At 59.2% G+C, this 57,128-nt stretch carries 53 protein-coding genes, 1 tRNA gene and 1 pseudogene (2 of these 55 cut by a window edge); 34 read left to right on the top strand and 21 right to left on the bottom strand.

Features of this window, described 5'->3' with window-relative positions:
- The 3 genes in view from BMY45_RS07490 to BMY45_RS07480 are tightly spaced (at most 36 nt apart) and all read right to left on the bottom strand, a layout consistent with a single transcriptional unit that may run on beyond the window.
- Positions 1–474: the 5' portion of an NAD(P)/FAD-dependent oxidoreductase gene (locus tag BMY45_RS07490; protein ID WP_092396192.1), read on the bottom strand. Its footprint begins 759 nt before the window's first position; only the first 474 of its 1,233 coding nucleotides appear in the window; it begins with the start codon at positions 472–474; the stop codon falls past the left edge of the window.
- A gap of 18 nt (positions 475–492) precedes the next feature.
- Positions 493–813 (bottom strand): MocE family 2Fe-2S type ferredoxin, encoded by a 321-nt coding sequence (locus tag BMY45_RS07485; protein WP_060742985.1) that lies wholly within the window; start codon positions 811–813, stop codon positions 493–495.
- A 36-nt stretch (positions 814–849) separates the two neighbouring features.
- The gene (locus BMY45_RS07480) at positions 850–1,938 is read right to left on the bottom strand and encodes a fatty acid desaturase family protein (protein WP_092396190.1); all 1,089 of its coding nucleotides are present in this window, start codon (positions 1,936–1,938) and stop codon (positions 850–852) included.
- Positions 1,939–2,100: 162 nt separating this feature from the next.
- Here BMY45_RS07480 and BMY45_RS07475 point away from each other — a divergent pair, with 162 nt between their 5' ends.
- From BMY45_RS07475 to BMY45_RS07440, 8 genes are all read left to right on the top strand, one after another.
- Positions 2,101–3,150, top strand: coding sequence for a LacI family DNA-binding transcriptional regulator (locus BMY45_RS07475; protein ID WP_092396188.1), 1,050 nt, complete (start codon positions 2,101–2,103; stop codon positions 3,148–3,150).
- Between the two features lie 505 nt (positions 3,151–3,655).
- Positions 3,656–4,393 carry a FadR/GntR family transcriptional regulator gene (locus tag BMY45_RS07470; RefSeq protein WP_092396186.1) on the top strand — a complete coding sequence of 246 codons (738 nt, stop codon included), beginning with the start codon at positions 3,656–3,658 and terminating at the stop codon, positions 4,391–4,393.
- Positions 4,390–5,394, top strand: coding sequence for an ABC transporter ATP-binding protein (locus BMY45_RS07465; protein WP_092396184.1), 1,005 nt, complete (start codon positions 4,390–4,392; stop codon positions 5,392–5,394). The genes BMY45_RS07470 and BMY45_RS07465 overlap by 4 nt, the downstream gene beginning before the upstream one ends.
- Positions 5,391–6,509: an ABC transporter ATP-binding protein gene (locus BMY45_RS07460; protein ID WP_092396182.1), complete on the top strand. Its 1,119-nt coding sequence runs from the start codon at positions 5,391–5,393 to the stop codon at positions 6,507–6,509. The genes BMY45_RS07465 and BMY45_RS07460 overlap by 4 nt, the downstream gene beginning before the upstream one ends.
- Positions 6,506–8,008, top strand: a complete 1,503-nt coding sequence (locus BMY45_RS07455) for an ABC transporter substrate-binding protein (RefSeq protein ID WP_092396180.1) — start codon at positions 6,506–6,508, stop codon at positions 8,006–8,008. Before BMY45_RS07460 ends, BMY45_RS07455 begins: the two co-directional genes overlap by 4 nt.
- A 34-nt stretch (positions 8,009–8,042) precedes the next feature.
- Entirely contained in the window at positions 8,043–8,990 is a 948-nt protein-coding gene (locus BMY45_RS07450) for an ABC transporter permease (RefSeq protein WP_092396178.1), read from the top strand.
- Complete coding sequence (locus BMY45_RS07445) at positions 8,987–9,859, top strand: ABC transporter permease (RefSeq protein WP_092396176.1); 873 nt, start codon at positions 8,987–8,989, stop codon at positions 9,857–9,859. The genes BMY45_RS07450 and BMY45_RS07445 overlap by 4 nt, the downstream gene beginning before the upstream one ends.
- A 25-nt stretch (positions 9,860–9,884) precedes the next feature.
- Entirely contained in the window at positions 9,885–11,480 is a 1,596-nt protein-coding gene (locus BMY45_RS07440; RefSeq protein WP_177193314.1) for a gamma-glutamyltransferase family protein, read from the top strand.
- Between the two features lie 482 nt (positions 11,481–11,962).
- Here BMY45_RS07440 and hpaR (BMY45_RS07435) read toward each other — a convergent pair whose 3' ends face one another.
- Together hpaR (BMY45_RS07435) and hpaA are read right to left on the bottom strand one after the other, a co-directional pair.
- Positions 11,963–12,385, bottom strand: a complete 423-nt coding sequence (gene hpaR, locus BMY45_RS07435; RefSeq protein WP_092396172.1) for a homoprotocatechuate degradation operon regulator HpaR — start codon at positions 12,383–12,385, stop codon at positions 11,963–11,965.
- Positions 12,386–12,598: 213 nt separating this feature from the next.
- Positions 12,599–13,501 carry a 4-hydroxyphenylacetate catabolism regulatory protein HpaA gene (hpaA, locus tag BMY45_RS07430; RefSeq protein WP_092396170.1) on the bottom strand — a complete coding sequence of 301 codons (903 nt, stop codon included), beginning with the start codon at positions 13,499–13,501 and terminating at the stop codon, positions 12,599–12,601.
- 188 nt (positions 13,502–13,689) lie between these two features.
- Between hpaA and BMY45_RS07425 the strand changes: the two genes are divergently transcribed.
- The 9 genes from BMY45_RS07425 (at position 13,690) to BMY45_RS07385 (ending at position 22,460) form a co-directional block, all read left to right on the top strand.
- The gene (locus BMY45_RS07425; protein WP_092396168.1) at positions 13,690–14,346 is read left to right on the top strand and encodes a fumarylacetoacetate hydrolase family protein; all 657 of its coding nucleotides are present in this window, start codon (positions 13,690–13,692) and stop codon (positions 14,344–14,346) included.
- A gap of 11 nt (positions 14,347–14,357) precedes the next feature.
- Positions 14,358–15,128 (top strand): fumarylacetoacetate hydrolase family protein, encoded by a 771-nt coding sequence (locus BMY45_RS07420; RefSeq protein WP_092396166.1) that lies wholly within the window; start codon positions 14,358–14,360, stop codon positions 15,126–15,128.
- Positions 15,129–15,133: 5 nt separating this feature from the next.
- A complete protein-coding gene (gene hpaE, locus BMY45_RS07415; protein ID WP_092396164.1) occupies positions 15,134–16,594 on the top strand; it encodes a 5-carboxymethyl-2-hydroxymuconate semialdehyde dehydrogenase in 1,461 nt (486 codons plus the stop codon).
- A gap of 105 nt (positions 16,595–16,699) precedes the next feature.
- The gene (hpaD, locus tag BMY45_RS07410) at positions 16,700–17,557 is read left to right on the top strand and encodes a 3,4-dihydroxyphenylacetate 2,3-dioxygenase (RefSeq protein ID WP_092396162.1); all 858 of its coding nucleotides are present in this window, start codon (positions 16,700–16,702) and stop codon (positions 17,555–17,557) included.
- Positions 17,558–17,606: 49 nt separating this feature from the next.
- The gene (locus tag BMY45_RS07405; protein ID WP_092396160.1) at positions 17,607–17,999 is read left to right on the top strand and encodes a tautomerase family protein; all 393 of its coding nucleotides are present in this window, start codon (positions 17,607–17,609) and stop codon (positions 17,997–17,999) included.
- A 49-nt stretch (positions 18,000–18,048) separates the two neighbouring features.
- The gene (locus BMY45_RS07400; RefSeq protein ID WP_092396158.1) at positions 18,049–19,353 is read left to right on the top strand and encodes an MFS transporter; all 1,305 of its coding nucleotides are present in this window, start codon (positions 18,049–18,051) and stop codon (positions 19,351–19,353) included.
- Positions 19,354–19,365: 12 nt separating this feature from the next.
- Positions 19,366–20,169, top strand: a complete 804-nt coding sequence (hpaH, locus tag BMY45_RS07395; protein WP_092396156.1) for a 2-oxo-hept-4-ene-1,7-dioate hydratase — start codon at positions 19,366–19,368, stop codon at positions 20,167–20,169.
- A gap of 18 nt (positions 20,170–20,187) precedes the next feature.
- Complete coding sequence (gene hpaI / locus BMY45_RS07390) at positions 20,188–20,988, top strand: 4-hydroxy-2-oxoheptanedioate aldolase (RefSeq protein ID WP_092396154.1); 801 nt, start codon at positions 20,188–20,190, stop codon at positions 20,986–20,988.
- 17 nt (positions 20,989–21,005) lie between these two features.
- Positions 21,006–22,460, top strand: a complete 1,455-nt coding sequence (locus BMY45_RS07385; RefSeq protein ID WP_092396152.1) for an NAD-dependent succinate-semialdehyde dehydrogenase — start codon at positions 21,006–21,008, stop codon at positions 22,458–22,460.
- A 142-nt stretch (positions 22,461–22,602) separates the two neighbouring features.
- Here the strand turns inward: BMY45_RS07385 and hpaR (BMY45_RS07380) are convergent, their stop codons facing one another.
- On the bottom strand, positions 22,603–23,028 hold the full coding sequence (gene hpaR, locus BMY45_RS07380) for a homoprotocatechuate degradation operon regulator HpaR (protein WP_092396150.1): 426 nt from the start codon (positions 23,026–23,028) through the stop codon (positions 22,603–22,605).
- A 236-nt stretch (positions 23,029–23,264) separates the two neighbouring features.
- On the opposite strand from hpaR (BMY45_RS07380), the gene BMY45_RS07375 reads away from it, so the two are divergent.
- The 6 genes from BMY45_RS07375 to BMY45_RS07350 all read left to right on the top strand — a co-directional run bounded on the left by BMY45_RS07375 (position 23,265) and on the right by BMY45_RS07350 (position 28,156).
- A complete protein-coding gene (locus tag BMY45_RS07375) occupies positions 23,265–24,563 on the top strand; it encodes an NAD(P)/FAD-dependent oxidoreductase (RefSeq protein ID WP_092396148.1) in 1,299 nt (432 codons plus the stop codon).
- Positions 24,564–24,615: 52 nt separating this feature from the next.
- Complete coding sequence (locus BMY45_RS07370; RefSeq protein WP_092396146.1) at positions 24,616–24,981, top strand: cupin domain-containing protein; 366 nt, start codon at positions 24,616–24,618, stop codon at positions 24,979–24,981.
- 55 nt (positions 24,982–25,036) lie between these two features.
- Positions 25,037–25,696 carry a helix-turn-helix transcriptional regulator gene (locus BMY45_RS07365; protein WP_092396144.1) on the top strand — a complete coding sequence of 220 codons (660 nt, stop codon included), beginning with the start codon at positions 25,037–25,039 and terminating at the stop codon, positions 25,694–25,696.
- 85 nt (positions 25,697–25,781) lie between these two features.
- On the top strand, positions 25,782–26,603 hold the full coding sequence (locus BMY45_RS07360; protein WP_092396143.1) for a molybdenum cofactor biosynthesis F family protein: 822 nt from the start codon (positions 25,782–25,784) through the stop codon (positions 26,601–26,603).
- Positions 26,596–27,396, top strand: a complete 801-nt coding sequence (locus BMY45_RS07355) for an SDR family NAD(P)-dependent oxidoreductase (RefSeq protein WP_092396141.1) — start codon at positions 26,596–26,598, stop codon at positions 27,394–27,396. Before BMY45_RS07360 ends, BMY45_RS07355 begins: the two co-directional genes overlap by 8 nt.
- Complete coding sequence (locus tag BMY45_RS07350; RefSeq protein ID WP_092396139.1) at positions 27,389–28,156, top strand: SDR family oxidoreductase; 768 nt, start codon at positions 27,389–27,391, stop codon at positions 28,154–28,156. Before BMY45_RS07355 ends, BMY45_RS07350 begins: the two co-directional genes overlap by 8 nt.
- Positions 28,157–28,210: 54 nt before the next feature.
- On the opposite strand, the gene feaR is transcribed toward BMY45_RS07350, so the two are convergent.
- From feaR to BMY45_RS07320, 6 genes are all read right to left on the bottom strand, one after another.
- A complete protein-coding gene (feaR, locus tag BMY45_RS07345; RefSeq protein WP_092396137.1) occupies positions 28,211–29,182 on the bottom strand; it encodes a transcriptional regulator FeaR in 972 nt (323 codons plus the stop codon).
- Positions 29,183–29,292: 110 nt separating this feature from the next.
- Entirely contained in the window at positions 29,293–29,877 is a 585-nt protein-coding gene (locus BMY45_RS07340) for a DUF3156 family protein (protein WP_092396135.1), read from the bottom strand.
- The gene (locus BMY45_RS07335) at positions 29,858–31,357 is read right to left on the bottom strand and encodes an APC family permease (protein WP_092396133.1); all 1,500 of its coding nucleotides are present in this window, start codon (positions 31,355–31,357) and stop codon (positions 29,858–29,860) included. The genes BMY45_RS07340 and BMY45_RS07335 overlap by 20 nt, the downstream gene beginning before the upstream one ends.
- Before the next feature lie 411 nt (positions 31,358–31,768).
- Positions 31,769–32,674 carry a methyl-accepting chemotaxis protein gene (locus BMY45_RS28530; RefSeq protein WP_092396131.1) on the bottom strand — a complete coding sequence of 302 codons (906 nt, stop codon included), beginning with the start codon at positions 32,672–32,674 and terminating at the stop codon, positions 31,769–31,771.
- Positions 32,675–32,821: 147 nt separating this feature from the next.
- Positions 32,822–33,778 (bottom strand): p-hydroxyphenylacetate 3-hydroxylase reductase component, encoded by a 957-nt coding sequence (locus BMY45_RS07325; RefSeq protein WP_092396129.1) that lies wholly within the window; start codon positions 33,776–33,778, stop codon positions 32,822–32,824.
- Positions 33,779–33,837: 59 nt separating this feature from the next.
- Positions 33,838–35,007: a p-hydroxyphenylacetate 3-hydroxylase oxygenase component gene (locus BMY45_RS07320; RefSeq protein WP_092396127.1), complete on the bottom strand. Its 1,170-nt coding sequence runs from the start codon at positions 35,005–35,007 to the stop codon at positions 33,838–33,840.
- 272 nt (positions 35,008–35,279) lie between these two features.
- On the opposite strand from BMY45_RS07320, the gene BMY45_RS07315 reads away from it, so the two are divergent.
- Together BMY45_RS07315 and BMY45_RS07310 are read left to right on the top strand one after the other, a co-directional pair.
- Positions 35,280–36,767, top strand: coding sequence for an aldehyde dehydrogenase family protein (locus tag BMY45_RS07315; protein ID WP_092396125.1), 1,488 nt, complete (start codon positions 35,280–35,282; stop codon positions 36,765–36,767).
- A 212-nt stretch (positions 36,768–36,979) separates the two neighbouring features.
- A pseudogene (locus tag BMY45_RS07310) lies at positions 36,980–37,264 on the top strand (SDR family NAD(P)-dependent oxidoreductase); the annotation flags it as partial.
- 8 nt (positions 37,265–37,272) lie between these two features.
- On the opposite strand, the gene BMY45_RS07305 reads toward BMY45_RS07310, so the two are convergent.
- The 8 genes from BMY45_RS07305 to BMY45_RS07270 all read right to left on the bottom strand — a co-directional run bounded on the left by BMY45_RS07305 (position 37,273) and on the right by BMY45_RS07270 (position 47,138).
- Complete coding sequence (locus tag BMY45_RS07305) at positions 37,273–39,462, bottom strand: tetratricopeptide repeat protein (protein ID WP_177193313.1); 2,190 nt, start codon at positions 39,460–39,462, stop codon at positions 37,273–37,275.
- A gap of 128 nt (positions 39,463–39,590) precedes the next feature.
- The gene (locus BMY45_RS07300) at positions 39,591–41,276 is read right to left on the bottom strand and encodes an arylsulfatase (protein ID WP_092396121.1); all 1,686 of its coding nucleotides are present in this window, start codon (positions 41,274–41,276) and stop codon (positions 39,591–39,593) included.
- Positions 41,277–41,336: 60 nt separating this feature from the next.
- The gene (locus tag BMY45_RS07295; RefSeq protein WP_092396119.1) at positions 41,337–42,659 is read right to left on the bottom strand and encodes an alginate export family protein; all 1,323 of its coding nucleotides are present in this window, start codon (positions 42,657–42,659) and stop codon (positions 41,337–41,339) included.
- 717 nt (positions 42,660–43,376) lie between these two features.
- Positions 43,377–43,452 (bottom strand) — tRNA-Gly (locus tag BMY45_RS07290).
- A gap of 63 nt (positions 43,453–43,515) precedes the next feature.
- Positions 43,516–44,076 carry a CDP-diacylglycerol--glycerol-3-phosphate 3-phosphatidyltransferase gene (gene pgsA, locus BMY45_RS07285; RefSeq protein WP_047227859.1) on the bottom strand — a complete coding sequence of 187 codons (561 nt, stop codon included), beginning with the start codon at positions 44,074–44,076 and terminating at the stop codon, positions 43,516–43,518.
- Positions 44,077–44,108: 32 nt separating this feature from the next.
- On the bottom strand, positions 44,109–45,932 hold the full coding sequence (gene uvrC / locus BMY45_RS07280; protein WP_092396117.1) for an excinuclease ABC subunit UvrC: 1,824 nt from the start codon (positions 45,930–45,932) through the stop codon (positions 44,109–44,111).
- Positions 45,933–45,934: 2 nt separating this feature from the next.
- Entirely contained in the window at positions 45,935–46,576 is a 642-nt protein-coding gene (gene uvrY / locus BMY45_RS07275) for a response regulator transcription factor GacA (RefSeq protein ID WP_024781217.1), read from the bottom strand.
- Positions 46,577–46,703: 127 nt separating this feature from the next.
- On the bottom strand, positions 46,704–47,138 hold the full coding sequence (locus tag BMY45_RS07270) for a GNAT family N-acetyltransferase (protein WP_092396898.1): 435 nt from the start codon (positions 47,136–47,138) through the stop codon (positions 46,704–46,706).
- Positions 47,139–47,330: 192 nt separating this feature from the next.
- Here BMY45_RS07270 and BMY45_RS28345 point away from each other — a divergent pair, with 192 nt between their 5' ends.
- The 3 genes from BMY45_RS28345 (at position 47,331) to BMY45_RS07265 (ending at position 48,860) form a co-directional block, all read left to right on the top strand.
- Positions 47,331–47,459, top strand: a complete 129-nt coding sequence (locus BMY45_RS28345; RefSeq protein WP_256244308.1) for a hypothetical protein — start codon at positions 47,331–47,333, stop codon at positions 47,457–47,459.
- 133 nt (positions 47,460–47,592) lie between these two features.
- Positions 47,593–47,745, top strand: coding sequence for a hypothetical protein (locus BMY45_RS28125; RefSeq protein WP_177193312.1), 153 nt, complete (start codon positions 47,593–47,595; stop codon positions 47,743–47,745).
- A 47-nt stretch (positions 47,746–47,792) separates the two neighbouring features.
- Positions 47,793–48,860: a 3-deoxy-7-phosphoheptulonate synthase gene (locus BMY45_RS07265; protein ID WP_092396115.1), complete on the top strand. Its 1,068-nt coding sequence runs from the start codon at positions 47,793–47,795 to the stop codon at positions 48,858–48,860.
- A gap of 31 nt (positions 48,861–48,891) precedes the next feature.
- Here the strand turns inward: BMY45_RS07265 and BMY45_RS07260 are convergent, their stop codons facing one another.
- Positions 48,892–49,953 carry a hypothetical protein gene (locus BMY45_RS07260; protein WP_256573630.1) on the bottom strand — a complete coding sequence of 354 codons (1,062 nt, stop codon included), beginning with the start codon at positions 49,951–49,953 and terminating at the stop codon, positions 48,892–48,894.
- A gap of 327 nt (positions 49,954–50,280) precedes the next feature.
- On the opposite strand from BMY45_RS07260, the gene BMY45_RS07255 reads away from it, so the two are divergent.
- The 6 genes from BMY45_RS07255 to BMY45_RS07230 all read left to right on the top strand — a co-directional run.
- Positions 50,281–51,159, top strand: a complete 879-nt coding sequence (locus tag BMY45_RS07255; protein WP_092396111.1) for an esterase/lipase family protein — start codon at positions 50,281–50,283, stop codon at positions 51,157–51,159.
- A gap of 96 nt (positions 51,160–51,255) precedes the next feature.
- Complete coding sequence (locus tag BMY45_RS07250) at positions 51,256–51,537, top strand: peptidylprolyl isomerase (RefSeq protein ID WP_092396109.1); 282 nt, start codon at positions 51,256–51,258, stop codon at positions 51,535–51,537.
- A gap of 130 nt (positions 51,538–51,667) precedes the next feature.
- The gene (locus BMY45_RS07245) at positions 51,668–53,536 is read left to right on the top strand and encodes an extracellular solute-binding protein (protein ID WP_092396107.1); all 1,869 of its coding nucleotides are present in this window, start codon (positions 51,668–51,670) and stop codon (positions 53,534–53,536) included.
- Positions 53,536–54,594 (top strand): microcin C ABC transporter permease YejB, encoded by a 1,059-nt coding sequence (locus BMY45_RS07240; RefSeq protein WP_092396105.1) that lies wholly within the window; start codon positions 53,536–53,538, stop codon positions 54,592–54,594. Before BMY45_RS07245 ends, BMY45_RS07240 begins: the two co-directional genes overlap by 1 nt.
- On the top strand, positions 54,594–55,616 hold the full coding sequence (locus tag BMY45_RS07235) for an ABC transporter permease (RefSeq protein WP_092396103.1): 1,023 nt from the start codon (positions 54,594–54,596) through the stop codon (positions 55,614–55,616). Before BMY45_RS07240 ends, BMY45_RS07235 begins: the two co-directional genes overlap by 1 nt.
- A 27-nt stretch (positions 55,617–55,643) precedes the next feature.
- A protein-coding gene (locus BMY45_RS07230) for an ABC transporter ATP-binding protein (protein ID WP_092396101.1) crosses the window boundary here: on the top strand, positions 55,644–57,128 show its 5' portion. The gene runs 90 nt beyond the window's last position; the window shows 1,485 of its 1,575 coding nt (coding positions 1–1,485); the start codon lies at positions 55,644–55,646; the stop codon falls past the right edge of the window.

The raw sequence follows: 57,128 nt of genomic DNA, 5'->3' as shown, positions 1-57,128 counted from the left end.
TTCGAGGCCGATAAAGCCACCGCCGATGATCACCAGGCGCGTGCTGGGCATCAATGCGCTGCGCAGGGCCAGGGCTTCGTCATGGGTACGCAGGTAAAGCACGTTGGCCAGAGGTTCAGGCACCAGGGACAAGCGACGCGCTCTGCCCCCGGTCGCCAACAGTAATCGGCTGTAGGGCAACCAAAGTCCGTCGGTCAATTGCAGGCGGTGGTGCTGCGGATCCAGGCTTTTTACCGGATTGCCCGCCAGGTGTTCGATGTTCAGTTCAGTGAGCCGGCTATCCCTCCACAGGCTGCAATCGTCCAGGTCCATCGTGCCCTGCAGCAAGCCCTTGGACAGCGGAGGACGCTCGTACGGCAAATGGAGTTCATCGCCGATCAGGATCAGCCGACCGGTATAACCCTGCTCGCGCAAGGTCAGCGCCGCGCGGCCACCGGCATGGCCGGCGCCGACGATAATCAGTGGAGCATTCATGGCGTGCACTCCTGGCGGTCAAACCGAAATGGCGAGCAGAACCCGCCCCGCATCGACCCGTACCGGATAGGTCTTGAGATTGACGCACACTGGCGCTCCCAAGGCTTTGCCGGTGCGATAGTCAAAGCGCCCGTTGTGCTTGGGGCACTCGATGACGTGGTCCATCACCAGGCCGTCAGCCAGGTGGATCGACTCGTGAGTACACAGGCCAGCAGTGGCAAAAAACTCGTTGTCAGCAGAGCGGTAGATGGCATAGGTGTGCGGACCGTGGTCGAAGCGAATGACGTCTTCTTCATTGATTTCGCCCACGGCGCATACATCGATCCATTGATCGTTCATGGCGTTTTCTCTTGTTCGGGATACAGCCGGAAGGTGTCAGCCCAGGGTGGCTTCAGCCTGTGGATGAGCGTCGGCGGCAGGCCTTGAGCTACCGACGGGGCGTCGCACGAAATACGTCGGGTCCTTGCGCTGCTTCAAGAGGGTCGGAATGATTTCCTTGAAGGCCTCACCTATGTTGGCGTAAGGCGGCGGGCAGTCGTGGCGGATCTCTTCATGGAGTTGCGCCAGGGCGTGATACGGCACCATCGGGTACATGTGGTGCTCAAGGTGATAATTCATGTTCATGTACAGAAAGCGCAGTACCCGGTTCATATAGATGGTGCGGCAGTTGCTACGGTGGTCCAGCACATCTTCCGCCAAGCCTACATGTTGGGTGAGGCCAAACAGGTAGGACAACCAGCCGCCATACAGGATGGGCAGGCCGATATACATCAGCGGCAACCAGCTGTGCAGGTAAAGCGCCGCGCCAAAGACAACGGCATAAATCACGAGCCAGATACGGGCAGCCAGAAACACCTTGGGCCACTCGGACTCAGGGATGAACGTCTGTTCCTGGGCATCCATTTTGCCAACCGCGTGCCGACACACGCCCCCCATCGTCTTCAGCAGCAACGGGATCTGGAACAGGCTCAGCAGCATCATGAACAAGCTCGGTGGACGCGGTTCGACGATTTCCGGATCGCGGCCGACGACGATGGTGTCGGTATGGTGCCGGGCATGGCTCCAGCGCCACACATGGGGCTCGAACATGCACATGAAGCTCGCCACCTGGTAGAGCGCATCATTCATCCAGCGGGTCTTGAAGGCGGTGCCGTGACCGGTTTCATGCCAGCGCGGGTTGGAGGCGGTGGCGTACAAAACCCCATACGCAAGGAAAAATGGCACACAAGCCCAAGTGCCCCAGAACCAGTAGCCGCCGAAGCCGGTGATCACCAGGGTCAGCAGCCAGATGGCGGTGTCGAGCAAGGCCGGGCCGTCGCGGCGCTGCATCAGTTGCTTCATGCGTTGACGGGAAATGGGCGACTGGTACCAACTGGCCGATACAAGACCTTTTTCGGCCGCGCGGGCGGCTTCAGGGCCGGTCAGGCGATAGTCCCGGGGAGAGGCTGTGTTGTCTTGAGACATTGTTATTGTTCTCCGCAAGCGTGAGATGTCAGGTGCTTTGCGTAAGAAAATATAGAGAGCGTGGAAGGCCCCCTCAAGATCTTGAATACATTCCCTATCAAGCTATCATCCAGCTCCTACAGGGCTTGATAGTTTTCTATCAAGACGCTTTGAAGGTTCATCATGAATAACAATAAACGCCCCACCATCGCCACGGTCGCCAAACACGCAGGCTTAAGTGTCGCCACCGTCGACCGCGTGCTCAACGCTCGCGCCCCGGTTAATCCAGCCACTGCCGAACAGGTGCTTCAGGCCGCAGAAGCCGTGGGCTATTTTGCCGCCCGGCTGATCGGCCAACGCATTCTCGAACGTCGCCCCACGTACCGTTTCGGCATCCTGCTGCTGGGCACCGCCCAGGCGTTCTACGCCAACCTGGCCCAAGCCATCACCGAGGCCGCGCAACGCCAGGTCGGGGCCAACCTGACCTGCCAATTCGAATACGTTTTTGATCGCACCCCCAGCGCCATCATCGCCCAGATCGAACAGTTGGCGGTGCAGTGCGACGGCCTGGCGGTGGTCAGCTTCGCTCACCCGCAGATCAACGCCGCCCTTGCCCAGATTCGCGAGGCCGGCGTGCCCGTGGTGGCACTGCTGTCGGGCATTCATGAGGCGGCGACCGAGCCCTATGTCGGCCAAGACAATCAGGTAGTCGGGCGCACGATGGGGTGGCTGCTGGCCCGCACCTGTGGCGCGCGCAAAGGCAGCATCGGCATTCTGCTCGGAGGACATCGCTTTCTTGGCCACCAGGCGCGGGTCGAAGGCTTGTACAGTTACTTGGCCGAACACGCACCTGGGCTGCGCCCGCTGGAGCCGCTGATCAATCTGGACAACTGCGACATCACCGAAGAAGCAACCCTCGACCTGCTGGTTCGGCATGACGATTTGCGCGGGCTATGCGTGGTAGGCGGCGGTGGCGACGGGATTATCAACGCGTTGGCGCAACTGCCCAAGCGCCCGACGCTGTGCTGCATTTTGCAGGAGTCCACCGAGCTGTCACGCCAAGCCCTGGCCCAGGGTTTGGTCGACGTGGTGATCGACTCTCAGCCGCGCCAGACTGCAACGGCGCTGGTGGATCTACTGGTGGAATTGCAGACTGCGCAGCAGTTCGATCCTGTGCGTCACCGGGTGCATATTCCGCTGCAGATTGTGACATCGGAGAATTCCCAAAGCTGATGGGCTGGCGGCACAACCTTAATGGTTGCAGGCACGCTCATTGTGCTCGGGCAGGTCCAGCAACGTGTTGATACAGGCCCCCCGATGATCACGACCTCAGCCTCGATATCGCCTTCAAGGTCCCGATAGTGCAGGTCGTATTTACGAGTTTTGGTTGGCATACATGCACCTCTTCAGCATGTTATGCCCGAACACAAAATTTCCCAGATCAATACCAAGCACCACCCCGGCGCACTACGCACGAATCGATGCACAATCTGCATAAGCAGCGGAAATTGGTCCAATTATCCGCGAACCAATCCTCTTTAATCCCCTGAACCAACCCGACGAACCCTGACTTATTGGCCCCCGCCGCCGCCGCTCCTGAGTAATGGCTAAGCACATAGCGCTAATCCTGAGGTGAACCAATTTCAATTGGCATCGCGCTTGCACTTACCCTTTTGCCTCGATCTCCTGCCTACAGTCAGCTCGGAGCCTTTTTTTATACTCTGGCGCGAGCACCACGATGCAAAGGTTCGACCCTGATACACCCATCGACAACACTTCGAAACTAGCGCTGGATGCCTTGCGGCAGATGGTCGCGCAACATGCTGCCTTCCCGCACCGGCCATTGCCGACCGAGCGAGACCTGGCCGCCGATTTTGGCCTCAGTCGCCGGGCCATCCGGCGAGCGCTGTCGGTGCTGGAAGCCGAAGGGCAGATCTGGCGGCGTCAGGGCAAAGGAACCTTCGTCGGCCCTACTCCACCCAGTGCAGCCATGAGCTTTGCCCGGTTGTCCGGGCGGACTAACTTCAGCGAGGTTATGGAAGCGCGCCTGCATCTGGAGCCGGCACTGGCGTCCCTGGCGGCGGTTCGAGCCAACGGCGACCAGATAGCAATTTTGCGCCGCCTCGCCGAACGCACCAGACACCAACAGGCCGCCGAGCCTGCCGATGCCGAGGGCATTGAGCTGTGGGACAGCGCCCTGCATCGCGGGATCGCCGAGGCCGCAGGTAACCGCCTGATGCTGGATATCTTTGAAATGCTCGATGCAATCCGGCTCGACCCGGTCTGGCGTGACCTGCGTCAGCGGGCTCGCAACGCCGACCGCCTCGACACCTACAGCCACGACCACAACGACATTGTCGACGCTATCGAAAACCGTGATCCGATCAAGGCCGCCACGGCCATGCGTGGCCATTTGCGCGCGCTGCAACAGGCGCTGGACAACGTCATCAATCAAGATCTGGAGGCAAGTTTATGAGCACCACAACTCAGGCCACCGACACGGTATTGAGTGTCAGCAACTTGACCGTGTGCTTTGCAGGCGCACCCGCCAATGTCGTGGACGGCGTCTCGTTCTCGGTCCAGCGCGGCAAGACCCTGGCCATCGTCGGAGAGTCCGGATGTGGTAAAAGCGTTACGTCCATGGCGCTGATGGGCTTGCTGCCCGACACCGCCAAGATCGCCGCCCGTACGTCCGCCCTGCTCGATGAAGCCTTGCTGGGCATGCCCGACGAGCGCTTGCTGGATGTGCGCGGCAACCGCATGGCGATGATTTTCCAGGAGCCCATGACCTCCTTGAATCCGGTCTTCACCATTGGCGAGCAGATCGCCGAAAGCGTGATCCGCCATCAGGGTCTGTCGGCCAAGGACGCCCGTCAGCGCGCCCTGCAAATGCTCGAAAAGGTCCGCGTGCCTGACGCCGCGCAACGCCTGGACGCCTACCCCCATGAACTGTCCGGCGGCATGCGGCAGCGGGCAATGATTGCCATGGCCCTGGCCAACGATCCGGCGCTGATCATTGCCGACGAACCCACCACCGCTCTGGACGTAACCATTCAGGCGCAGATCCTGTTGCTGATTGCCAATCTGCAGGCTGAAACCGGCACGGCCATGATCCTGATCACCCATGATCTGGGCGTGGTCGCCGAAGTCGCTGACGACGTGATGGTGATGTACGCCGGACGAGTGGTGGAAAGCGGCCCGGTAAAAACCCTGTTCGATGACCCGCAGCACCCGTACACCATCGGCCTGATGGGTTCGATGCCATCGATTGGCCCGCGTGAAGGTCGTCTGGCAACCATCAATGGTCGCGTCCCTACGCCTGCGCAAATGCCCACCGGTTGCCGATTCGCCGGGCGCTGCCCTTTTGTGATTCAGGCATGTCGCGAGGCGCGCCCGCCGCTGCTTGAACTCTCCCCCGGACATTTCGCCGCGTGCATTCGTGCGCCACTGGAACAGCATACGGGAGCCAGCGCGTGAGCCTTTCTGAACGCCAAATAATTGAGCGTGCAAGCCCTGAGATCATTCTCGAAAGCATCGACCTGAGCAAACACTTCGGGGTAGAAAGCGGCTTGTTCCAGCGCAAGAAGCCACCGGTGCAAGCGGTCAATCAGGTCAATCTGTCGGTGCGCAAAGGGGAGACCCTGGCGCTGGTGGGCGAGTCCGGCTCGGGCAAATCAACCCTCGGCCGCCTGCTGCTCAACCTGCTCAAACCTACGGCGGGCGACGTCATTTATGAAGGCCGTAACCTGGGCAATCTGACCCCGGAAAAGCTGCGCCGGGTGCGGCGTGATTTGCAGATCATCTTTCAGGATCCGTTTGCCTCGCTCAATCCGCGCATGACTGTGGAATCCATCGTCGGTGAGCCTATCTGGCTGCACAGCGATGCCAGCCGCAGCGACCGCCAGGCCAAAGTCGCCGAGTTGCTACGCACCGTGGGCCTGGCGCCCGAGCACGGCGGCCGCCACCCTCACGAGTTCTCCGGTGGCCAGCGTCAGCGCATCGGCATTGCGAGGGCCCTGGCGTCTGACCCGCGTTTGATTCTGGGTGACGAACCCGTGTCCGCGCTGGACGTTTCGGTGCAGGCGCAAGTCGTCAACCTGCTGGAAGACCTCAAGCATCAATTCGGTCTGACCCTGGTGATTGTCGCCCACGGCCTGGCCGTGATCCGCCACATGAGCGACCGGGTAGCCGTGATGTACCTGGGGGAAATCGTCGAACTGGCGCCGGTCAACGGCCTGTTTGAAACCCCTCTGCACCCTTACACCCAGGCGCTTATGGCCGCCGTGCCGGTCAGCCACCCGGACCTGCGCCGGCCGCGCCCATTGCTGGGCGGCGACATGCCGAGCCCGAGTCGCCCGCCATCGGGTTGCCGCTTCCATACCCGCTGCCCGCACGCCCGGGCGCTGTGCAAAGAAGTGGTGCCGGTGATGGAAACCGTCGAGGCCGAGCGTCAGGTGGCGTGCCACTTCTGGCGTGAAATCGCCAATGCCGGTGCAGGCACCCTGATTTTGCCGACACCCAGCGCTGCCTACACCCAGCGCCTGAATCTGTTCAAGAACCATCAATCCCTTGCAGTGGAGAGCCAGCCATGAAAATTGCACGCGTCATGACAGGAACCTTGTTATTGCTGGCCGCCAACGCCGCCTTTGCCGAATCCACCCTGCGCATCGGCATTCAGGACGATCCTGATGGGCTCGACCCGCATCGTTCGCGTACCTATTCGGGCCGTCTGGTCTATACCGCACTGTGCGACAAGCTGGTGGATGTGAACCCGGACCTGACCTACGCCCCACAACTGGCCACTGCCTGGAACTGGAGCGAAGGCGGCAAGACCCTGACCATGACTCTGCGCGAAGGCGTGACTTACCACGACGGCGAAGCGTTCGATGCTGCCTCGGTGAAGTTCAACCTGGACCGCGCTCGCACCCTGCCCGACTCCCTGCGCAAGAGCGAGCTGGCCTCGGTGGACAGCGTTGAAGTGATCGACGCCAAAACCGTTGCCATCAAACTCAAGCAAGCGGACGCCACCCTGGTCTCCCAACTCTCGGACCGCGCCGGAATGATGCTTGCGCCGAAGGCCGCCCAGGGTGAGTTCGCCTCCAAACCGGTGTGCTCCGGCCCTTACAAATTCGTCCAGCGCGTGCAGCAGGATCGCATTGTGCTGGAGCGCTTCGACAACTACTGGAACAAGCAGGCTTATCACTTCGACAAGGTGATTTTCCTGCCGATTCCGGACACCTCGGTGCGTCTGGCCAACCTGCGTTCCGGCGACCTGGACATCATCGAACGGGTTGCCCCCACCGACGTGAAAACCGCCAAGGCGGACAGCAAGCTGGCGGTCTATAACACGCCAGGGCTTGGCTACATGCAGCTGATGTTCAACATTAACAACGGCGAAAAGGCCAACTCACCGATGGGCAAAGACAAGCGCGTGCGCAAGGCATTCGAGCTGTCCATCGACCGTGATGCGATCAACCAGGTGGTGTTCGAAGGCCTGTATGCGCCGAGCGCCCAGCCGTTTCCGAAAAACAGCCCGTACTACGACAAGGATCTGCCGATCCCGACCCGCGATGTGGAAAAGAGCAAGGCCTTGCTGGCCGAAGCAGGCGTGAAGCTGCCACTGGCAGTGGACCTGAAAGTCGCCAACAACCCTATCGCACAACAGGTCGGGCAGATCATTCAGGCGATGGCTGAAGAAGCGGGTTTCAAGGTCAATCTGATTGCCACTGAATACGCCACCATGCTGAGCGAACAGCAAAGCGGCAACTTCCAGATCGGCATGAGCGCCTGGTCGGGCCGTCCTGATCCGGATGGCGACATTCACCAGTTCGTGACCTGCAAGGGCGGCCAGAACGACGGCAAATACTGCAACGCCAAACTCGACGAGCTGTTGAACAAGGCCCGCACTGTCAACGATGTTGCCCAGCGCCAGGCCCTGTACAACGAAGCCCTGCGTTTGCTGGCTGACGAAGTGCCGACCGCGTACCTGTATTTCGATCCGCGAATCATGGCCATGCGTAACAACGTGACTGGTTTCGTGCCAAACCCGGATGGCCTGATTCGTCTGAACAACGTCGCGTTCAAGCCATGACTGTGAATGATCGCCGCAAAAACGAGGGGCCGGTATGCTGATGTTTATCCTGCGACGCCTGCTTAGTGCGATCCCGACACTGATCCTGGTTTCGCTCTTCGTCTTCACCCTGCAGAAACTGTTGCCGGGCGACCCGGTACTGGCCATGGCTGGTGAAGAGCGCGATCCGGCGGTGATGGAATATCTGCGCGACAAGTATCGACTCAACGACCCGATCCCCGTGCAGTACCTGAACTGGTTCGGCAATGTGCTGACCGGCGACTTCGGTACTTCGCTGCGCACCGAACAACCGGTGACCACGCTGTTGGCGTCCAAGTTGCCGGTGACCCTGGAGCTGGCAGTGCTGGCCTTGTTAATCGCACTGCTGATCGGCATTCCCACTGGAATTATCTCGGCCGTACGCAAAGGCACCGTCGTGGATTACGGGGCCAATGTCATCGCGCTGTCGGGGATCTCGATTCCGCACTTCTGGCTGGGGATCCTGCTGATCATGGTCTTCGCCGTGAAACTGCAATGGCTGCCGGCCTCGGGTTTCGTGCCCATGGGCGAGGACTTCGGGCAAAACCTGAAGACCTTGATCCTGCCGGCCTTCGTGCTCGGTGCAGGGTTGTCGGGGATTCTCATGCGCCATACCCGCAGCGCCATGCTTGAAGTGTTGCGCACCGACTACGTGCGCACCGCCCGGGCCAAGGGCCTGCGCCCGCGCACGGTGGTCCTCAAGCATGCCCTGCGCAATGCATTGATGCCTATTGTGACCCTGACAACCCTGCTGTTCGGTGAACTGCTCGGCGGCGCGGTGCTGACCGAGCAAGTCTTCAGCATACCTGGCTTCGGCAAGATGATTGTCGACGCCGTGTTCAATCGTGATTACGCCGTGGTGCAAGGCGTGGTGCTGTGCATCGCAATTGGCTTCCTGCTGCTAAACCTGCTCGCCGATGTGCTGTACCGGATGATTAATCCGCGTCTGAGGACTGCTTCATGACCGCTATTTTCAGCCTCCCTCATAGCGCGATCGCCCCCCGCAGCCGCTCGCCGTTCGTGAAGAAATTCCTCGCCAACAAAGGCGCGGTACTCGGCGCGGCGGTGTTGCTGCTGTTTATCCTGGCGGCCTTGCTGGCGCCCTGGATTGCGCCCCATGACCCACTGAAAGCCAACTTTCTCGCGGTCCGCAAGGCACCATCGCTGATCTACTGGATGGGCACTGACGAACTGGGTCGCGATCTGTTTTCCCGTCTGCTCTGGGGCGCACGCAGTTCGTTGCTGGCCGGTGGTGTTTCGGTGGTCATCGCCATGGCCATCGGTGTGCCTTTGGGCCTGTTGGGCGGCTATTTCGGCGGCAAACTCGAAGCGGTGATATCCCGTGTCATGGAAGCGCTGTTGTCCTGCCCGTTTCTGGTATTGGCGATTGCGCTGGGCGCCTTCCTCGGCCCGAGCCTGACCAACGCAATGATCGCTATCGGCCTGTCAGCCATGCCGATCTTTGCCCGACTGACCCGTGGTCAGGTGCTGACCATCAAACACGAAGATTACCTGGAAGGTGCTCGTGCCATTGGCTTGCCGGATCGCTGGATCATCCTGCGCTACGTGCTGCCCAACGTGATGTCGCCATTGGTTGTGCAAGCCACCCTGACCATCGCCTCGGCGATTCTGGCTGAAGCCAGTCTGTCGTTCCTCGGTCTGGGCCAGCAACCGCCCTCGCCTTCCTGGGGATCGATGCTCAACACCGCGAAAAACTTTATGGAGCAGGCACCCTGGATGTCGATTGCGCCTGGCGTGGCGATCTACATCACGGTCCTGTGTTTCAACCTGCTGGGGGATGGTTTGCGTGATGCGCTGGACCCCAAGGGCTAACTTTTTCTGCCAAAGAGAAACGCTAATGTTTGATGATCTGGATTACAGCCAACCCTACGCTTCGGCACGCTCGCCAGTGATGGGCAGTAACATGGTCGCCTGCTCCCAGCCATTGGCCGCCCAGGCCGGGCTGGACATGCTGCGCAAAGGCGGCAACGCCGTCGACGCGGCCATCGCAGCCGCCATGGTCCTGACCGTGGTCGAGCCCACCGGTTGCGGGATCGGCAGCGACGCTTTCGCTATCGTCTGGGACGGCAGCAAGTTGCAGGGCCTGAATGCTTCCGGTCGCGCACCGCAAGCCTGGACCCCTGAGTTTTTCGCCGGGCAGAGCAAAATGCCCCAGCGCGGCTGGCCAGCGGTGACGGTGCCGGGCGCGGTTTCGGCCTGGGTCGAGCTGTCCGAGCGTTACGGAAAACTGCCTTTCGCCACCCTGGCTGAACCGGCCATCGGCTATGCTCGGGATGGCTACCAAGTCACCCCGATCATAGCCCAGCTGTGGAAGCTCGGCGCTGAACTGCTCAAGGATCAGCCGGGTTTTGCCGAGTGCTTCCTGCCCGACGGCCAAGCACCACAGGCCGGGGAGAAAATCCGGCTCAAGGATCACGCCCGCACGCTGGAGCTGATCGCCCAAACCAAAGGCGAAGCGTTCTATCGCGGCGAACTGGCCCAAGCCATCATCGCCCATGCCAACGCCAATGGCAGCGTCATGAGCCTCGACGATCTGGCGACCCACACTGTGGACTGGATCGACACCCTTTCGGTGCCCTACGCCGGCGCCGTGGTTCATGAATTGCCACCTAATGGCCAGGGCATCGCTACCTTGTCCGGCCTGACTATGCTCGAAGCATTGGGCGTCGGCGAGCATCCAGTGGACAGCCTGGAAACCGTACACCCAGTGTTGGAAGCCATGAAGCTGGCCCTTGCCGACCTGAACGAACACGTGGCGGATAACGACCACATGCGCGTGCCTTCCGAGCATCTGCTGGACAAAACCTACCTGATGGAGCGCGCCGGTCTCGTCACCAACAAGGCCGCCAATCCGGGGCATGGTTCGCCTAAACCGGGCGGTACCGTTTACCTGTCGGCGGCAGATGAAAGCGGCATGATGATCTCGTTCATCCAGTCCAATTATATGGGCTTCGGCTCAGGTGTCGTGGTGCCTGGCACCGGCATCAGCCTGCAAAACCGTGGCGCGGCCTTCTCCTTGGATCCGCAGCACGTCAACTACGTTACACCGCGCAAACGTCCGTTCCACACCATCATCCCCGGCTTTGTGATGAACGCCGACGGCACGCCGTTGATGTCCTTCGGCCTGATGGGCGGCCCGATGCAGGCACAGGGTCACTTGCAGATGATGATGCGCATCCTGCGCTACAAACAGAACCCACAAGCCGCCGCAAACGCACCGCGCTGGAGGCTCGAATCTGGCCTGAAAGTCGCAGTGGAACGTGCATTCGACCCACAGGTGGTCGAAGCCTTACGTGCCAAAGGCCACGACATAGACGTAGAAGAACCTAACGGCGTATTCGCCTTTGGCGGCGCGCAGATTATCCAGCGCACCACTCATGGTTATGTGGGTGGCACTGATCCCCGGAAGGATGGTCTGGTAGCCGCGTACTGAAAGTCCGAAGATCCTACGCGTAACTTAGTTGCGCGTAGGATTATTCTCTTAAAACCGCTAACTCTCATCCCACCGCAAGCTATTGCCAACATGCTTTCTCGCCTGGGACTCAGAACTGTGGCGAGCTTGCATTGGGTCTTGCAGCTAACCCTTCTAAGGCAAAAAAAAAGCTACTCATCTGAGTGGCTTTTTTCTGAATCTTGGAGCGGGAAACGAGACTCGCATCTAGCGTCCTACCCATTGAAATCTAAAGGTTTTTAAATATCCCATCAGTGGGATATGGACTCATTTTTGGACTTGTTCGGAGGGCATGTCAAGAACAGGAAGAACATCACTCCAAACCGTACTATCGAGTGCTTTCTACATCCAGCCACAGAAGCAACCATCAGGCTGACGGCATCAACTCCCGCGTAAGCCATGTTACCAACCGCGAAATCATCAGCGTCCCGTGGGGTCGGCAAGCCAGTCAAACATTGTGTCGATCAAGGCTTGATATTCTTCAGCTTACTGAGCAGCTCCAGCAACTGTTGAAGCTGCTCCTCACCGAACTGCTCCTGAATCTTCAGGTAATTGCTTTCCATCTCCGCACTCATGTCGACAAAACACTGCTGCCCCTGCTCGGTGAGAGCGACGAACACCCGGCGCTGATCTTCCGACGACTTCCTGCGACGGACGATACCGTCGCGCTCCAGCCGGGAAAGAACACCGGTCATGCTCGGCTTGAGGATGCACGCCAGGTGAGCCAGCTGATGGCTTTCCAGTTCGCCGTGCTGGCGCAGGATACGAATCACCCGCCACTGCTGCTCAGTCAGATCATGTTCATTGAGCAACGGCCGGAAAAATGCCATGGCTGCTTCGCGGGCCTGCAACAAGGTGAGCGTAAGGGACGGTCTGGGGGTCGGCATGGTTCACGCAGAAAAAGAGGTCGAAGCGTCAAAGCTTAGAGTCGGCACAGAGTGCACGCAACTATCCAGGAGAGCAAAGCCAGCTTGGCCTTGTGGTGACCCGTCATGAAAAGTGCAATCGGTTCCCTGTAAAAGCCATTTTTCCGGGTGCTGACTACCGCCATGATTGCTCCACAGACACTCGACGCCTATCGAGAAGCAAACATGGCTACCTCAGCGCAAACCCGACTTTCGCAGTCGATACTCCCCAGGGGTCACCTGCGCATAACGTTGGAAGAATCGACTGAAATAGGCCGGGTCCTTGAAGCCCAGCTGGTAGCAGATCTCATTGGCCGAACTGCCGGTGAACAGCAACAGGCGCTTGGCTTCCTGCATGAGTCGTTCGAGGATCAGTCGTTTCGACGGCAAGTCGGCAATGCGTCGGCAGACGTCATTGAGCCGGGCCTCGGTAACACCAATACCGTCGGCATAGCGCGACAATGGCCAGTGCTGCAGGTAATGGTCTTCGATCAACTCGTTGAAGCGGTGGAAGATGCGCAAGTCTTCATGGCGCGCCGGGCGGGCTTCCAGGGAGTTGGCGCACAGCCTGAGCAGACTGATCATGATCAATCGCGTCAGGCTGTCCAACGCCGAACCCCGCCCCGGCCCATCGCCGTTGATCTCGCTGCACAGTTCCTCGAACAGAAACTCCAGGCGCCTGACCTCGGATTGGAATTGCGGTGCCAGCCGCGCCAGCGCCACGCAGGCCGCCGGCAACTGCGCGCCGGGCGCCAGGCTGGGGTCGGCATCGATCAACTGCCAGACCAATTGCTGGCGCACCGTCAGCACGTGCCCGTCGGCGTCCGCTTCGGTGACGAAGGAATGGGCCACCGTCGGTGGCGTGAGGAAAAACATCGGTCCCGACTCGAGGTATTGCTGGTCATCCAGATAGACCCGCACCGCGCCGCTCTTCACGTAATGCACCTGGAAGAACCGGTCGTGTCGATGCACGGGCATGTTGCGGCCGAAGAATTCCGCCAGGTTGCCGAGTTTGTCGTAGTGCACTTCAGCATCACTGTAGCGCTGGTCGTAGACCTGACCAATGTTGATATTGGGGATCGGCTGACGATCGATCATCGCTCGCTCTCTTTCTTGTTTGGGTGTTGGCAGTGCAAGGACCTTCATCCTGCGCCGGTTTCAGGCGGCTAACCACTGCCGGAAGATTTTGCCACGCTTGACGATTGTTAACATATTAATTATAACGTTAACAGGTTAACGAATATTTTGCGGGGCTATCACTGCTCCGCCACTGCCAGGAGAAAAGCATGAGCCGTGCCCTGCATGATGTTGCGAACGGCACCCTGTTCGGCGTTGCGCTGAACTATCAAGGGTTGCTGAACCAACGAATCGCCGAATTTGAGCAAGCGCCTTACCAGAATCCGCCGGTCAAGCCGGTGCTGTTCATCAAGACTCCCAATACCCGAAATGGCCATGACCGCGCCGTGATTCATCCGCAAGGTGAACGCCTGCAACCGGGCCCTGCACTGGGTGTGGTGATCGGCAAAAGCGCCAGCCGGGTCAGCATCGAGAATGCGCTGGAGCATGTGGCCGGCTACACCATCGTCAACGAGTTCAGCCTGCCGGAAGACAGCTACTACCGTCCGGCGGTCAAGGCCAAGTGCCGTGACGGCTTCTGCTCGCTGGGCCCGGAACTGGTGGCCCGTGATCAGGTCGCCAACCCGCATCAGTTAAGCCTGAAACTGTTCGTCAACGGTGAACTGCGCCAGGAAAACTCCACGGCCAACTTCGTGCGCAGCATTCCCCAGCTGATCGCCGAGATCAGCGAGTTCATGACCCTCCACGAAGGCGATGTACTAATCACCGGCACCCCAGAAGGCCGTGTCGGTGTCCAGCCCGGCGACACCGTCGAAGTCGAAATCAGCGGCCTGGGCCGCCTCGTCAACCACATCGTGGCCGAGTAACAGGAGCTTCCATGAAACACGCCCGTATCCGTTTTGAAGGCGAAGTCCACCTCGCCCATGTCGAAGAACACAACGCTCTGCGCCTGGCCGATGGCCGCCTGCTGGCCGAGAGTCAGGTTGAGTGGTTGCCACCGGCCACCGGCAGCATGTTCGCCTTGGGCCTGAACTACGCCGACCACGCCGCCGAACTGGCCTTCAAGCCGCCGACCGAGCCCCTGGCGTTTATCAAGTCCCCTGGCACCTACACCGGCCACAACCAGCGCACCTGGCGTCCGGACAACGTCGCCTACATGCACTACGAATGTGAACTGGTGGCCGTCATCGGCAAGCCGGCGCGCAACGTCAAGCGTGAAGACGCCCTCGAGTACCTGGCCGGCTACACAGTGTGCAACGACTACGCGATCCGTGACTATCTGGAAAATTATTACCGGCCCAACCTGCGGGTAAAAAACCGTGATGCCACGACGCCCGTCGGCCCATGGATCGTTGACGTCGCCGACGTGCCAGACCCAGGCAACCTGAAACTGCGCACCTGGATCAACGGTGAATTGCGTCAGGAAGGCTCGACCTGCGACATGATTTTCGACATCCCTTACCTGATCGAATACCTGTCCAGCTTCATGACCTTGCAACCCGGCGACATGATCGCCACGGGTACGCCGGAAGGCTTGGCCGATGTGGTGCCAGGTGATGAAGTGATTGTGGAAGTGGAAGGCGTGGGTCGCCTGGTCAATCGAATTGTCAGCGAAGCGGAATTCTTCTCCGCCCGTAACGAGGCTTGAGCAACATGATCAAACACTGGATCAACGGCCACGAGGTCGAAAGCAAAGGCACCTTCGTCAATTACAACCCGGCTACCGGTGAAGCCATTGGTGAAGTCGCCAGCGGCGGCGCCGAGGAAGTGTCTCAGGCAGTGGCCGCCGCCAAGGAAGCCTTCCCGAAATGGGCAGCGACCCCGGCCAAGGAGCGCGCAAAGCTGATGCGCAAGCTCGGCGAACTGATCGAGCAGAATGTCCCGCGTCTGGCCGAACTGGAAACCCTCGATACTGGTCTGCCGATCCATCAGACCAAGAACGTGTTGATTCCACGGGCCTCGCACAACTTCGATTTCTTCGCTGAAGTCTGCACCCGCATGGACGGGCACAGCTACCCGGTCGATGACCAGATGCTCAACTACACCCTGTATCAGCCAGTAGGAGTCTGCGCCCTGGTGTCGCCATGGAACGTACCGTTCATGACCGCCACCTGGAAGACCGCGCCATGCCTGGCGTTGGGTAATACTGCGGTGCTGAAGATGTCCGAGCTGTCGCCGCTGACCGCCAATGAACTGGGCCGCCTGGCCGTCGAAGCCGGCATTCCCAAGGGCGTGCTCAATGTCATCCAGGGCTACGGCGCCACCGCCGGTGACGCGCTGGTTCGCCACCCGGATGTACGTGCGATTTCCTTCACTGGCGGTACCGCCACCGGCAAGAAAATCATGCAGACCGCCGGCCTGAAAAAGTACTCCATGGAACTGGGCGGCAAGTCGCCGGTGCTGATCTTCGAAGACGCGGATCTTGAGCGCGCCCTCGATGCGGCGTTGTTCACCATCTTCTCACTCAACGGTGAACGCTGCACCGCTGGCAGCCGGATCTTCATCCAGGAAAGCGTTTACCCACAGTTTGTCGCCGAATTTGCCGCTCGTGCCAAACGCCTGATTGTCGGCGATCCGCAAGACCCGAAAACCCAGGTCGGCTCGATGATTACTCAAGCCCACTACGATAAGGTCACCGGTTACATCAAGATCGGTATCGAAGAAGGCGCCACCCTCCTCGCCGGTGGCCTGGAACGTCCGGCCAACCTGCCGGCACACCTGAGCCGCGGTCAGTTCATCCAGCCGACGGTGTTCGCCGACGTGAACAACAAGATGCGCATCGCCCAGGAAGAAATCTTCGGCCCGGTGGTCTGCCTGATCCCGTTCAAGGACGAAGCCGAAGCCCTGCAACTGGCCAACGATACCGAGTACGGCCTAGCGTCTTACATCTGGACCCAGGACATCGGCAAAGCGCATCGACTGGCCTATGGCATCGAAGCCGGCATGGTGTTCATCAACAGCCAGAACGTGCGCGACCTGCGTCAGCCGTTCGGCGGTGTGAAAGGCTCCGGTACCGGTCGTGAAGGTGGCCAGTACAGCTTCGAAGTGTTCGCCGAAATCAAGAACGTTTGCATCTCCATGGGCAGTCATCACATTCCGCGTTGGGGCATCTAGACCGCCGGTAAGGGTTGTCGAAGGCTGTGATGGGTCGCGCATCGGCCCATCGCAGCAGTCGACATCCACCTGACTGAATCAAACAACAACTTCAGGAGAATCATCATGGGCGAAGTCGTCCTGGCCGCGAAGATCTGCCACGTACCTTCAATGTACCTGTCGGAACTGCCCGGCAAGCATCACGGGTGTCGCGAAGCGGCGATTGCCGGGCACAAAGAAATCGGACGTCGAGCCCGCGAACTGGGTGCCGATACCGCCGTGGTGTTTGACGTGCACTGGCTGGTCAACAGCGGCTATCACATCAACTGCGGCGAACATTTCAAGGGCATCTACACCAGTAACGAACTGCCGCACTTCATCAAGAACATGGAGTACGAGTACCCGGGTTGCCCAGAGTTGGGCGAGCTGATCGCCGCCGAGGCCAATCAGGCGGGCGTGCGCACCATGGCCCACAACATCCCGAGTCTAGAGCTGGAATACGGTACCTTGGTCCCGATGCGCTACATGCACATGGGCGTACCAGACGAGCAGAAGTTCGACGTGATCTCCATCGCCGCCTGGTGCGCCTGGCATCGTCTGGAAGATAGCTTTGCCTTCGGTGCTGCGGTGCGGCGGGCTATTGAGAAGAGCGACCGCAAGGTGCTGGTGCTGGCTTCGGGCTCGCTGTCCCACCGTTTCTCGGATGATCGCAAAGCCGAAGCCAACATCCACAACTGGACCCGCGAGTTCGACAAGCAGATGGACCTGCACGTGGTCGAGATGTGGAAGCAAGGCCGCTTCAAGGAGTTCTGCGCAATGCTCCCGGACTACGCCGAGCATTGCTTCGGCGAAGGCAAGATGCACGACACCGCGATGCTCCTTGGACTGCTGGGCGGACCTGAATACAACAAACCTGCCGAGATCATCACTCAGCCGTTCGGCAGTTCCGGCACTGGCCAGATCAACGCCATTTTCCCCCTCTGACACTCGCTCGCGGGCAACCCAAGGGTTGCTCACGGCCCGGGAGACTCACATGCCGCATTTCATCGCCGAGTACACCGACAACATCGAACAGCAGGCGAACTTGCCCGCGCTGTTCGAAAAGGTCCACGCCGTCCTGGGAGACAGCGGCGTGTTCCCCCTGGGCGGCATCCGCAGTCGCGGTGTGCGCCTGGATACCTGGCGCATGGCTGACGGCAAGCACGATTACGCCTTCGTCCACATGACCCTCAAGGTCGGTCACGGACGGGATCTGCCGACCCAACAGGCCGTCGCCGAAACACTGTTCAACGTGATCACCGAACACTTCGCCGAGCTGCAATCGCAACGCTTGCTGGCGCTGTCGTTCGAGATGATCGAACTGCACCCGGAACTGAACTTCAAGCAGAACAACGTGCATGCCTTCTTGAAGAACCAGGCGAGCTGATCTGCGCCCACCTTCCGCCAACGGCCACTCTGACAAAAAGTACAACATCATGAGCACAGCCAATACCGCCGACAGCATCACCCTTGCCGAGCATGATCGAACCCACAGCACCGTGACCCGGCGCCTGATGCCCTTGCTGCTGATTTGTTACCTGTTCGCCCACCTGGACCGGATTAACATCGGTTTCGCCAAGATGCAGATGAGTACTGACCTGCAGTTCAGCGATACGGTCTACGGCCTCGGCGCCGGGCTGTTCTTCATTGCCTACGCGCTGTTCGGCGTACCGAGCAACATGGCGCTGGATCGGGTCGGACCACGGCGCTGGATTGCCAGCCTGATGGTGGTCTGGGGCGTACTTTCCACCGGCATGTTGTGGATCGAAAGCGCCAACGGTTTCTATGTCCTGCGCTTTCTGCTGGGTATGGCCGAAGCCGGTTTCTTTCCGGGGATCCTGGTATTTCTCAATCGCTGGTACCCGGCCCGTCGCCGGGCGCAAGTCACGGCCCTGTTTGCCATTGCCGTGCCCATGGCCGGCGTCATCGGCGGACCGTTGTCCGGCGCCATCCTGGAAAATTTCCATGACTTCGGTGGGCTGCGAGGTTGGCAGTGGATGTTCCTGATCGAAGGGGCGCCGGTGGTCCTCCTCGGCCTGGTGGTGCTCAAATGCCTGCCGGATAGCTTCGAAACGGTGAAGTGGCTCAACCCGATGCAGAAACAACAACTGCGAGCGCAATTGAGCCATGAAGAACAACGCAAATCCATCACCTCCTTCGGTGGCATTGTTCGTGATCCCCAGGTCTGGTTGCTGGTCGCGATTTATTTCGCGGTGATGCTGGCGGTTAACACCCTGGCGTTCTGGATGCCGACGCTGATCCACGGTGCCGGTATTGGTCGCGACAGCCAGGTCGGCCTGCTCAGTGCCGTGCCTTATCTGGCCGGTTGCTGCTTCATGATCGGTTGCGGACGCTCGTCGGACCGTAACCGGGAACGCCGCTGGCACCTCTGTGTGCCGCTGCTGATGTCCGCCGCCGGCATTGCCGTCACGGGCCTGGCGCCGGGCAATCCGCTGCTGGTGCTGGGTGGTCTGATCATCGCCGGAATGGGTGCCAGTGCCGCATTGCCGATGTTCTGGCAACTGCCGCCCGCCTTTCTGTCCAATGGCACTCAGCCCGCCGGCATCGCGTTGATCAGCTCGTTCGGCAGCATCGCTTCGTTCCTCGCGCCCTACCTGATCGGCTGGATGCGTGACACCACTCAAAGCGCCAGCCTGGCCCTGTATGTGCTGGCGCTGTTTATCGCCCTTGGCGGCTTCCTGGTCCTACGCACCAATGCAGCCATCGTCAACCCACAGTAAGAGATCTTCGTCATGCTCGATCAACAACAAATCCTGCAAGCCGCCGCACAACTGGACAGGGCCGAACGCTCCCGGGAGCAGGTCCGGCAATTTTCTCTCGACCACCCGGCTATCACGATCGAAGACGCCTATGCCATCCAGCGCGCGTGGGTTGCTCAGAAAATCAAGGACGGGCGCAAGCTGGTCGGGCACAAGATCGGTCTTACCTCACGGGCCATGCAAGTGTCCTCGAACATCACCGAGCCGGATTTTGGTGCGCTGCTCGATGACATGTTCTTCGACGAGGGCACTGACATTCCTTTCGAACGCTTTATCGTGCCACGGGTGGAAGTGGAGCTGGCGTTCATCCTTGGTAAGCCGCTCAAAGGCCCGAACTGCACGATCTTCGACGTGCTCGACGCCACTGAATGGGTGATCCCGGCATTGGAGATCATCGACGCCCGCATTCAGCAAGTCGACCCGCAGACCAAAGCGACACGCAAGGTGTTCGACACCATTTCGGACAATGCCGCCAACGCCGGTGTGGTCATGGGCGGTCGCGCCGTTCGGCCGACCGAGATCGACCTACGTAAGGTGCCCGCCGTGCTCTACCGTAACGGCGTGATCGAAGAGTCCGGGGTTTCGGCCGCAGTGCTCAACCACCCGGCCAAAGGCGTGGCCTGGCTGGCGAACAAGCTGGCCGCATACGACGTCACCCTTGAAGCGGGGCAGATCATTCTTGGTGGTTCCTTTACTCGTCCGGTGGCGGCCAACCCCGGCGATACCTTCCATGTCGATTACGACATGCTGGGTTCCATCTCCTGCCGCTTCATCTGATCCCTGGAGGACTGTTCTATGGACATGCCCATCAACCGTTTCAAACAACGTCTGAAAAGCGGCGAAGCACAGATCGGTCTCTGGCTCGGTCTGGCCGATGCCTATTGCGCCGAGCTGGCGGCGAATGCCGGCTTCGATTGGCTGCTGATCGATGGCGAACATGCACCCAATGACCTGCGTGGCATGCTCAGCCAATTGCAAGCTGTCGCACCCTATCCAAGTCAGGCAATCATCCGCCCGGTGATCGGCGATACCGCGCTGATCAAACAGGTGCTGGATATCGGCGCCCAGACCCTGCTGGTTCCGATGGTCGAAAATGCTGAGCAGGCACGAGAACTGGTGCGCGCGATTCACTACCCGCCCCAGGGCATACGCGGTGTCGGCAGTGCGCTCGCCCGTGCTTCGCGCTGGAACAGCATTCCCGGTTACCTGGATCAGGCCGATGCGCAGATGTGCCTGCTGGTGCAGATCGAGAATCGCGAAGGCCTGGCCAACCTGGAGGCCATTGCGGCGGTCGAGGGCGTCGACGGGGTGTTTATCGGCCCAGCGGATTTGAGCGCGTCCATGGGTCATCGCGGCAATCCGGGACATCCCGAGGTGCAGGCGGCCATCGAGGACGCCATTGTGCGGATTCAGAAGGCCGGCAAGGCCGCAGGCATTCTCAGCGCCGACGAAAAACTCGCCCGGCGCTATATCGAGCTAGGCGCGGCCTTCGTTGCTGTCGGCGTCGACACCACCGTGCTGATGCGCGGTCTGCAAACCCTCGCTGCCAAATTCAAAGATGCTCCGGCGCCCACCAGCTCCGGCGGCGTGTACTGATTTTTTCGAGAAGTCCGATGAAACTTAACGATTTGAAACTGCTACGCGAGCAGGCTTACATCAATGGCCAATGGATCGACGCCGATGACGGCACCCGTTTCACGGTGACCAACCCGGCGGATGGCGAAACCATCACCCAAGTCAGCTCCCTCAGCCAGGCCGAAACCGCTCGCGCCATCTCTGCTGCTCAGGTTGCCCTGCCCGCCTGGCGCGGAAAGACCGCCAAGGAACGCAGCAACGTGCTGCGAACATGGTTCGAGTTGATCATGGCCAATCAGGAAGACTTGGCCCGCCTGCTCAGTTGGGAACAAGGCAAGCCATTGGCCGAGAGTCACGGCGAAATTGCTTATGGCGCGAGCTTTATCGAGTGGTTCGCCGAAGAAGCCAAGCGGGTCTACGGCGATGTGATTCCTCACGACAAGCAAGGCCGGCGGCTGGTGGTAATCAAACAGGCTATCGGGGTGGTTGCAGCCATCACGCCATGGAATTTCCCCAATGCGATGATCACCCGCAAGGTCGGGCCGGCGCTGGCCGCCGGTTGCACCGTGGTGCTCAAACCGGCGTCGGAAACGCCATTGTCGGCCCTGGCTCTGGCTGAACTCGGCGAACGCGCCGGAATTCCGGCCGGCGTGCTGAACGTGGTAACCGGCACCCGCTCCCGGGAAATCGGTGCCGAGCTGACGGGTAACCCAGCGGTGCAAAAACTCTCGTTCACCGGTTCCACAGGCATCGGAAAATTGCTGATGGCCCAGTGTGCGCAAACCATCAAGAAAGTCAGCCTGGAACTGGGCGGCAACGCGCCCTTTATCGTCTTCGAAGACGCCGACCTTGATGCCGCGGTGGAAGGCGCGATCGGCTCTAAATTCCGTAACAGTGGCCAGACCTGTGTCTGCACCAACCGCTTGCTGGTGCAGAACAGTGTCTATGACGAGTTCTCCCGACGCCTGGTGCTGGCTGTCAACGCCCTCAAGGTCGCCCGAGCCGAGACCGAAGGCGCGCAACAAGGACCGCTGATCAATGCCAAAGCCGTGGCCAAGGTCGAAGAACACATCAGCGACGCTCTGGCCAAGGGCGCCACGCTGCTGGCCGGCGGCAACCCCCACGCGCTGGGCGGCAACTTCTTCGAGCCCACGGTGCTCGGCGACGTCACCCCGGCCATGCTGGTGGCCCGGGATGAGACCTTCGGCCCGCTGGCACCGCTGTTTCGCTTCGACACCGAAGCCGAGGCAATCACCCTGGCCAACGATACCGAGTTCGGTCTGGCGTCCTATGTCTACACCCGCGACCTAGGCCGCGCCTGGCGCGTCAGCGAAGCCCTGGAGTACGGCATGGTCGGGGTCAACGAAGGACTGATCTCCACCGAAGTGGCGCCGTTCGGCGGGATCAAGCAGTCAGGATTGGGCCGCGAAGGTTCGAAGTACGGGATCGATGATTACATCGAGCAGAAGTACATGTGCATGAGTATCAAATAGGTCGGCTGATCGGCTTCCGATTGAGGGCCAACAAGCAGCAAGGTCTTGTGCGGGCCTTCTGGGAGCCGGGCTTGCTCGCGATGAGCGATGAAGCGGTTAGCCTGGCGCACCGCGGCGCCTGCATCGCGAGCAAGCTCGGCTCCTACAAGCGCTTGATGGTTTTCAGCTCATCGAGCAGCCCGAGCAACGTCTGCAATTTCTCCTCGCCCAACTGCGCCTGCAACCGTTGGTAGTTCTCTTCCATGCACTGGCTCATGGACGCAAAACACGCCTCGCCCTTTTCGGCCAGAGTCACCAACACCCGCCGTTGATCCTGTTCGGCCTTGCGCCGACGGACCATACCGGCCGCCTCCATGCGCACCAGTACACCGGTCATGCTCGGTTTGAGAATGCACGCCAGTTCCGCCAGTTGGTAGATTTCCAGTTCGCCGTGCTGACTGAGGATGCGGATGACCCGCCACTGTTGTTCAGTCAGGCCATGCTGGTTGAGCGAGGGCCGAAAAAAACTCATGGCCGCTTCGCGGGCTTGCAATAGGGTCAAGGTCAGGGATTGCCGGGGTTTATGCATGAAAGTCAGAATCACGGTTGATTTGGTTAATAGTTTAACGAAACTTTACCACTGTCCAACCCACAAAACGCTATAACTTCTTTGGCTCCCGGAGGCTCTGGCGCGCTGAATCAAAAATCCCGGCACAGAGAATCAAGACATTCATTGCGCCAAGTCTCTTAATACGAGTCATCCCTTACACAGTTTCTCGAAGTCCCCGAGCGCTTGAGTTTTCCTTCACTTTTTCAGGCTGCGCCATGATCAATATCGAAACGCCCACTTATTACACGGCCACCAAGAAATACAACCTCAGTTTCCCGACCCTGGAACAGGATGTGGAAGCCGATGTCGTGATCATTGGCGGTGGTTTTTCCGGCATCAATACCGCGCTTGAGCTCGCCGAAAAAGGCATCACCAATATTGTCGTGCTGGAGGCGCGTTACCTGGGTTTTGGCGGTACTGGCCGCAATGGCGGGCAGATCATGGCCGGCATCGGTCACGACTTGGAGAAGATCAAGAAGGAAGTGGGTGAGGACGGCCTGCGACAGATCTTCGAGATCAGCGACCTGGGCGCGGACATCATCAAGGATCGCATCGCCAAGTACAACATCGACGCCGACTTCTGTCACGGCTACGGCTACATGGGTTTCAACGCTCGCCAGGAAAAGACCCTTCGCGCCTGGGAGAAAGACTTCAAGTCGATCAACACCAAACACGAGATTCGCTTTCTCGGCGGTTCGGACGTCAAGCAAATCATCGGTTCCGATGCTTACAGCAGTGCCCTTTTGCACATGGGTGGCGGTCACGTCCACTCGCTGAATCTGCTGCTCGGCGAGGCCAACGCGCTGGCCAGTCACGGCGTGCGGATTTACGAGAACAGTCCAGCCCTGGAAGTCAGTTATGGCGAGCGCATCACCGTGCGCACCGGCCGTGGCTCGGTCAAGGCCAGCAAGCTGCTGTGGGCCTGTGACAGTTTCCTAAACAAGCTGGAACCTGAGTTGCATCGATCGACCATCAACACCTACGCGTTCCAGATGATGACCGAGCCACTGTCGGACGAGTTGATCCAGCGCATCAGCCCGATTCGTGGTGCCTACAGCGATATCCGCCCGGTGATCGACTACTACCGCGTCACTAACGAAAACCGTCTGCTGTTTGGTTCGGCCACCCCTTTGGTCGAACATATTCCCCTGGACCTGAAGGCCTGGAATCGCCGCCAGATGCTGAAAATATTCCCCTACCTCAAGGACGTGAAAATCGACCTGGCCTGGGGCGGTCCAATGGCCTGCAGCCCGAACCTGTTCCCGCAAATCGGCACCCTACCCGGTCGCAGTAACGCCTTCTTTGTCCAAGGCTATTCAGGCTTCGGCGTGACCCCAAGTCACATTATCTGCAAGGTGTTGGCGGAGGGGATGAGTGAAGGTTCGGCGCGCTATGACCTGGTCAGCTCGATCCACCGTCCAACCATCCTAGGCAAAGATGCGTTTCGCCCACTGTTGCTGACCGCCGGCAAGTCCTGGCACCAGCTATCGGGTTACTGGAACGGGCGCCGGTAACGGCCGAGGCGCTCTTCCCCTTCCTCTTTTTTACTCATCAGGAGCAACTGCCATGACCCTTGTTACCCTCAAGAAAGACATCCAGCTGTCCGAACTGGACGCCTGGGGTACCGTCGCCGACCTCGGCTCGGAAATCCTCGAAGGTGAAGTCAAAGCCTTCGGTAAAATGACCTTCGGCGCACCGACCGACCCGGTCAGCAGTGCCTACTTCGGCACCACCCAAGGAAAATTCCGGATGGTCTATCCGTTCGCCGAACAAGCCACCGTGGTCACCGGCGAAGTGGTCCTGACCGACGAATCCACCGGCCAGAGCACTCGCTACAAGGCCGGCGACAGCTGGTTCGTGACCAAGGGCACGCCTGTTCTCTGGGAAGTCGTCAGTGAAAGCTTTGTAAAACATTATTTCGCTGTCGTCTGATCGATCCTGGCTGCCGACTCCTACCGGCAGCCTTTTCTGGCGAAGGTTACTGACCATGAACGCCATACCCCCCCAGGACGTCGCCGTCCATTGCCTGCAGGCTTTCACTCAACTCGTTCCTGCCAGTCAGGCGGCGTTCTACTGTGTCGACCGGCAACTGCAAGCCCGTGATTTCCACTTGCATTGCATGAGCACTGAGATGCATCGCGACTACCTGGACAACTACTATCAGTTCGACCCGCTGCAACCACGCAACTGCCTGTCCAGCGGGCTGGCTGTGGTGCCGCTGGGCCTGGCCATGGCCCGACAGCCGACTCGGGACAGTCGGCGCTATCGAGATTTTCTGCAGCGCTACGGCGTCGTCGATGTGGTGGAGATCCTCGCTCATCGCGCCGGCCAGCCTCAGGCCGCCATCTCATTGCTGCGCACCGCCGAACAAGGCACCTTCACCACCGATCAGCTGGCCCAGCTCAATGCCTTGCAGTCTCTGCTGCAACTGGCCGTGGCGAACATGCCGCCCTGCGAAGATCCGCTGATCGGCCTGACGCCCAAGGAGCGGCAGATTGCCTTGTTGTTGCGCCAGGGCGCCAGCAACAAGCAATTGGCCCGTGAATTGGAAGTCGGTCTGCCAACCATCAAGACCCACCTGATCAACCTGTTTCGCAAGACCGGCGTCAGCAGCCGCACCGAGTTGGTAGGAACGCTGTTTCTCTAACCCGGTTCAACCATCCGGTTGATAGGCGAGCTTGTCTGCGAACCGCATGCTCCAAGTTGTTATTTCATACAACCGGAGCATTGCAATGACGACATCATCCGACTGGATCACCGTTGGCGCCCTGGCCGATGGCTTTGCCCCAGAAGCCTTCATTCTGCCGAACCTGGCCGACCTGAACGGCAAGACCTTCACGCTGTACTTCGTCAATGGCTGGCAGATCGAGCATCGTTTCGACACCGCAACGGTGTCTTGGACCACTGCCGACGGCCACTCCAACGGCGCCGCGGTGTATCGGGCAACTTCGGTGCGCCCCGGTCTGTACCTGGTGGATTTCATCAAGCGCGAAGGCGCTCAAGACTGGTCGGTGAGTCTGGTACTCGACACCGCCAGCGCTGCGTTCACCGCCGTGATCGGTCGCATGCCGACCCAGGAGCAAACTCGTGAAGGCCTCTACAGCCGTGCGCTGGCCGGCAAGAACCTGACCTCGGTCGAGGTGGATTTCCTGCATGGCAGCCTCGATCGTCCGTGGCAGGAAGGCCAATGCCCTCACGCACCAACAAGCGAACTGATCGGCCTGCGCAACCTGTATCGCTACAGTCCGAGCGAAGTCTACGAGCACATCTACCTCAACGATCAATTCTATTCCTGGCAGTGTCTGAAGGGTGTAGAGCAAGGCCTGTGCGACACCGACCGTTGCCACTACTACAAGATCGCCGATCAGCTGTACCTGTTCGTCTGGCGCGAGAAGATCATTCCGACCCTCGGTGTGCTGCTGATCGACATGCAACAGCACCGCAGCGACGGCAAGATTTTCGGTTATGCCGAGTCGTCCTTCGATGAGCTGTCGAACTTTCCGGTCGCCTCTTACTGCCAGGTTCTCAACCAGACGGAATATCCCCATGACTGAGCCACGTATCGTTGCAATCACCGGAGCCGGGACTGGCATCGGTGCCGCCTGCGCTCGGCTGTACGCAGCCGAAGGCGCCAATCTGGTGCTGATCGGCCGCCGCCGCGAGCCTCTGGAGCAGATCGCCCGGGAAACCGGAGGTCTGGTCCTGGTCGGTGATGCCGCTTGTCCGGACACTTGGGAAGGTTTCGTCGCACAGATTCGTCAGCGTTATGGTCGGCTCGATGTGCTGTTGGCCTGTGCCGGTGGTCATGGTCTGGGCAGCGTCACTCAGACCAGCCCGAAGACCTGGGAAGCGGCGCTGCGCAGCAACCTGAACAGCGCTTTCTACAGTGCCCGGGCCTGTCTGCCGCTGCTGCTGGAAAGTACTGGCATCATCGTGCTGATCGGTTCCGTTGCCTCACTGGTGGCAGGGCCTGAAGTCTGCGGCTACACCACGGCCAAGCATGCGCTGCTCGGTCTCAACCGCTCACTGGCCAGAGATTACGGTCCGCAGGGCGTGCGGGTGAACGCCATCTGCCCGGGCTGGGTACGCACGCCCATGGCCGATCAGGAGATGCAGCCGCTGATGGATTTTTATGGCGAAACGCTGCAGCAAGCCTATGACCGAGTCTGCGCCGACGTGCCATTGCGCCGACCGGCCAGTGCCGAAGAAATAGCCAGGGTGTGTCGCTTCCTGGCGTCCAGCGAGGCTTCAATCATCACCGGCGCAACCCTGGTGGCCGACGGCGGATCGAGCATCGTCGATGTGCCAACCCTGGCCTATACCCATATGGAGCAACCTCATGTCTGAAAACCTGGACTTCAGCGGTAAAACCGTACTGGTGACCGGCGGGGCCCAGGGTATTGGCCGTGCGATCGTCGAAGCCTTCGCCTTGCGCGGCGCACGCGTGGTGATCGCTGACCTGCAACTGCCCCAGGCTCAGGCGCTGGCCGCCGAGTTGTCCGGGCAGGCATGTCAGGTCGAAGCGGTGCCCGTCGACCTGGTCGAGTCCACGGTGGTGTTCGAACTGGTTCAGAGTCTGGAGCAGCGTATGGGTCGGTTGGATATCCTAGTGCACAACGCCGGGTACTTTCCGCTGACGCCCTTCGCCGAGATCACCCCATCCATTCTCGACCGTACCCTGGCCGTCAATCTCTCGGCACTGTTCTGGCTGACTCAAGCAGCCTTGCCGATGTTCCGTCGTCAGGGTCAGGGTTGCGTGCTGGCGACCTCATCGGTCACTGGTCCACGGGTGGCCTACCCGGGGCTGAGTCACTATGCGGCGTCCAAGGCAGGGGTCAACGGTTTCATTCGCAATGCCGCACTGGAGCTGGCTGGCTACAACGTGCGGGTCAATGGCGTTGAACCCGGCATGATCGCGACGCCGGCCCTGGGCAACCTGGGTGGCGATCAGGTCACCGACAATATCGCCAGCCGTGTGCCTTTGGGACGATTAGGCGTTGCGTCCGATATCGCCGGAGCCATGCTGTTTCTGGCGTCGGATCTGGCGAGCTACATTACTGGACAGACGCTGGTGGTCGATGGGGGGTCGACCTTGCCAGAGGTTTGATAACGCTTGTCCATACAGAAAAGGGGGCGATGAAAAGCTCCTTTTTTCGTCCATTCAAATACTAACGCCCCCCTCCACCGTTTGCTGCAAATGACAGGAACGAAAATCCTTAGGGGATAGCTCGAACTGCTTCTTGAACGAGCGGCTGAAATGCGCCGAATCGGTGAACCCCCACTTGTACGCAATCGAGGTGATCGATTCGGTCCTCAGGAACGGGTTGGTCAGGTCATCGGCGCTGCGTTTGAGCCGCGCCCGTTGAATGTAGCGGCATACGCTATCGTCCTGCTCTTCGAACAACCGATACAAATGCCGCACTGAAATATTCAGTCGACTCGCCAGGCCCACCGGGCTCAGGCCGGGCTGAGTCAGGGATTCATCGATGACTTTCTGCACATAGCTGCGTAGGTTATTGCCCTGCAACGAGGCACTGTCATCCCGTGAGTCAGAGACCTGCTCGAATGCCGAGCCTAGCAGCGAAACAAAAGCACACTGCAGGGCCTCGCCCTCGCCCGCGGCGCCGTCACCTTCCAAGCTGTCTTTGCACAGCTGATCCATCAGCACGTGCAACATCCGCCCACAGGCCTTGCTCGAGGAAATCTTGCCGAAGGTCCTGGGCTGGCTGCCGAGCTGCTTGCACACGTCATTGCGAGACAATGACAGGGAAGCATGTTCGATCAGGCCAAAGGGGGTGATTTCGATTGAGCCCGCCGAATCCATCAGCAACAAATCCCCTGGGGCAAGCTGGATGCTCAGGCCATTCTGAGTAATCTGGGCGTATCCGCTGCGCTGGCTGACCAGGAAACAATGCTGATCGTCGTCGTGATCAGGGTTGTTCCTTGAGCGCTTGATGAGGCCCGCATTGGTGCGCAGGTTGGCCAGCGGCAGACCGCCTCGGGAGAACTTGGACACCTCACCGATGAACAGCGCGCGGTTGAAGGCGAGTTCTGTGTCGAAGTGACCGCAAACAGCTCGCAGATCCCGGGTCCAGGTTTCCAGCCCGCCTTGCACAATCTGTTGGACGCTCATGGGTATCTCCACAATGGCTTTTTGTTTTTGTAGCGCAATAGTTAACATGTTATCTATATGTGCGCAACAAGTACTGGTTGCCGTATGTGAAAGCACTAATGATGCCAACCTCAAAGCGCGCGCAGTACTCGCTGCAAACCACTCAAGGCACCGAGCAGCCAATCGCGCTGCTCACGGTTCAAGGCGATGTAGCGACGAAAAGCCGGCATCCGGTTGACCACTTCACTCCCGCCCATATGCTCCAGCCGCAAGCACCATTGACGCGCTTGTAGATCGATACGCAAGCGTTTGAAATCCAGCGGCATCAGAGCCTGCTGCAGCCCACTGTCCGCCTCTAATCCTGCTTGCAGACCGGCCAACAGTGCCGCGTCTCCAACACGTTGCCGACAGCGGATTCCAGTCCGTCGAACCGACCCGGTATGGTGCAGTTCGAAGCTCGCCACGCCCTCTCTTGTAGCAGGCACCCGCAGCACGAATTCAGTCATGACCAGGTGCATCAACAGTTGCGACTCGGTGCGCTCGACGATCTCCAATTGCAGGCCGCCATCATCCAGCGAAACGCGGGCCGCTGTCGGCGCTGTCTGCTCGAAACTGGCCAAACCGAGGTTGCGCCGAAGGTGCTCGAGCGTCACCCCCGGTCGGTAACCAGCCGGGGCGCGCCTGGGACTGAACAGCTCAGACAGTTTTTGCAGCATGGTCGATATACCCGTTGTGAGGGTGTCCTGGCTCATTCGCGAATTCCTTGGCCAACACTTCTTCCACCGAAGCCGGTTTGAACGGATTGACCTTCTGCACGACCAGCGTCCAGAACAGCGCGTACAGCGCGGTGCCACCAAGCATGACCGCGAACGGGACATAGATGTCTGCAGGGCTCATGCCGGGCGGCGTGATGAACCACATGCCCAACAGGATGCCGATACTGGAGACAACCTGCGGCAGCGGGAAGAACGGCGAACGATAGGCCCGTGGCAGATCGGGACGGCGGATCCGCAGAATCACCACTGACAGCGTCACCAGCAGATAAGCGAAACTCCAGGCACAGACGGCCGCCAGAACCAGAGGCATGATGTTGTCGGCGTTGCCGCCCAGATACAGTGCATGCAGACAAGGAATCAGCATCACTACCAGAATGCACAGAATCGGCGTCTTGAAGCGCGGGTGCAGGTAGGTGAATACTTTGGGCAACGCGCCGTCAACCGCCATGCCGTAGAGAATCCGTGGCACCCCGGCCATTAGTGTATTGATGGTCGCCGCACCGGCAAACAGAAAGCCGATTCCCAGCCACATCGGACCAATGTCGCCCATCACCTGCTCAGCGAACTTTGGAATGGCCATCGGCGTATCGAGCAGATGCGCGCCGCTGGCGGTATCGAGCAACACGTTCTCCACCTGACGTTTCATCGCCGCGCCGTAGATGAACATGCACGTCGCCACGCTCAACAAACCGAGAATCATCGCCTTGGGCATAACCTTGGCCGAATTGCGCAGGTCCGGAGCCAGCGGGGTAACGAACTCGCAACCGACGAACATGAACATGGCCATGCCCACCAGCGACAGGATGGTAATCAGGTCAGTCCCGACCATCGACTCCCCGAACCAGCCATCCAGTTGCACGGCGGGTGCGGCAATCAAACCCAATACTCCAAACACCATCAAGGTGGTCCACATACCGAAGGTGAGGATGATCTCGGCCCTGCCGAAAGCACTGACGCCGAAGGCATTGAGAACCCCGAATACGACGACGAAGCCCACCCCCAGCAACCATGAACCGCCGGCCGATTCGGCCAGGGTATTGAGGTGCTCGAAGTTCACCAGCGCCATGACTCCGGAAAGAATGGTTTCCGCGGTTCCAGCGAACACATGGACAATCAGGTAGGCCGACAACGTACCGGTGATCGCAAAGAAACGGCCCATGCCGCAATTGATGTAATCGTAGACCGAACCAGTGGTCGGCAGGATCGACGCCGCTTCAGCGAAGGTGGTCGCCTGAGCCAGCATCATCACCACGGCGATCAACATGGCCACGGCGAAGGCACTGCCGCCGATGCCGAACCCCATGGTCGCAGTGAGAATCACCGGGCTGGCCATGATCAGACCAATGGTGCTGGCGAGCGCAGTGGGGAAACCTACCGTACCCCGGTTCAAATGCTCGGTGAGTCTGTCATTGATCGACATAGTGCAGATCCTCGAAAGCGGATTTTTATAATGGATGTAGCGATCCGCTCAAGGAACTGGCGATAACGCCCTCCCCAGCCAGTCCCTGATCGAAACGCCGCCGTATACAGAGTCACTTTGCGCCTCTGCCGCCCTGATCGTCTTGCCCGTGTCTGCCGCCGGTTTTGTTGCTGTCTGCCAAGGTCCACTGCTTGGCCCACAAGATCAATTATAGGGTACGCAGGTGAAAAATTTCCCCCGGCCCCAGGCGTCCCAAGGGGTGCTCAATCTAATCACTGTCCAACCATGCTGGGAAAAAACAACGGCGGCAACCAGGTCGCGGCGATGGCACCAACCTTTACAGCCAACTGAGAGTGGCCGCCCTTTTCCGATCCAGTTCAGAACCTGCCTTTTGCAACTCCTGAAACCGGGTTACTGCTTGTGCTGGTGCAACATCGTCTGAATCTTATGAGTCGCCTGGCGGGTATTTTCTGCCAGTTTGCGCACTTCATCGGCCACCACTGAAAACCCGCGCCCGACCTCTCCCGCCCTGGCTGCTTCGATCGCGGCGTTCAAAGCCAATAGATTGGTCTGGTCGGCGATGCCCTTGATGACTCCCACTACCGTCGCAATCTGGCCGTAGGTAGCCTGATTTTGTTCAAGCATTTGTTGATGGGTGGCCTTGGCTGAACGCTCATCGCTGATGTCGCGTACCGCGCCGATCACACGGACTAAACGCCCCTGTGCATCACGGACCGCACGACCTCTCTCGCGACACCAGATATAGTCACGGGTCTTGTGACGCATCCGATATTCAATGACGTACTCGCCGCTGCCGTGGATGGCGAGGACTTCCTGATTGAAGATCGCCATGATCGCCGGCAGATCGTCAGGATGAGTAATGCTGACCTGAGCATCCCAGCCGTCGTGCAGCTCATGCAGGGCGTAGCCCATGAGGATGCGAAACTGATTAGAAAACCGCATACAGCTGGCTGGATCCTGCACATCGCCGTTGACCACGGTGATGTCCCAGCAGCCTTCGGTCAGTGTCGACTGCAGCAATTCCCAGATCTGTTCCTCCTGCCGATGCTGGCGGGATAGCTGCACGTGCCGGCCTAACTCGACTTCGAGCGTCTGCTCGCGGCTCCGGGCCTGTTCCAACTGCTGGCGAAGGGTTTCAAGCGTCTGCTCGCTTCGCTCCAATTGGCCGGCCTGGTTGTTGGCCAGGTCCTCGGCCGCTCGCAATCGCTGCTCGATCAGGGCTTTTTCTTGCGTGAGTTGTTCCAGCTGCACGGATTCAGCGAGCGCCTGTAGCCGTTTATGTTTCTTGAAGAACATCAGCCTGTCCTTTGTTCGTCGAGTCGAAACACTGGATCTGATAGCAAACTGAAGGTGATTGCTTGTACGAGGCTGCTGAGGCGTTTGCTCCTGCCTGCCATCAATAAAAACGGCGCCCGAAGGCGCCATAAGAAATTTGATTGGAGATCAGCAGCTACTGATCAGTCTCTTCAACACCGTCTTGAAGGTATCGATCTGTTCTTCACTGAAATCGGAAAACACCTTGTCCTGCTGCTCTCGAGCGATGGCCCACAGGCCTTCGGTCTGCTCGATACCGGCGGCGGTCAGACGCACGCGGCTGTCATCGTCGCTGACCAACCCTTTGCGCTTGAGGTTGGCCACCGCCTCATCGATTTCCCGCACTGGCATCGCCACTTCCCGCAACAGATCGTTCAGGCTCAGACCGGCGTCACTCTCCAACACCATCAACATCCGCGCCTCGCTCGTGCGCAGCCCGGTGGACAGTTGCCGTGGCTGGTAGCTGGACTGGTAAGCCCGTACCGCCTGGGTCATCAGGTAGTACAGATTGTGGCTGAGGCGCCCCTGGAAATGGCTGCTCGGAGGCTGGCTTTCATCGCGTTTGGTCATGCGGGTATGGGGCAGCACCATGGAGTAGGCACCTTGGTGATAGAGCAACGGCGAGCGGCCGAAGTCGTCGAAGGCCACCACCTTGCCGATAATGATCCAGTGATCGCCACCGTCCACTTGCTGGTACTTCTCACAGTGAAAACGCGCCGCGCAATCAGTGAATACCGGCGCGCCGCCTTCGCCAGGTTCGAACTCGATGTCGGCGAAGCGATCTTCCTTGGGGCGGGCGAAATTGTTGGAAAGGTCGATCTGGTCCGCCGCCAGTACATTGACCGCAAAATGGCTGGCCTCTTTGAACACCTCGTGGCTGTTGGAACGCTTGTCGATGCTCCACAGTACCAGAGGCGGATCGAGAGAAACGGAGTTGAAACTGTTGGCGGTTACCCCGGCTTTGCGCCCGGATGCGGTGGCGGCGGTCACCACGGTCACGCCGGTGGCGAAATTGCCCAGAGCCCGACGAAAGGCCCGCGGGTCGAAGGTCGTTTCAGTGGCTGCACAAACGCTGTTATCAGACATGCAAGACTCCCGGACTGCTTTGAGAAGCAATCCTGATTGTTGTTATGGACGGTCCGGGCTCAGATCATGCTCGGATCGGGTTCCAGGCCCATCAGCTCGCGGCCGAGGATTTGAGCGCAGACGTCGTAGTCGGTGTAGGCATGGGCCCCGGTCATGTGTGAGTCGCGGAACAGGCGCTGCATCTCGTTGTGCTCGAACCAGGCGTTACCACCGGCAGCCTCGAAAAGACGGTCCACCGCCTGGATGCACATCTTGGTGGCGTAGGCTTGATTGGTGCGCCAGAACGCCAGGGTTTCGCGGCTTGGATAACGCTGCTGTTCACTATGTTCGGCGTGCTCTTCCCAGGTTTTCTCGAGAAAGGCTCGGGCTGCTGCCACCTGATGAGTTGACTCGGCCAGGCGCATCAACGCCGGGGTCGCAGCACCGACTGCAGCACCGGTGTAGGCACGCACGCGGGATTTGGTTTTTTCTCGGAACACCTCCAGCATTCGCTCGGCAACACCCAGGCTCACGGTGGAAAAACCGCTGGCGAAGTAAGGACGATACGGCGAGTAGAAGATCTTACTGTCCGGGTACAGACCGAAACCGGCGGACTTGCCCTCCATCATGTCCTTGGCTTTCTGGATACGGTGTTCCGGTACAAATACATTGTCGATGATCAAGGTCTTGGTGCCGCTACCCTTCATGCCGGCGGCGAACCAGTCGTCACGGATCTGATAGTCGCTGCGCGGCAGCACCGCGAAGCAGTAGTCCTGGGTACCCTCGGCATTTTTTCGGCGGAAGCCTACAATCGCCCACTCGGCATGGTCGCAGCCGCTGCTCCAACCCATTTCACCGCTGAACAGCACACCGCCGTCGGTCTCTTCGGTACGACCAAAAGGGGCGATGCTGCTGCTGGCGGTGGCATTCGGGTCAGCGCCCCAGACTTCTTGCTGCAGCTCGGCCGAGAACATTGCCAGTTGATGGCTGTGAGTGCAGAGCAGACTCATGGCCCAAGCGGTACTGGCACAGGACCCGGCGAGCAAGGCAATGCAGTCGGCAAATTGAGGCAGCGATATTTCCATGCCACCGAACTTCTTCGGCTGAAAGGCTCTGTGCATGCCGATGCCTTTGAGAAGCGCAATGTTCTCGTCGGGGACCTTGCGGTCCTGCTCGGCCTGAAAGGCATTGGCAGCGATGGTCGGCAGAATGGACTTGAGGTCTTCGAGGAGCGGGTTTGGCTTTTTCATGGACGGCCCTACTTATTATTGGTTGTCCGGCCGGCGCCCCGATTAGAGGCGCCGCGCTGGATACAGGGCCAGTATGGAACCCGTCACTGCGATAGAAAATGCACCTTCCAGAGCCAAGATTGTACTTTTCAAAGGCAACAACCCAATCATTCCGCCTACACTTGAAGCCGTTCTGGCACCCACGGGCATGTAGCACGGCAGGCACAGTCAAGCCCCCCGTCCCCACGGATTAACCTCGGTTTTTTCTCTTGTTCGTGATCAGGAAAACGTCCATGAGTGATATTGCGCTGCTGCCTCAAGTTGAAGCCTTCCTCCGTCGAAGCCATGCATTGTTTATCGACGGTGGCTACGTCCAGAGCCGCTCCAGCCAGACACTGGAAGTGATCGACCCCGCCACTGGCAAGGTCATTGCCCAGGTCGCCAACGCCGATCCAGCCGATATCGACGCGGCGGTGGAATCAGCGGAGCGTGGCTTCAAACAATGGTCCCAGGCCACACCGGCGACGCGGGGCAATGTGCTGCTGAAACTGGCGGACTTGCTGGAACGCAACCGCGAAGAACTGGCACAGATCGAAACCTGCCAATCGGGCAAGATCATTCAGATTTCCAGGGCTTTCGAAGTTGATCAGGCCGCTCACTTCCTGCGTTATTACGCTGGCTGGGCGACCAAGATCAGCGGTCAGACCATCACCCCGTCATTGCCCTCCTTTGCCGGCGAACGCTATACCGCCTTCACCCTGCGCGAACCCGTCGGGGTGGTAGTCGGCATCGTGCCGTGGAATTTCTCGACCATGATCGCCATCTGGAAACTCGCCTCGGCGCTCGTAACCGGGTGCAGCATCATCATCAAACCCAGCGAATTCACCCCGCTGAGAATTCTTCGAATCGCAGAATTGGCCATTGAAGCCGGCCTCCCGGCCGGCGCATTGAACGTTTTGACTGGCGGTGGGCTGGTGGGCAAAGGGTTGATCGAGCACCCCGGTACCGACAAAGTCTCGTTCACTGGCTCGGTGCCGACCGGCATCGCTGTCGGTCGCAGTGCCATGGGCGCCGGGTTGACACGAGCCACCCTGGAACTGGGCGGCAAAAACTCGGCGGGGTTCCTGCGCGATGTCGATCTGGACGAGGCAGTCAACGGCATCATCGAAGCCGGCTTCCTGCACTCTGGACAAATCTGTGCCGCTGCCGAGCACTTCTTCGCCCATCGCTCGCAGATCGAGCCGATCATGGACAAGTTGGCCCGACGCCTGAGCAAGTTGAACATCGGCTCGCCCCTGGATGAACGCACCGAGTTCGGCCCGGTCACCAACCGCCAGCATCAACTCAAGCTCGAAGGTTTTTTCGCCAAGGCCCGTGCCGAAAACAACACCATCGTCCACGGCGGCAAGCTGATCGACCGCCCCGGCTGTTACGTCGAACCGACAGTAATCCTCGCCAACACCATCGACGACACTCTGCTCAACGAGGAGACTTTCGGCCCGATTGCCACTTTCTTCCCCTACGACACCGAAGAAGAACTACTGGAACTGATGAACAATACGCCCTACGGCCTGAGTGCCAGCCTCTGGACCAATGACCTGGGCAAAGCCCTGCGCATGGTGCCCGCGATCGAGGCCGGTACTGTGTGGGTGAACATGCACACTATGCTTGATCCAGCGGTGCCGTTCGGCGGTAGCAAGTCTTCGGGGGTGGGACGGGAGTTTGGCAGTGCCTTTATCGATGATTACACCGAGCTCAAGTCGGTTATGATTCGTTCCTGATAGTGGTTGCACCGTGTTCGCTTATCAATCCCGAGCCTGTCTATGCCGGGGACTTGATTGAGCAGACCATGATCCTGCGCTCCAAGGAGGCGATGAAGGGATGAGAAAAGAGAACGATCTATCTGAGGGAACATTAGAGGAAATATCAGCGTCCGGCTAAGTTACCTGCAGAACTCCACCATCGCCCTTAATACTGGAGTGCGGTAGGTGACTTAGCCGGACGCCTACAGCGCTTCGACTTCCTCGTCAACAATGCAGGCAATGGCATCTTCACGAACTTTATTGACGCGACCGAAGACCAATTTGCCTCACTTGTCGCCACGCACCTTCGCGGCCCGATTTTCCTGACTCGGAAGCTGTTACCGCGCCTCCAAGACGGTGGTCGTATCCTGAACGTTTCGTCCGGATTTGTACGTTTCACATTGCCGAGGTACAGCGTTTACGCGGCGGTCAAGGCCGCAGTTGAAGTGCTCACCCGTTACAGGGCCATAGAACTACTGAACGTTCATTGTCCACGGGACTTTATCGCATCGGATAGCCGCCGACATCTCATATCGTTAGAACCTTCGCAATATTTAAGCGCATCATCCAACTCGTTATTTTGCGCACTCAGGTAAGCTAGCGTGTAGCGCAGATCCTGATTAGCGGGATCCTGCTCCAAACCTCTTAACAATGAGATTTTCGCCTCCTTCTGACGCCCCATCCGGCTCAAAAGCAGACCGAGGTTGTAATGCGCTCGTGGAGTGTCAACACGCTGCAGCCATTCTATCGCCTCCGGAGCATTACCCTGCTGTGCGAGCAAAAGCCCAAGCGTTAAGACAAGCTCCTGCTGCTGGGGCTGTAACGCCAGTCCTGCGCGAAGTAACTGTTCAGCTTCAACGGTCTGACCTTGAATGACCAGTAGACGCACAAGACCCGTACGGGCCGGTACGAAACGTGCGTCCTGCACAAGAGCCTGGCGGTAGTTGTGCTTTGCGTCTTCAGGTCGATGCAGACGCTCCTGCAGTATCGCCAAGTTCACTCTTGTCACAGGCAGATCAGCGTCGCGCGCCAAGCGCTGCTCATGGTCGGCGAGCTGAGAGGAAAGCAGGTCCTGTAACGGCGGCTGCAAGCCAGTATTGTAATAGTCGGCGAGCCCCCGAGCCGCCTGATCACGGACCGCCAGGATCGGATCACGCAACAATGGCAGCAGATACTCCAAACGCTGTGTGGGTGAATGCGCCTCCACACTACGTGCTGCTTGCAGCCGAACCTCTGGACTGTCGTCTTTTAGTGCTTCGATAAAACTGCGATCTAAAGCCGAGCCGTAACTTGCGCCAAGCTCAACCGCGGTAGCCCGGACGATGGCAGGCTGCGTAGTGTCGGTGATGAGCTTCGCTAATTGAGGGAGGACCTCAGGATCGTTGCGACGAGCTGCAGCGAAGACTTCGCCGTAGTGCTTAACAAGGGGAGGTCGGAAATTCCATCCTGCAAGCGCTTGTGCCGCCCAGGCCGGGGTTTCTCCTTTATGACAGCCAGTACAAGCGTCGGGCGATCCGGTCTGTGCATCCAAATCCGGGCGAGGTATGCGCAAAGCGTGGTCGCGTCGCTCATCTACACCCATATAAGTACGAGTCGGCATATGGCAGTTGACGCACTGCGCGCCTTGAGAGCCAGGCACGTGATGATGATGTGCTGGATTATCGTAATTTTTAGGTATCAGACTGGGAAATAGTGGATTGCCTGCCGGATTGTGGCATGCCTTGCAAAGGTCGTTGCCTTCAGCACGCAGCTTCGTTGTGTGGGGCTCATGGCAATTGCTGCAGGTCACGCCTTTGTTAAACATTTTGCTCTGAGTGAATGAGCCATACTCAAAGACTTCATCGAGGATTTGCCCATCGGCGTGATAGAGCCCTGCTGAAAGCACCGCTGGGCGCATTGCATCAAGCAGTGGTTTGCCGGGCTGACCACCATTACCAAGGGGTTGGCGACGGCTATGGCAGCGAGCGCATTGCTCAACCAGATAACCTTTCTGAGGGTTATGGAAGTCGACGGCGAGCCCTTTCTCATCCGAGCCGGAACGCTCAGTTTCTTGGGCGCTCTTTTTTGCCCAGTCGATATGCCGTTGACCTGGGCCATGGCAGCTTTGGCACCCTACCGCCATTTCGCTCCAGGTAGTCTGGTAGGTATCCGCAGCAGCATCGTAACCTTTGCGCAAATTGCCAGAATGACAGTCTGCACACATGGCGTTCCAATTCTGGTAGCGACCCGTCCAGTGCAGTGCGTCATTGGGGCTGAACCGTTGCCCAGGATACAGTGAAAACCATCGCTGCCCGCCCGCCATCTGCGGACGACTATCCCAGGCTACGGTCAGACTCTGCAAGCGCCCACCGGGGCGCTCTATCAAGTATTGTTGCAGTGGATAGAAACCAAAAGTGTACGCGATCACAAAGTCGGTGAGTTTACCCTGCTCGTCCCCAGCATTAACGTAAAAGCGGTCACCACGCCTGAAAAACCGAAGTTCAATGCCGTTGCCATCATTGAAAATGACATCATTAAAGTCACCTGAAACGTTACCCTCACGAGCTTCCCGCAGGGACCAACTGTGATGGGAACCTGCCCATGCATTTGCCTCAGCCTGATGACAGCCGGAGCAACTCTCTTGAGCGACATAACCATCCGAAAAGGCTTGTGCGGGAGGAGACGAAGCTGCCATACCGGGCGTCGACAACAAAATTTGCAACAAGCACAAGCATTTTAGAACGGCCCGGTAAGGCATTGATCAATCTCTTATCGAGTAGAAGCCGCGAAGATCCTCCGCCACTGGTTCCGCTTAGGCGTAAATCAATAGCCGCTGACCTGATCCGGCAGGACCACTTGATTTTGCTGCGCGTACTGGTCCCACGTCTTTTTTAGTTCTGCCACTCTAGCTGGCTCTTTCGCGCTGAGATCGTGCGCCTCAGCCAGATCCGTATGAAGGTTGAACAACTGCCACTCACCATTACCCCATGGCTTGGGCATATGCACCAGCTTCCAGTCGCCTTTACGTACGAAGCGCTTACCGAACAATTCACCGGCCTCCGTTCGCTCAGCCACATTCTGCCCCTTGAGCAGCGGTATGATCGAGGTCCCCGTCATCGGTGCAACTTCACGGCCGTGGTACTGCACTCCAGGACGTTTGACACCTGCCAGCTCTAACAATGTTGGCGCGAAATCTTTGACGCTGACCAGCTTGTCGAGCTTTTTACCGTGCGATTCAATACCCGGAATGCGGATGATACCCGCAGTACGGGTGCCTCCCTCGGTCGGAAAACCTTTAAAAAGGCTAAAGGTCGGGGATGACACACGAGCCCAGTTAGGACCAAGGAATGTGTAGGAACCAGGCTTACCCATGCGTTCGAAACTGAAGTCGTTAGTCTCGTCGATTACCTTGCGGATCTTTGGAAATTTGTCGCCTGGCCATGTATCGTCCAGGTCGTGGCCTTCCGCGCCGTTATCAGAAATGAAGATAACGACCGTATTGTCGTACAGACCATTTTTGCGCAGATAGTCGAAGACACGCCCCGTGTTTACGTCCATTTGATCCACCATCGCCGCATAGATTTCCATTGCACGGGCTTCACGCTTACGTTCTTCGTCGGTGAGGCTATTCCATGGCCGACCTTTAGGGGAACGGGCTGCCGGTTCGGCACCCGCCGGCACCAGACCCAAGGCTTTTTGCTTACTCAGCCTGGCTTCGAGCAATGCATCATAACCAGCGTCGTAGCGACCTCGATATTTGGCCACAGCCTCATCTGGCGCTTGCAACGGCCAATGCGGCGCAGTGAAGGCCATCATGCCGAAGAATGGACGCCCACTGTCCTTATCTGCGGCTATATAGTCGATCATCCTATCCGCGTAGTACTGGCTGGAATAGGTAAATTGCGCGGGCAATGTTTTAAGTATTTTGCCGTCCTCCGCGTAGGGTGCCCTAGCTTCCGGCGTAGGTGCATAGGCAGGCTTCATGTCCGGGAAGTGACTGGCACCACCGCTAAGCATACTGAAGGAATGCTCAAAGCCGCGCTGGTTCGGAGTGGTTTGCTCAGTACTTCCAAGATGCCATTTACCTGCCAGGTACGTGTCATAGCCTGAATCGCGCAATAGGGAGGCGATCGTGACTGCCCGATCATTCAGATACCCTTCGTAACCCTTTTTGCCTTCCTGGTTAGGTGCTGTTTCTTCAGCCATATTGCCCAAGCCGACCTGATGGGGGTCCGCCCCGGTCAGCAGCGCGGCACGGGTTGGAGAGCAGGCAGGCATAGCCTGGAAGTTGGTCAGTTGCACCCCGGACGCTGCCAGGGAATCAAGGTTCGGGGTTTCTATCTCACCTCCGAAACTACCAAGATCGGAGTAGCCCATGTCATCGGCAACGACAACTAGAATATTTGGCTTGGTAGGGTCGCTGGAGGCGGCCAGCGCGCACGAGACGCTGAGTGAAGCAGCTATACCGACTGTCGCAGCCAGCGCGGAGCGAAAAAAGGGAGCACGCATCGGATATATCCTATTCGTAATGTCTTTATGGTTTAACGTCTTTACGGCAGGAGACGATCACTAAAATGCAAATGAGATGACCAACTGGCTGTAAAGGTTAAGGTCATCGCTACCCTGTTGCGACCCACCCTCTTCTGCGCTCTTCTTCGGCTTATACAAGCCTACTAGCGGGCTGACCGTGAACTGTCCCAAGGTCCAATCGAGGTAAAGATCCAACTCTTTAGCGTCGAGGTAGCCTTGAGCAGGGTCGAGGGTGTTGAAATCGAAGAGAAGTACACCCATCGCTACATCAGGATGCGGTGTCAGGCCAAGGCTGACCATCTGAATGGCGGCATTCCGCTGAAATGGACCTGAGTAATTACCCGCCACCTCGCCCTGGAACCAGGTTCCATAACCCCGACTGAAGCCACTGAATAGCGGATCGTAGTTTTCCGAATAGCGGCTGTAGCGGTAACCGAGACGTGGCTGCCAAGGTGCAGCGGAGAACGTCCAGCCCGCCTCGGCATACCAAGCATGTTCATCACCCAGACTTTTCTCTTCATGGGCATACTCGAAGGACAGGAACAAGTCTTTAACCCCAGCGTTACCCTGGGCACGCAAGCTGGTGACCTTCAAACCGTCGCGCTGCCTGCTGAAAGCATTCGCCAGTTTGTCATCAACGCCTAACCCTTTGATATACGTCAGACCTACCGTACCCTCAGGCGCTACATGCTCAAGCACACCGATACCGAGCTCAGGCTTGGCCTTGATTTCATTATCTGACTTCAACCAGATCAAATCCCCGCGCCAACCCTCCTGTCCACCGAGGCGCAACCAGGCTGTCCGATCGAAGGCATTGCGGGCGGTCAGATAGTAGGCCCCTCCGCGATCAAGGCTACCGTCGGCGAAGTTATTACCCACACTCAGACCATCACCGTTGATGATGAACCCATCACCAATCTTGACCTTCTGGCTGCCGGCGGAGAAGTCTACGCCGTCCTTGCCCAAGGCCGGAAACAGATCCCCGGAGCGCCAGCCAACGTAGGCACGGTCAACAGCCGTACGACGCTCCGTTCCATCGGTATAGCCAGCTGCGTCACCCTCACCCCAGGTAGCATTGCTGACCAAGTTGAATTCTCCATACAACGAAGTGTTTGCAGAACCTGGAAAGACCTGAGTTCCGCTCATCCCGTAGCGTACAAAACCCTCTTGCCATGCCACTGAACCTGGTTTTATCGGGCCACCCTGATTGTAACTTTCGTCGCTATGAAAGAAACCCACAGCCCCTTGAACATTCAATTTCAATGTAGTGTCAGAATCGGAGTACAACTCGTAGGCCCAAGCGCCTGAGTTCATGGTACTCAAGGCGGAGAGCAACAACACGCTACGGTGAAACTTGCACATATCGAACCCTCTTTATGCTTATGTGTTGTGAAAGGCAGAATGTTTTGCATATAGCCATCTCACCACACAAAAATTAGAGGGTCTTGACGATAGCAGCCATGCAACTTGTACCAGCCTGCCAGCCCGAGGGGTCAGTACGCTGCTATCGGGCAGCTTTATGTACAAAGAAATTGATGGTCGAGTGAACAGCGACTCAGAGCAGTGGAGCTTTCACAGATATACCCACGCTTTTCGTGAATAACTTTACGGCTCGCTTCTGAGAGCCATCTCGAAAGCTGCACGCGCCACAGACGGTTGATTTTCAGTTATCCAGGTTCTCTGCCAGAAATCCAACCAGATCAAGAGGACTTCGGCTGTCGATTACCTTGTAGATCAGGTCGCGTTTGCTTCGCTGAAGCCCTGACGGCCTCGTCTGTTCCATGGATACGCGCTGCCAGGAGCAGCACGAGCGTAGCGTCAGTAAGGTTCATTGCTAGACCCAAAAATGATGCACCGCAGTGTACCCACTCTTCTCTTCTCCATACCAATCAAGAAGACGTACCACGTCAGGCGTCATCGCGCCTGGCGGACGACATGATTGAAGTATCCGACATCTGCATGACGTCGTAGATGGGCAACTGCATCTGCCAACGCTTGATCACAAACGCTGAGCCCACGCCTAAGCACCAAATTCCAGGCAAAAAAAAGCCACTCATCTGAGTGGCTTTTTCTGAATCTTGGAGCGGGAAACGAGACTCGAACTCGCGACCCCGACCTTGGCAAGGTCGTGCTCTACCAACTGAGCTATTCCCGCGTCTTGGTGTGGCGCATTCTATAGACTCAGAATACGCCGTCAACCCCTTGATTCAAAAAAGTTTTATTTCGGGTCTACGTCGGTGCGCAGATGTGGCCAGGCGGCGCGTAGGTACTGGACCATTGACCACAGCGTCAGGCCTGCGGAGATCAGCAGCAGTGCATAGCCCAACAACACCCAGAAATTGAAGTTGGCCGGGTTGCCCAGCAGGATAACCAGCGCGAGCATTTGCGCGGCGGTTTTCCATTTGCCGAGGTTCGAGACGGCGACTTGGGCGCGGGCGCCCAGTTCGGCCATCCATTCGCGCAGTGCCGATACGACGATTTCGCGACCGATGATCACCGCCGCCGGCAAGGTCAGCCAGAGATTGCCGTGTTCCTGTACCAGCAGCACCAGGGCCACTGCGACCATCAGCTTGTCGGCCACAGGGTCCAGGAAGGCGCCGAAAGGCGTGCTCTGCTCCAGGCGTCGGGCCAGGTAGCCGTCCAGCCAGTCGGTTGCGGCGGCGAAGGCGAAGACCGAGGCGGAGGCTACATAGCTCCAGTGGTACGGCAAATAGAACAACAAAATGAAGATCGGGATGAGCAGGACGCGGAGTACGGTAATCAGATTTGGGATATTCATCGGCACAACTGGCTGCGAGGTTGACGGGCATTCTACTCGCTATGCAGGCTTGCATAAATCGACTCAGCGAGCTTTTTACTGATACCGGGAGCTTTGGCTATCTCTTCGATGCTGGCACGAGACAGCTCCTGCAATCCACCAAAATGTTTCAATAGATCGCGACGTCGCGTTGGCCCGACCCCTGCCACACCTTCCAGCGTCGATGTGCGGCGGGTCTTGCCCCGGCGGGCGCGATGTCCGGTGATGGCGAAACGGTGAGCTTCGTCACGGATCTGCTGGATCAGGTGCAACGCCGGGGAATCCCCTTTCAGGGTGAACTCATGAGCCGCATCGTTCAGGTACAAGGTTTCGAAACCGGCCTTGCGGGTTGCGCCCTTGGCCACGCCTAGCAGGATCAGGTCGGGGACCATCAGCTCATTCAATACGTCGCGGGCCATGGACAGTTGGCCTTTGCCGCCGTCCACCAGCAGGATGTCCGGCAGCTTGCCCTCCCCGTCCTTGAGCTTGCCGAACCGGCGCATCAGCGCCTGATGCATCGCCGCATAGTCATCGCCCGGGGTCACGCCTTCGATGTTGTAGCGCCGGTAATCGGACTTGATCGGCCCCTCCGGACCAAACACCACACAAGACGCCACGGTCGCTTCGCCACTGGAGTGGCTGATGTCGTAGCACTCCAGCCGCTGCGGCGGCTCGTCCAGGTTGAGGACGTCGGCCAGGGCATCGAACCGTGCCGCCACATGCTGGCGGTTGGCCAAGCGTGCGCCAAGGGCCTGCTCGGCGTTGGTCACGGCCAGTTGCTGCCAGCGCGCCCGGGTGCCACGCACGCGATGGCTGATGGTCAGTTCACGACCACGAAGCTTGTCGATGGCCTCGACCAGGGCCGGGAAGTCATCGTGGACCACATTGACGATCAACTCGGCAGGCAGGTCGCGTTCCGGGCTGCTGATGTAGTACTGACCCAAAAACGCCGCCATGACTTCGGCGACGTCCTCCTCGATACCCACCTGGGGGAAGAAGTTCTTGCTGCCCAATACCCGGCCGCCGCGCACGCTAATCAGGTGAACGCAGGCGCCGCCCGGGTTGATGAACGCGGCAATCACGTCAACGTCGCCGCTGCCGCCTTCCATGCTCTGCTGGTCCTGCACACGGCGCAGCAGCCCGATCTGGTCGCGCAGCTCGGCGGCCCGCTCGAATTCAAGGTTGACCGCCGCATCTTCCATCGCCGCTGACAGTTCATCGGTCAAGGCGTTGCTGCGCCCCTCAAGAAACATCACCGAGTGCCGCACGTCTTCGGCGTAGACCTCTGGATCGACAAACCCGACACACGGCGCTTTGCAGCGCTTGATCTGGTATTGCAGGCAGGGTCGGGTACGGTTCTTGTAATAGCTGTCTTCGCATTGGCGAACGAAGAAAGTCTTCTGCAGCAGACTCAGGCTTTCACGGATCGCCCCGGCGCTGGGGTAAGGACCGAAATACCGACCTTTAGCCTTTTTGGCCCCGCGGTGAATGCTCAGGCGCGGAAATGCCCCGTCCGACAGAAACACGTACGGGTAGGACTTGTCGTCACGCAGCAGAATATTGTACGGCGGCCGCCATTCCTTGATCAGCGTCTGCTCGAGCAGCAAGGCCTCGGTTTCATTGGCGGTGATGGTGGTTTCGACTTGCGCGATGCGCCCCACCAGGGCGGCGGTCTTGGGTGCGAGACCGGTTTTACGAAAGTAGCTGGCCAGACGCTTCTTGAGGTTCTTGGCCTTGCCGACGTAAAGCAGGCGCGCATCGCTGTCGAACATGCGGTAGACGCCTGGGCGGCCGCTGCACGTGGACAGGAAAGCACTTGGATCAAACAGTTCAGTCATTATCAGGCGCTGGCATCGACCATGCCGTGGCGCACCGCCAGCAACGTCAACTCGACATCGCTGCTGATCGACAGCTTCTCGAAGATTCGGTAACGGTAGGTGTTGACGGTTTTGGGCGACAAGCACAGCTTATCGGAGATGATCTGCACCTTTTGGCAACCAACAATCATCAAGGCAATCTGGATTTCCCGCTCCGACAGCGCATCGAAGGGCGACTCATTGGTCGGCTGGAACGACTTGATTGCCAACTGCTGGGCAATTTGCGGGCTGATGTAACGCTGACCGGCAAACACCAGGCGAATGGCCTGGACCATCTCGTTCAGACCGGCGCCCTTGGTGAGATAACCCGCAGCACCCGCCTGCAACAACCGGGTCGGGAACGGATCTTCCTCACACACGGTCACCGCGACCACCTTGATGTCCGGGTGGCTGCGCAGCAGTTTACGCGTGGCTTCAAGACCGCCGATGCCTGGCATCTTGACGTCCATCAGTACCACGTCGGGTTTCAGTTCACGCGCCTTGATAAGGGACTCTTCCCCGGATTCAGCCTGGCCAACTACCTGCAGACCGTCAATATCAGCCAGCATTCGTGTAATGCCCGTACGGACGAGATCATGGTCGTCGACCACTAACACCCTAATCAAGCAGACACCTCACGATTTGGTCTTATTTGGGTTGCCCAACACCTTAGCAAAAAGCATCCGACAGACCTAGCGCAAAGGGACATATAAAAGTTACAACGCGTCTTTCAGAGGCGCACGCTGCGCGGCCTCAAGCCCTGGCATCCCGCTCCATCCTCAGGAAACATTCATCCTCGCCGACCACCCGCAAGCCCTGGCGCTCGTAGAGCACCCTGGCCGGATTGTTCTTGAAAACCGTCAGGCGCAGAGCCGGGCGTCGCTCCTGCGCCACCATGTCCCAAACCTGACCGATCGCCCAAGTGCCAGCGCCCTGCCCCCAAAACGCCTCGGCAATCTGTAGTTCTCGGATATACAACGCCCGCGCATCACGACTAAGGCTGACAAAACCCAGCGCTTGCCCCTCGCGGCAGATGATCCAGTTCTGGCGAATGATCCAGGCCAGATCGAATGCTTCGTCCTGCCATAACAAATCGTGCTGCAAGTAATAGGGCAGCATGTTGACGCACGTCAGTTGCCGGGCAAAAGAAATGTCCTCGGCCGTTGCCGCACGCCACTGGAAATTCATGGGTACCTCGTCAAAGCGTTGTCGCCCCTTCGACTGGGCTCGAAGGCCGAAAGAAAGTGCAAGCCCAAAGTTTCTCACAAAACCCACCGGACTCCAGCCAGGATGAACAATCACATGCCCACGATAGAATTTTCTGATTGAACCGGCCCGCCCTGCTCGAGTAAGCTCAGGTCCATTCATCGGAGACAGACCATGTTCAACACCCTCGCATCGCTTCAAACCGCCAGCGCCCAGCGCTCGGTTGCGGCTGCCTGGGCGAACAGTGTTCAGACTCCGGTCAGCTTTTATTTTGGGTATTGGTTTAGCCACTGGCGCGCCTGATACCCAACCGGCGCCCAATTTAAACGGGTCGCCTTCCAGAGTTTTCTAACCCCCGGTCGGCCTCCCGACCGGGGGTTTTGTTTTTTCAGCCCCACACATTTTTGCGACACCCGACAAACTTGAGGATTGAGCCATGAACGACGCCACTTATTACCGTTACGACAGCTTTTCCGCCTGGCGATTTACCAGCCACCGCTCGGGCCAGCCTGCCGCCTCCGATCGGTCACCTACCGGTGGCAAGCCTCAGTTGCGGGCCAATACGGCCAATTGTCGAACACCCCAATAGGGCCGGCGCGCGGGAATGAACCCGCTGTCCGCCCAGGAAACCAGATCATGAATTCTTCCGTCTCTGCTTTGCCGCTGTCCACGCTCAACCCCGCCAATGAAGCCCTGACCCTGCGTCTGCCCAGCTCATTGCAGCTCAAGCAACAATTGCCCCTCAGCTCGGCGCTGAGCCAACAGGTCAATGCCCATCGCCAGGCAATCCGCGCCATCCTCGACGGCGAGGACTCCCGTCTATTGGTGATTGTCGGCCCCTGCTCCATCCACGACCCGAAATCGGCCCTCGAATACGCCGCCAACCTCGCTCGCCTGGCCCATGAAGTCAGCGACAGCATGCTGCTGGTGATGCGCGCCTACGTGGAAAAACCCCGCACCACCGTAGGCTGGAAAGGCCTGGCTTACGACCCTGGCCTGGATGGCAGCGATGACATGGCCGCCGGCCTGACGCTGTCGCGAGAGTTGATGCGCGAGATGCTCCAGCTTGGCCTGCCTGTAGCCACCGAACTGCTGCAACCCATGGCCGCCAACTACTTCGATGACCTGCTCAGTTGGGTCGCCATCGGCGCACGCACCACCGAATCGCAGATCCACCGGGAAATGGCCAGCGGCCTGGGCATGCCGGTCGGTTTCAAGAACGGCACGGACGGCAGTGTTGGCATCGCCTGCGATGCCATGCGCTCGGCAGCCCACCCTCATCGGCATTTCGGCGTCGACAGCCAAGGGCATCCGGCGATCATCCAGACCCAGGGCAACCCCGACACTCATCTGGTGCTGCGCGGCGGCCATCGCGGGCCGAACTATGACCGGCAGAGTGTCACGCAGATACACAATGACCTGACCCGCCTGAAAATACCGGCCCGGATCATGGTGGATTGCAGCCACGCCAACAGCGGCAAAGACCCGTTGCGGCAGCCGCAGGTGTTCAGCGACGTCCTGGAGCAGCGCTTGCAAGGAAACCGCTCCCTCATCGGCATGATGCTGGAAAGCCACTTGTTCGAAGGTTGCCAGTCGTTGGGCCCGTCGCTGCGTTACGGCGTATCGGTGACCGATGGTTGCCTGGGTTGGGCATCCACCGAGCAACTGCTGCGTCAGGCCCATCGTCAGCTAGTGTCGGCCTGAATCCTGAAAGCGCCCTCCCCAGCGAGGGCGCTCAGCTTTTTGTCTCGGAGCGAACCTGGACGGTGACCCACTCCGAGTGCTGGCTCACATCGTCCAGGCGCTCGACCTGATAAAACAAGTGCACCGACCTGCCGCGCTGGTCCTGCCAGAACGCCGCGGGCACTACAAAGGTCAGCGCTTGACCTGCCGTCGCCGCGGTGATTTCGCGCTCGGCGACATGCGCGTAATTGCCGTTGCACTGCAGCCAGACCAGCTCGCCAGCCTCAAGCCCGGCTCCGTCGATGACGACACTCACCCCTTCCTGTAACCCGTCGACATCCAGCCCGCCCTCGTTCAATCCCGTAATCCACGGCGCTTTCAGCGCAGGACGTCGCAAAGGCCCCAGATGCAACGACAGCGGCTCGGCACGGCGCACCGAATGTCCGCGCCTGACGACATAGGTCAGGCTCAGGCTTTGACCCGCGTGAGGGGCAATCAGCGAATGATCGATCCAGCACGCTACCTCGCGGCCGACGGCATGAGCCTCGATATCCAGCACATCGCGCCAAACGGCCTTGGAGTCGTTGCTGGCAATCAGGATCAACCGGTCGCCGACGGCCATTCTGGAATAGGGCCTGATGGTCACGTACGTTCCTTCGGGCACCCGCGCCGGATCCAGGCTGCCACCCACGGCATCGTTGGCAACGGCGGCCGGCAGTTGCAAGGGAACATCGCCGATATCCAGTTGCAAAAGCTCGGAAACCAGCGCGGCCGGCAGGCGTTTGCTCGTCACCTGGTAGCTGATCTCCAGCGAACCGCCATCCAGCTCGGCGATATGCGGCTCGCGCACGACAAAAACGACCTCTCGCCCCACCTGTCGCTCCGTGATGAACCTTCGCACTTCATGTCGATAGGGCTCGGCATCTGAGTTAAGCCCATGCCAGAACAGCAGCACTTCATCGCCGCACGTCATCATTGGATAGGGCTTGACGGTGATGACGACCTTGCGCCAAGCGGGATTGATCACCCCTCCCTTGGCCGCTGCCAGAGACGGTGGTGGCAATTTCGTCAGGGGTGCGAGCCGGGCTCGCGAGGCAGATGGGTAAGTGGTCATACATAGGCTCCAGTCCTTGGATAAAGGCACCGCCTTCACATCGCGGCACCCGATGAAGCCATTAAACCTCGACCGTCCCAAACCCACAGTCAGACAAGACGACCGCGGGAGTGGCCTGGTGCCCGTGAAGTTGTAGCCGCAAGCGCCAAGGGCTATCGGAAGTATCCCGATACGCTCAGGTCCGTCCGGTTTCCAGTCTGACCCTTCCCACTTCTTCTATTCCGTTTTCAGCAGATCACTGCGGTTTCTTCCTACACCGCCCAGCACAAGCCTGCATTAGAGTGTGGTCGCGAATTCAATAGGAACCTCTTCGAAAAAGGTACGAACATGCAACGGAATGCAACCACTCAATTTCCCATCCTGCTGGTCCATGGGTTGTTCGGGTTTGACAGGGTCGGCGGCTTCGAACTTTTCCACGGGATCAAACAGGCATTACGCGCCGCCGGTGCCCGGGTGTTCATCCCCTATTTGTCGGCGACACATTCCAATGAAGCCCGTGGCGAACAACTGCTGGCACAGATCGATCGGATCCTGAGCGGCACCGGCGCCACCAGGGTCAACCTGATCGGCCACAGCCAGGGCGCGCTGGCCGCCCGATACGCCGGCGCTGTTGCCCCCGACAGGGTGGCCTCGGTGACCTCGGTCAGCGGCCCCAATCATGGCTCCGAACTGATTGATTTCCTCTACAAGGCCCTGACCCCGGGGCGCTTGCCAGAGCATGTGGCGGATAGAGTCGCCACGCTTTTTGCAGACTTCATCTCGTTGCTGGGCGGCCAAACGCAACTGCCGCACGCCGCCATTGCAGCACTGGCGGCGCTGACCACCGAAGGCGTAGGCGCGTTCAATGACAAATACCCCCAAGGCCTGCCCAAACACTGGGGCGGCAATGGAGCACAAAGGGTCAACGGGGTGCGCTACTACTCATGGAGCGGCACGTTGCCGGACTCCGAGAACGGCGCATGCAATGCGATGGATCCTCTGCAGGGTTTTTGCAGGGCCTTTTCCGAGTACTTCATCACCGAAGCCGGGCAGAACGACGGCCTGGTGGGACGCTTCAGCTCGCACCTGGGCAAGGTCATTCGCTCTGACTATCCACTGGACCACATGGACGCCATCAACCAGACAGCCGGTTGCAGCCGCAAGGGCACAGACCCGGTGGAGCTTTACGTGCGCCACGCCGAACGCCTGCGCAAAGCCGGCCTTTGATCGACAGACTCAAGGTTTTGACGCATTTTTGACAACAACCGGTCAGTGATTCCGGTAGGCTCAACACCTTTAAAGCTATTGAAAGGAATTTTACCCATGGCCAAAGCCACTGCCCGCCACATCCTGGTTTCCAGCGAAGAAAAGTGCAACGAACTCAAGGCCCAGATCGAAGCCGGCGCCGACTTCGCTGAAGTCGCCAAGACCAACTCCTCGTGCCCGTCCAGCCGTCAGGGCGGCGACCTGGGTTCGTTCGGTCCAGGCCAGATGGTCAAGGAATTCGACACCGTGGTATTCAGCGCCCCGATCAATGTGGTGCAGGGTCCGGTCAAGACCCAGTTCGGCTATCACCTGCTGGAAGTGACCAGCCGCCAGGACTGATCCCGGTTTATCGACCTAACGGCCCGCCCTTCGGTGGGCCGTTGTGTTTGTGTCAGGCCAAGGGGCTAGCGATCAAGGCGTAGCTCGCGTACAAATCGTGGTCATCTATCACCCGGCTTTAAGGCTGACAATGCGACTGGCGTTCCCTTCACTGCTGTTCACTGCCGTGGTCCTGCTGACAGGTGCCGCCGGTGTGGATGCCACACCGCAACATGCCCTGACGGTGTATGGCGAACCGGCCAAGTACCCCCAAGGCTTCAGCCACTTCGCCTATACCAATCCCCAGGCCCCCAAAGGCGGCACCATGCGCCGCTCGGCCATCGAGATCGGCCATTTCGACCACGTCCTGCCCTACATCGACAAAGGCATCGGCGTCAGCCAGATCGACGGAATGCTGTATTCGCCGCTGGCTCAGCGCTCGCTGGACGAGCCCTACACCGTCTATGGCCTGGTGGCGCAGAAGATGGAACGCGCCGACGATGGCCTGTCCTTGCGCTTCTACCTCAATCCCAAGGCCCGGTTTGCCGATGGTAAGCCCATCACCGCCGAGGACGTGCGCTACACCTTCGAGCTGTTGATGACCCAGGGCAGCCTGCGGTATCGCACCCAGTTCGCCGCCGTCAAAGGCGTAGAAGTGGAATCCGAGCGCACCGTTCGCTTCGACTTCAAGAACAACGAAAACCGTACCCTGCCCCTGGACATCGCCACACTGCCGGTCTTTCCCGAACACTGGTGGAAAACCCGCGATTTTGCCAGTGGAGGTGGCTACGAAGCACCGCTGGGCAGTGGCCCCTATCGGGTGGGCCGGATCGACTCGGGACGCAGCATCACCTTTGAGCGCAACCCCAACTGGTGGGGCAAGGATCTGCCGGTCAGTCGCGGGCTCTACAATTTCGACCATTTCAGCATCGAGTATTTCGGCGATACCGATGTGGCGCGGCAGGTCTTGCGTGGCGGCGCCTACGACTACAATCGCGAGTTCTCCGCCACCGGTTATTCCATCGGCTATGACAGCCCGGCCCTGCGTGACGGTCGCCTGCAAAAGGCTCACTTGGCCACCGAGGCGCCCCAGACGGCCCAGGGCTTTGTGTTCAACCTGCAAAAACCGCAGTTCCAGGATCGGCGTGTCCGCCAGGCCCTGGCCATGCTCTGGGATTTCGAGTGGAGCAACCGCCAGATGATGCGCAACCTCTATGTGCGCCAGCAGAGCTTTTTCTCCAACACCGACCTGGCCGCCCGGCAACTGCCCGATGCCGATGAACTGGCGATTCTCGAACCGTTGCGAGGGAAAGTACCCGAGGAAGTCTTCACCCAGGTATTCCACGCGCCGAAAACCGACGGCAGCGGCGTGATCCGCGACAAACAATTGCAAGCCTTGGCACTGCTGCAACAGGCCGGCTGGAAACCCGATGGCGACCGCCTGGTGAATGCCGACGGTGAACCGCTGAGTTTCACGTTCCTGATCAGTCAGAACGGCCTCGAACGGCTGTTGCTGCCCTACAAGCGCACGCTAAAACAGATCGGAATCGACATGAACATCCGGCGCATCGACGCCTCCCAATACGTCAACCGCCTGATGAGTCGCGACTACGACATGATCATCACCGGCTACCCCGTCAGCACCTCGCCGGGCATGGAGCTCTACAACTACTTCGGCTCGGCGGCGGCCAACGATCCGGGCGCGAACAATTACATGGCCCTGCAAAATCCCGCTGTCGACAGCCTGATCGACGGTCTGGTCAAAGCCACCACCCAAGGCGACATGCTCCGCCATGCCCACGCCCTGGACCGCGTGCTGCAATGGAATTACTACTGGATCCCCAACTATTACCCGCCGGGCAGCTCCACCGTCTGGTGGAACCGTTTTGGTCGACCCAAAGTGCAGGCTAGCAATGACGAAGCCATCGAGAGCTGGTGGGAGATGAGCACCACGCCACTGACCAACGAGCAGATGGCCGCCGAACGCCTCAAACGCGGCGCCCCTGGAGGGCGGCATTGATGTGGGCCTATATCGCGCGGCGCTTGCTGCTGATCATTCCAACGCTGGTGATCATCCTGCTGGTGAACTTCGTCATCGTCCAGGCTGCTCCGGGCGGGCCGGTGGAACAGGCCATCGCCCAGCTGCAAGGCATCGGCGGCGCCAGCGTCGGCAGTTCGGGAAATGCCATGACCGGCAGTTCGCGAGCCAGTCGCGGCCTTGATCCACAGCTGATCAAGGACATCGAAAAACAATACGGCTTCGACAAACCGGCCCACGAGCGTTTGTGGTTGATGCTCAGCAACTACGCCCGGCTGGACTTCGGCAAGAGCTTCTTTCGCGGCGCCACCGTGACCGACCTGATCCTGGAAAAGCTGCCGGTGACCATTTCCCTCGGGCTCTGGGCCACGCTGATCACCTATCTGGTGTCGATTCCCCTGGGCATCCGCAAGGCCGTGCGCCATGGTTCGGCCTTCGATGTGTGGAGCAGCACGGCGATCATCATCGGCTATGCCATGCCAGCATTTCTGTTCGCCATGTTCCTGATCGTGATGTTTGCCGGCGGCACGTCGTTGAACTGGTTTCCGGTGCGCGGGCTGGTGTCGGACAACTTCGAGTCGCTGTCGACACTGGGCAAGATCACCGATTATTTCTGGCACTTGGTCCTGCCGGTCACCTCGTTGGTGATCGGCGGTTTCGCCACCTTGACGATCCTGACCAAGAACTCGTTTCTCAACGAAATCACCCGCCAGTACGTCGTCACCGCGCGGGCCAAGGGCATGAGCGAACGACGCGTGCTGTATGGCCATGTGTTCCGCAATGCGATGCTGCTGGTGGTGTCGGGGATTCCCCAGGCGTTCATCAGCGTGTTTTTCGCCGGTTCCTTGCTGATCGAGGTGATCTTCTCCCTTGATGGCCTGGGACGCATGAGCTATGAGGCCGCGGTGTCTCGGGACTATCCGGTGGTGTTCGGTTCGCTGTTCATCTTCACGCTGTTCGGCTTGCTGATCAAACTCATCGGCGACCTGTGCTACACCCTGGTGGACCCGCGTATCGACTTCGCCGCGAGGAACGCCTGATGTTCAAGTTATCTCCCTTGGGCCGTCGGCGTTTTGAGCGCTTCAAGAAGAATCGCCGGGGTTGGTGGTCGCTGTGGCTGTTCATCGGCCTGTTCATGCTGACTCTGGGCGGCGAATTGATCGCCAATGACAGGCCGCTGGTGGTGAGTTACCAGGGGTCGCTGTATTTCCCGGTGTTCAAGCGCTACACCGAACAGGAATTCGGCGGGCAGCTGCCGTTCCAGGCCGATTACCGCAGCAGCTACGTGCAGGATCTGATCCACAAGGACGGCGGCTGGCTGTTGTTCCCGCCGATCCCGTTCAGCGACGACACACCCAACTACGACCTGAACCAGCCAACCCCAAGCCCGCCCTCCCCAGTGAACTGGCTGGGCACCGATGATCAGGCCCGGGACGTGCTGGCCCGGGTCATATTCGGGGCACGGGTGTCGATTCTGTTCGCCCTGGCCCTGACGGCCATCAGCGCGCTGATCGGCATCACCGCCGGTGCGTTGCAGGGTTACTACGGCGGCTGGGTGGACCTGCTGGGGCAACGCCTGCTGGAGGTCTGGTCGGGGCTGCCGGTGCTTTATCTGCTGATTATTCTGTCCGGCTTCGTCGAGCCGAATTTCTGGTGGCTGCTGGGAATCATGGCGCTGTTTTCCTGGCTGGCCCTGGTGGACGTGGTGCGCGCCGAGTTCCTGCGCGGGCGCAACCTTGAATATGTCAAGGCTGCCAGAGCCCTGGGTCTGTCCGACCGCAAGGTGATCGTGCGACATATCCTGCCCAACGCGATGAACGCCACCCTGAGTTATCTGCCGTTCATCCTCACCGGGGCGATTTCCACCCTCACCGCCCTGGACTTCCTCGGCTTCGGCATGCCGGCGGGCAGTGCGTCGCTGGGCGAACTGATCGGCCAGGGCAAACAGAACCTGCAAGCGCCGTGGCTGGGCCTGACGGCGTTCTTCACCCTGGCGCTGATTCTTTCTCTGCTGGTGTTTATTGGCGAGGCGTTGCGCGATGCGTTCGACCCCCGATCCTGAGCCACGGCCATGAAGCGGAACCCTGAGATGAGCGACAACCTGATCGAAATCCGCGACTTGAGCGTGGCCTTCAACGAGCAAACCGTGGTGCGCAACCTGTGCCTGGATATCCGCCCTGGCGAATGCCTGGCCCTGGTGGGCGAGTCAGGCTCCGGCAAGTCGGTCACGGCCCATTCGATCCTGCAACTGCTGCCGCAAACTGGCAGCCATACCACCGGCAGCATTCGCTATCGCGGTCAGGAACTGGTGGGCGCCGAGGCCAGAGTCCTGCGCGAACTGCGAGGGGACCGGATCGCGATGATCTTCCAGGAGCCCATGACTTCGCTGAACCCGCTGCACAGCGTCGAAAAGCAGATTGGCGAAACCCTCATGCTGCACAAGGGCCTGGGCGGCAAAGCGGCGCGTCAGCGCATTCTGGAGTTGCTGGCCCTGGTGGGCATCCAGAAACCCACCGAGCGCCTCAAGGCCTACCCGCATCAACTCTCCGGCGGCCAACGACAGCGGGTGATAATTGCCATGGCCCTGGCCTGCGAACCGGAACTGTTGATTGCCGACGAACCGACCACCGCGCTCGACGTGACGGTGCAACGCAAGATTCTGCTGCTGCTCAAGTCTTTGCAGCAAAGACTCGGCATGTCATTGCTGCTGATCAGCCACGACCTGAACCTGGTGCGCAGCATCGCGCAACGGGTGTGTGTGATGAAGGCCGGGGAAATTGTCGAACAGGCGCCCTGCGAAACACTCTTCAGCGCACCGAAACACCCCTACAGCTGCGAGCTGTTACGCGCCGAGCCGGAAGGTGAAGCGCTACCTCGAGACGAACGCGAGGAGGTGTTGCAAGTGCAGGATCTGCGGGTGAGCTTCGCCCTGGGTGGCGGGCTGTTCCAGCGCAAGGAATACTTGCGCGCCGTGGACGGTATCAGTCTGGACGTTCAGCGCGGCAAGACCCTGGGTATCGTCGGCGAATCCGGTTCCGGCAAATCCACCCTCGGCCAGGCGATCCTGCGGCTGATCGAATCCGAAGGCAGCATCCGCTTCCAGGGACAAGCCCTCGATCAGCTGTCACAGAAAGACCTGCGACCGTGGCGCAAGCAAATGCAGGTCGTGTTCCAGGACCCGTTCGGCAGCCTCAGTCCACGGATGTCGGTGCAGCAGATCATCAGCGAAGGCCTTGAGATCCACAACTCGTCCAGTTCCGAGCAATGCGAAGCACAAGTGATCAAGGCCCTCAAGGAAGTCGGCCTCGACCCGCAGAGCCGCCATCGCTACCCCCACGAGTTCTCCGGCGGTCAGCGCCAGCGCATCGCCATCGCCCGTGCGCTGGTGCTCAAGCCGGCCCTGATCCTGCTGGACGAACCGACCTCAGCCCTGGACCGCACCGTGCAGAAGCAAGTGGTCGCCCTGCTCCGCCACCTCCAGGAAAAGTACGACCTGACCTATCTGTTCATCAGCCATGACCTGGCCGTGGTTCGCGCTCTGGCCCATGACATGATCGTGATCAAGGACGGTAAA

It is taken from the genome of Pseudomonas sp. NFACC39-1 (assembly GCF_900110355.1).
Classification (GTDB): domain Bacteria; phylum Pseudomonadota; class Gammaproteobacteria; order Pseudomonadales; family Pseudomonadaceae; genus Aquipseudomonas; species Aquipseudomonas tehranensis.
Note: the sequence above shows the minus strand (reverse complement) of the source record. Positions and strands in the feature narration are given on the sequence as shown.

Coding starts and splice junctions, on each gene's coding strand:
- BMY45_RS07485 (WP_060742985.1), bottom strand. CDS start 813: ATGAACGATCAATGGATCGATGTATGCGCCGTGGGCGAAATCAATGAA.
- BMY45_RS07480 (WP_092396190.1), bottom strand. CDS start 1,938: ATGTCTCAAGACAACACAGCCTCTCCCCGGGACTATCGCCTGACCGGC.
- BMY45_RS07475 (WP_092396188.1), top strand. CDS start 2,101: ATGAATAACAATAAACGCCCCACCATCGCCACGGTCGCCAAACACGCA.
- BMY45_RS07470 (WP_092396186.1), top strand. CDS start 3,656: ATGCAAAGGTTCGACCCTGATACACCCATCGACAACACTTCGAAACTA.
- BMY45_RS07465 (WP_092396184.1), top strand. CDS start 4,390: ATGAGCACCACAACTCAGGCCACCGACACGGTATTGAGTGTCAGCAAC.
- BMY45_RS07455 (WP_092396180.1), top strand. CDS start 6,506: ATGAAAATTGCACGCGTCATGACAGGAACCTTGTTATTGCTGGCCGCC.
- BMY45_RS07450 (WP_092396178.1), top strand. CDS start 8,043: ATGCTGATGTTTATCCTGCGACGCCTGCTTAGTGCGATCCCGACACTG.
- BMY45_RS07445 (WP_092396176.1), top strand. CDS start 8,987: ATGACCGCTATTTTCAGCCTCCCTCATAGCGCGATCGCCCCCCGCAGC.
- BMY45_RS07440 (WP_177193314.1), top strand. CDS start 9,885: ATGTTTGATGATCTGGATTACAGCCAACCCTACGCTTCGGCACGCTCG.
- hpaR (WP_092396172.1), bottom strand. CDS start 12,385: ATGCCGACCCCCAGACCGTCCCTTACGCTCACCTTGTTGCAGGCCCGC.
- hpaA (WP_092396170.1), bottom strand. CDS start 13,501: ATGATCGATCGTCAGCCGATCCCCAATATCAACATTGGTCAGGTCTAC.
- BMY45_RS07425 (WP_092396168.1), top strand. CDS start 13,690: ATGAGCCGTGCCCTGCATGATGTTGCGAACGGCACCCTGTTCGGCGTT.
- BMY45_RS07420 (WP_092396166.1), top strand. CDS start 14,358: ATGAAACACGCCCGTATCCGTTTTGAAGGCGAAGTCCACCTCGCCCAT.
- hpaE (WP_092396164.1), top strand. CDS start 15,134: ATGATCAAACACTGGATCAACGGCCACGAGGTCGAAAGCAAAGGCACC.
- hpaD (WP_092396162.1), top strand. CDS start 16,700: ATGGGCGAAGTCGTCCTGGCCGCGAAGATCTGCCACGTACCTTCAATG.
- BMY45_RS07405 (WP_092396160.1), top strand. CDS start 17,607: ATGCCGCATTTCATCGCCGAGTACACCGACAACATCGAACAGCAGGCG.
- BMY45_RS07400 (WP_092396158.1), top strand. CDS start 18,049: ATGAGCACAGCCAATACCGCCGACAGCATCACCCTTGCCGAGCATGAT.
- hpaH (WP_092396156.1), top strand. CDS start 19,366: ATGCTCGATCAACAACAAATCCTGCAAGCCGCCGCACAACTGGACAGG.
- hpaI (WP_092396154.1), top strand. CDS start 20,188: ATGGACATGCCCATCAACCGTTTCAAACAACGTCTGAAAAGCGGCGAA.
- BMY45_RS07385 (WP_092396152.1), top strand. CDS start 21,006: ATGAAACTTAACGATTTGAAACTGCTACGCGAGCAGGCTTACATCAAT.
- hpaR (WP_092396150.1), bottom strand. CDS start 23,028: ATGCATAAACCCCGGCAATCCCTGACCTTGACCCTATTGCAAGCCCGC.
- BMY45_RS07375 (WP_092396148.1), top strand. CDS start 23,265: ATGATCAATATCGAAACGCCCACTTATTACACGGCCACCAAGAAATAC.
- BMY45_RS07370 (WP_092396146.1), top strand. CDS start 24,616: ATGACCCTTGTTACCCTCAAGAAAGACATCCAGCTGTCCGAACTGGAC.
- BMY45_RS07365 (WP_092396144.1), top strand. CDS start 25,037: ATGAACGCCATACCCCCCCAGGACGTCGCCGTCCATTGCCTGCAGGCT.
- BMY45_RS07360 (WP_092396143.1), top strand. CDS start 25,782: ATGACGACATCATCCGACTGGATCACCGTTGGCGCCCTGGCCGATGGC.
- BMY45_RS07355 (WP_092396141.1), top strand. CDS start 26,596: ATGACTGAGCCACGTATCGTTGCAATCACCGGAGCCGGGACTGGCATC.
- BMY45_RS07350 (WP_092396139.1), top strand. CDS start 27,389: ATGTCTGAAAACCTGGACTTCAGCGGTAAAACCGTACTGGTGACCGGC.
- feaR (WP_092396137.1), bottom strand. CDS start 29,182: ATGAGCGTCCAACAGATTGTGCAAGGCGGGCTGGAAACCTGGACCCGG.
- BMY45_RS07340 (WP_092396135.1), bottom strand. CDS start 29,877: ATGCTGCAAAAACTGTCTGAGCTGTTCAGTCCCAGGCGCGCCCCGGCT.
- BMY45_RS07335 (WP_092396133.1), bottom strand. CDS start 31,357: ATGTCGATCAATGACAGACTCACCGAGCATTTGAACCGGGGTACGGTA.
- BMY45_RS28530 (WP_092396131.1), bottom strand. CDS start 32,674: ATGTTCTTCAAGAAACATAAACGGCTACAGGCGCTCGCTGAATCCGTG.
- BMY45_RS07325 (WP_092396129.1), bottom strand. CDS start 33,778: ATGTCTGATAACAGCGTTTGTGCAGCCACTGAAACGACCTTCGACCCG.
- BMY45_RS07320 (WP_092396127.1), bottom strand. CDS start 35,007: ATGAAAAAGCCAAACCCGCTCCTCGAAGACCTCAAGTCCATTCTGCCG.
- BMY45_RS07315 (WP_092396125.1), top strand. CDS start 35,280: ATGAGTGATATTGCGCTGCTGCCTCAAGTTGAAGCCTTCCTCCGTCGA.
- BMY45_RS07305 (WP_177193313.1), bottom strand. CDS start 39,462: ATGGCAGCTTCGTCTCCTCCCGCACAAGCCTTTTCGGATGGTTATGTC.
- BMY45_RS07300 (WP_092396121.1), bottom strand. CDS start 41,276: ATGCGTGCTCCCTTTTTTCGCTCCGCGCTGGCTGCGACAGTCGGTATA.
- BMY45_RS07295 (WP_092396119.1), bottom strand. CDS start 42,659: ATGTGCAAGTTTCACCGTAGCGTGTTGTTGCTCTCCGCCTTGAGTACC.
- pgsA (WP_047227859.1), bottom strand. CDS start 44,076: ATGAATATCCCAAATCTGATTACCGTACTCCGCGTCCTGCTCATCCCG.
- uvrC (WP_092396117.1), bottom strand. CDS start 45,932: ATGACTGAACTGTTTGATCCAAGTGCTTTCCTGTCCACGTGCAGCGGC.
- BMY45_RS07270 (WP_092396898.1), bottom strand. CDS start 47,138: ATGAATTTCCAGTGGCGTGCGGCAACGGCCGAGGACATTTCTTTTGCC.
- BMY45_RS28345 (WP_256244308.1), top strand. CDS start 47,331: ATGTTCAACACCCTCGCATCGCTTCAAACCGCCAGCGCCCAGCGCTCG.
- BMY45_RS28125 (WP_177193312.1), top strand. CDS start 47,593: ATGAACGACGCCACTTATTACCGTTACGACAGCTTTTCCGCCTGGCGA.
- BMY45_RS07265 (WP_092396115.1), top strand. CDS start 47,793: ATGAATTCTTCCGTCTCTGCTTTGCCGCTGTCCACGCTCAACCCCGCC.
- BMY45_RS07260 (WP_256573630.1), bottom strand. CDS start 49,953: ATGACCACTTACCCATCTGCCTCGCGAGCCCGGCTCGCACCCCTGACG.
- BMY45_RS07255 (WP_092396111.1), top strand. CDS start 50,281: ATGCAACGGAATGCAACCACTCAATTTCCCATCCTGCTGGTCCATGGG.
- BMY45_RS07250 (WP_092396109.1), top strand. CDS start 51,256: ATGGCCAAAGCCACTGCCCGCCACATCCTGGTTTCCAGCGAAGAAAAG.
- BMY45_RS07245 (WP_092396107.1), top strand. CDS start 51,668: ATGCGACTGGCGTTCCCTTCACTGCTGTTCACTGCCGTGGTCCTGCTG.
- BMY45_RS07240 (WP_092396105.1), top strand. CDS start 53,536: ATGTGGGCCTATATCGCGCGGCGCTTGCTGCTGATCATTCCAACGCTG.
- BMY45_RS07235 (WP_092396103.1), top strand. CDS start 54,594: ATGTTCAAGTTATCTCCCTTGGGCCGTCGGCGTTTTGAGCGCTTCAAG.